The following is a 49,000-nucleotide window of genomic DNA, read 5'->3' as shown; positions in this document are numbered from 1 at the left end:
CTCCTCGCGCTCACTGGTCTCTCCTCTCTGCGGCGGCCAGCCGCCGGCGTACACCTCTGTGAACCTCGTCGTGAGTGCTGGCCGGCAGCTGCAGTCGGGGTAGAGCGGTCAGGGCCAGGTCGAGCAGGGCCGCCGCGACGGCGGCCAGCGCCGGGTCGGCCAGGCCGTGCCGGGCGGCGGCCGACCAGCGGTGCGCCACCGGCGTGGCGATCGAGTACGCCGTACGCACGGTGCGCGGGTCGCCGAACAGGGCGGTCAGCACCGCCAGCGGCAGCCGCCAGTCCCGATCGGGTTGCGCGTCCAGGTAGCGCAGCTCCAGGTAGCCGCGGGGCCGCACCGGCGGAAAGAGGGTGCTGACGTGGTAGTCGAGGTCATCGGTGGTGGGCGGCTGCGGCAGCGCGCCGTCGAGCCAGTCGGCGAAGTTCACGCCGGGTGGCGCGGCCCAGTCGGCGTCGTGCCGGCGCAGACAGAGCAGCGGCGCGGCCAGCACGTAGCTGGTCCAGGCGTCGATCGGATCAGCCCCGGCGCGGGCGGGCGACCAGACCGGGCGGGTTCGGGCCGGGTCGATGGCCAGCCAGGCGGCCATCCGGGCGGAGGCGAAACCGGTGCGCCGCCCCGCGTGTCGAGCGGCGGAGGCGAACGCCGCGAGCAGTGGGGGCCCGACCGCGTGGGCCGCAGCCCAACGGTCGGCGACCTGGTCCGGCTCGCCGGCGTCGAGGCAGATCTGCAGGCCGGCGGTGCTGTACATCATCGTGCGACCGGCCGGGCCACGGCGGTCGAAGGCCGCGCGCATCGCGCGGTAGCGGGGGGTTTCCACCACCGGGCGAGGCCGTCGGTGGGGGTCGATGCCGCTGCGGCCGAGGATCAGACCGGCGGTGGCCAGCAGGTCGGTGACCTGGGCGATGTCGGCCTCGATGGCGCGGATCAACGCGGCGACCGAGGGGCGGGGCGGGGTGGAGATCTCCAACTGGCCACCCGGCTCCAGGGTGACCATGCCGCCGTGTCGCAGCGGCTCGGCTGGGCTGGTGGCATCCAGCGTGGCGGGGCTGTGCCGCCCGAGCGCCGTCCGCAGCCGCGTCGCGTCGACGGGTCGGGCGGGATCGGCGGCGTCGTGCACGGTCCATTCCAGTTCGACGCCCGTGTGGGTGGGTGGGCCGGTCTTGAAGCAGATCCGGGCCAGGTGTCGGACTGCGGCTGCGGACTCGCGCAGGATGGCGCTGCGGTCCAGGTCGGGTGACGTCACCAAGGGTCGATCCCCCTCTCCGTGCGCCGGGTCCGGCGCACTGTGCCACCGTAAGCTCACCCACCGACACCGTCGGGGGGCGTGCACGGCGCCACCAACCTCTGTCTAACAGACGAATTTCCGATGCAGGGCGGAACCCGGAGCGCTCCGGCCGCCGACCGTTCAGCCGTCGGCGGGGTGGCCCGGTGGCGGCGGTGACGGCGGGGCCTTCGCCGGTGGGGACGGCTTGCCCTTCGCCGACTCGGAGGGCTTGATCTTCGCCGACTCGGAGGGCTTCGCCTCGGGCACCAGCCGCTGGCAGTACGCCTCGACCTCGGCGGGGCCGCCGGCGGCGGTCACCAGCCGTTGGAAGGCCGGCGTACGCAGTGCCTTCTCCCGCTGGTCGGGCTTCTTGGCCTGCCACGCGCGGCACAGTCCGTGCACCTGGTCGGCGGGGGCGGGAACGGCCGAGGGCGTGGCGGTGACGGGCGACGGCGCGCCTGGCGACGGTGCCCCGGGGACCACCGAGCGACCGGGCTCGGGCGAGCGGGGCACGCCCTGGTGCGCCGAGGGCGATGGGCGCGACGGGGCCGGCGCGACCGGGTCTGGCGCCCGGTCCCGGGTGACCGCGGCGAAGGCGGCCCCCGCGGTGGCGGTGGCGGCCACCGCGCCGATCCAGGCAACCGCGCCGGTGGTCACCCGACGACGGCGCCGCTGCGGCACGGCCGGCGCCGGGTTGGCCCGGACGGCCCGGAACGCGGCCAACGCGGCCTCCTCGCCGGCCAACTCGCCGGGACCGACGGGACCGGTCGCCGCGGCGAGCAACGCGGCCACCGGCTCGGCCGGGGGCACGTTCGGCGCGGCCAGGTACGCCTCGGGCGACGTCGCGTCCGCTGCCGGGGGCGTGGCGGAGCTGCCCTGAGCCGGCGTGGTGTCCATCCGGGCGCGGGCCGCGTCGAGCAGCCGCTCGGTGTCGGCGTGGTCGGCCCGCCGGAACGGGTTCATCGGGAGTCCCCTCACGTCAGCCGTCCGCCGCTTCGGCGTGCGGTGCTCGCAGGGCGGGGCCGCTCCCCGTACGCGGCGGCGGCACCCCCTCGAACCCGACTGGCGACCCAGTTGGACTCTGCCGCTCCAACAGGACCGCGAGCCGGCGTAGACCTCGGTGGGCGGCCGTCCGCACGGCGCCGGCCCGGCGGCCCAGCACCCGGCCTGCGGATCCCGCGTCCAGCCCGATCACGGCCCGCAGCAGGACCGCTTCGGCCTCCCGTGGCGGGAGGGTGGCGATCAGCGCGAGGGCGGTCTCGGTACCGATCGTCTCGCTGGCTCGCTCGGCGGTGTCCGCGTCGCTGGCCAGCTCGACGAGCGCCTGCACCGGAACCGGCAGCGAGGGGCGGCGGCGCATCCGGCGCAGGTGGTCCATCGCCCGGTTACGGGCGATGGTGACCGTCCAGGCCCGAAACTCACCCCCGGTGAAGCCGGGCAGGTCACGGGAGATCTGGAGCCAGGTCTCGGAGGCGACGTCCTCGGCGTCGGCCCCGACGAGGGCGGTCAGATAGCGCAGCAGCCCGGGCTGGAGGCTGCGGTAGAGGAAACGGAACGCCTCCTCGTCGCCGGCCTGCGCGGCGCTCACCACCTCCGACAGGTCGGCGGTCATCCGCGACCCACGCACGGCCCGGGACGTACCGGCCCGACCAACGGCGCTGGGGCACGAGTCGCCCGCCCGATCAGCACCCGCACCACACCGCCCTCCGCCGCTCTGATTGTCCCGCGACCACGATTGTCGGGGCGGCGTGTCCGGAGCCGACGCCAGGGTGGTCGATCGGCGCGCTGCCCACCGAGGTGGCCGGGAGGCCCGAGTCGGGCTAACGCTAAAAGGGGGCTCACGGCGCGACAAGTCGGCGTCGCGTCACGGAAGAGTGACAATTATCAACCCTGCGGGACGGCGCGTCGTCGTAACGGCCCGTGCGCGGGGGACGCCAACCGTGCCCCAGGGCGCTTTCTTGCCACCAGCGAGGACCTGGATGACGGAAATTGTCGCTTTTCGTGACACCGCAGATCCACAGCGTCACCGAGGTCGGTCGTCCATACAGGTCAGGCCGGATCAGCCGGTCCGACCCGCCCGTCCGGCGGCCCGGCCACGGCGCGCCGCCCCGCGCCACTCTAGGTACGGTAATGCGGTGTTGTCATCGGAGGTCGTGCTCAGCGGTCGTTACCGCTTGGACGAACGTGTCGCCACGGGCGGCATGGGCGACGTTTGGCGTGCCTCCGACCTGATCCTCGGCCGGCAGGTCGCGGTCAAGGTCCTGCTGCCGGCGCTGGTGTCCGATCCCGACTTCATCGCGCGGTTCCGCGCCGAGGCTCGGATCATGGCGGCGCTGCGGCACCCCGGCATCGTGCAGGTCTTCGACTGCGGCGAGGACGAGCTCCCCGACGGCGGCCGGGCGGACTACCTCGTGATGGAGTTCGTCGCCGGTGAGCCGTTGTCCAAGCGGATCGAAGCGGCCGGGCGGCTCGACGTGGCCGAGACGATGTCGATCGTGGCCCAGGCGGCCGCGGCGCTCAACGCGGCGCATCGCGGCGGCATCGTGCACCGCGACGTCAAACCCAGCAACCTGCTGGTGCAGGAGGACGGCACTGTCGTCCTGGTGGACTTCGGCGTGGCCCGCTCCACCGACATCACCAGCATCACCAGCACCAACGCGGTTCCGGGCACGGCCCTCTACATGGCTCCCGAGCAGGCCGCCGGCCGGCCGGTCAGCGGCGCCACCGACATCTACGCCCTGGGCGCGGTCACCTACTGCTGCCTCACCGGCAGTCCTCCGTTCACGGGCGACAATCCGCTCCAGGTCGCCGTCCGGCACCTGGACGACGAGCCGCCGGAGCTGCCGCACGACATTCCGGAGGCGGTCCGCGCCCTGGTGTCGCGGGCCCTGGCCAAGGATCCGCTGGAGCGGTTCACCAGCGGAGCGGCGATGGCCGAGGCCGCTCGGACAGCGGTCACCGGCGGCGAGCCGCCGACGGCGATGGCGACGCCTGTCGCGCTGCGCGACGCCGGGCCGGGCACCCGCACGGACGTGCCGGCCGGCGCGGCGGTGGCGGACAGGTCACGGGCCGCGCGGCGGCGAGGCCCGCTGGTCGGCGCGGCCGCGGCCGTGCTGGTCGCGCTGGTCGGGCTCGGCGCGGCGCTGGCCGCGCAGCGCAACGCCGGCGACGAACCGGCGGTCCATCTGCCGAGCACCTCGCCGAGTGTGGCGCCGAGCGGTCCCGTCGACCTGCCCGCGGCGAACGAGCAGATCACCAGCGTCGACCCGGGCCGGCCCGACCGACCGCGCGTCCCCACCAACTCCCCGTCGGCCTCGGTCTCCGCGACGCCGAGCGTGCAGCCGAGCGAGACCGTCACCTCGCCGACGCCGACGGCGCCCGTCACCACGGGGGCGCCGACCGGTGCGCCGACGGCCAGTGCGACGCCTAGTGATCCTGCGCCGCCGTCCGACCCGCCCACCACCACGGGCGCCCCGATCGAGCCGGAGGTGCCGGCCGGCGGCTGAGCCGCCCGCTGTCGCCGACCCCGGCAACCCCAACGGCACCGATATCCCCAAAACGGACTTACGGCGCCGAAGGCGCCTCTAGGCTCTCAGCAGGCTATTTACACCATCTGCTGCGGGAGCCTGGGTGAGCGCTGAAAAGCTGGTCGTGATCGGTCAGGGGTACGTCGGACTGCCGCTGGCCATGCGGGCCGTCGAGGCCGGGCTGGACGTGGTCGGTCTCGACGTGGACGCCGACCGGGTGAAGCGTCTCGCCTCCGGCGAGTCGTTCGTCGAGGACATCCCGGCCGACCGGCTGGGCCGGGCGTTGGGCAGCGGCCGCTACCACCCCAGCACGGAGTACACCGACGCCGACGGGTTCGACATCTGCGTCATCACGGTGCCGACCCCGCTGCGCGACGGGACCCCGGACCTGAGCTTCGTCGAGCAGGCCGGCATCGGTATCGGCCGGTACGTACGCCCGGGCTGCACGGTGATCCTGGAGTCGACCACGTATCCGGGCACCACCGAGGAGCTGCTGCGCCCGCTGTTGGAGTCGGCCAGCGGGCTGACCAGCCCCGGCGACTTCCACCTCGGCTACAGCCCCGAGCGGATCGACCCGGGCAACCGGACCTGGCGACTGGAGAACACGCCGAAGGTGGTCTCCGGTGTGGACCCGGCGTCGCTGGCCCGGGTGGACGAGTTCTACAAGCGCCTCGTGGAACGCACCGTACCTGTGGACTCCACCCGCGTCGCCGAGCTGACCAAGCTGATCGAGAACACCTTCCGCCAGGTCAACATCGCCTTGATCAACGAGCTGACCATGCTCTCGCACCACCTCGACATCGACGTCTGGCAGGCGATCGACGCCGCCTCGACCAAACCGTTCGGCTTTCTGCCGTTCCAGCCCGGCCCCGGCGTCGGCGGGCACTGCCTGCCGATCGACCCGTGCTACCTGTCCTGGCAGGTCAAGCGCCGTCTCGGCCGGCAGTTCCGGTTCATCGAGCTGGCCAACGACGTCAACCACGAGATGCCCGAACACGTCGCGCAGCGGATCATGGGTGGACTGAACCGGGACGGCCGGGCCGTCAGCGGCGCTCGACTGCTGCTGCTCGGTCTGGCGTACAAGAAGAACACCGGCGACATGCGCGACTCTCCCGCCGTCGACGTGGCGCGCCGGCTGCAGGCCCTCGGCGCCGAGGTGCACGCCGTCGAGCCGTACGCGGAGGCGCACCAGATCCCCGCCGGGGTCACCGTGGTCGGGCTCACCGAGCGGGAGGTGCGCGCGGCCGACGCGGTGGTGGTGGTCACCGACCACGACACGTTCGACTACGACCTGGTGGTCAAGCACGCCCGCTACGTCTTCGACACCCGCAACCGGTGCGTCGGCCCGATGGTCGAGCGCCTGTAGACCCGGCACCGCTGGCCGGCCCCGCCGCCGGGGATGACGGCGGGGCCGGCCGGCGGATGTCCGTCCGACCACCGGAGTCGGACCCCGTGGTGCGGCGAACGCGACCGGGTCACTGGTCGGCGAGCGCCTCGACGACCGGGCGGGACAGCGCCCGGCGGGCGGGCAGCACCGAGCCGAGCAGGGCGGCCAGCACCGCGACGCCGAGGATCAGCCCGAGCTGGCCGAGCGGCAGCACCACGTGGAAGTCGCCGCCGAGACGGTCCAGCAGGGCCATCGTGGACGCGCTGACTCCGGTGCCGAGCCCGATGCCGAGCACCGCGCCGACCAGCGCCATCAGCACCGCCTCGACGGCGAGCACCGCACGCATCCGCCCTCGGGTGAGCCCGACCGCCCGCAGCACGGCGTTCTCCCTGGTCCGTTCGACCACCGACAGGCTCAGGGTGTTCGCCACACCGACCAGGGCGATGACGACGGCCAGGCCGAGGAGCGCGGTGACGAGGGCGAGCAGCATGTCCACCGTGCCGGTGAGCATCTTCTTGTACGCGCCCTGATCCATGAGATTGACCGTCGGGTAACTGCCCAGCACGGCGACGATCGCGTCGCGGGCCCGTTCGGGGCTCACCCCGGCGGCCGGGTCGATCTCGGCGAGGTAGCCCCGTTGGGCGGGGAAGAGCGCGGCGAAGTCCTGGTCGGACAGGTCGATGACGTGACCTGCGGGCACCTCGCCGCCGGGGGTGTCGTCGGTGACCACGGCGGCCACCCGGAACGACATGCCCCCGACGGTCACCGGTGAGCCGACCTGCCAGCCGCGTGCCCGTGCCAACTCGCGGTGCACCAGCACCTGCCCCGGCCCGACCCGTCCGGCGTCACCGGCCAGCACCCGGCTCAGCGTCCGGCCGACAAGCGCCGGGTGGGCCGCACGGATCTCGACGTCGTCGACGACAGTGCTGCGCTGCTCGTGCACCACACCCAACTCGGGGCGGGAGGCGAGCTCACCTGCGAGCGTGGCCGGCAGGTCCTGACCGATTCCGCTGACCACGAAGTCGGTGCCGATCTGGGCGTCCACGCTGCGTTCGATGCCGTCCTTGGTGCTCCGCGCGCCGACCACGAACGCCGAGACCAGTCCGATCCCGATCACCAACGCGGTGGCGGTCGCGGCGACCCGCCGCGGATTGCGCACCGTGTTGGCGACCGCCAGCTCACCGGTGGCGCCGAGCACACGTCGTACCGGCCAGCCGAACAGCCGGGCCAGCGCCGGGACGAGCACCGGCCCGAACAGCACGATCCCGAAGAAGGTGAGCACCCCGCCGAGCGCCACCAGCAGTAGCTGACCGGCGCTGGCCGCGCCGGCGAGCGCGGCGACACCGACGGCGAGCACCACCGCGCCGACGCTCAGTCGAACCCGGCCAGCACCCCGGCCGGGCTGCACCGCGGCGTCGGTGAGCGCGGCCACCGGGGCGATCCGTGTCCCTCGCCAGGCCGGCAGCAGGGCGGCGCAGACGGTGAGCCCGGTGCCCAGCAGCAGTCCGGTCAGCACTGTCGAACCGGTCACGGTCAGGCCACCGGTGACCGGCGCGTCCAGTTGGGCGAGCAGCAGCCGCAACCCGCCGGCGAGGGCCACCCCGAGCAGCACCCCGAGGGCGGAGGCGACCAGCCCCAGCACGCCCGACTCCAGCAGGGTGGACCGGAAGACCTGTCCCCGGGTGGCGCCGATCAGACGCAGCAACGCGGTCCGTCGGGTGCGCTGCGCCAGCACGATCGCGAAGGTGTTGGCGATCACGAAGCCGGCCACCACGATCGCGACGCCCACGAAGATCAACAACAGCATGCGGAACTGGTCCACGTTGCGGACCGCGTCCTCCACGGCCTCGTCGAGGATCTGCTGACGACTCTTCACTGTGGCGTCGGCGCCGGCCACGGCGCGTAGCTTCTCGGTCAGCTCCGTGACATCGACGCCCGGTCGGGCCGCCACCATGACGCGGCCGTAGCCCCGCTCGCCGGTGAGGGCGAGGGCGTCCGGCCCGACCAGGCCGACGAACGGACCGCCGACGTCGCGGGAGGTGCCGGCCACATCGACGGTGCCGACCAGGGTGTACGGGCGGGCCGCCCCGCCGGTGGCGCCGATCCGGACCTCCGCGCCGAGCCGAAAGCCCTGCTCAGCCACCGTCGGCGCGTCGAGCACCACCTCCCCGGCCCGGTCGGGCAACCGGCCGGCCACCACGTCGTACGAGCGCAGCGCGTCCTCGGTGGGGATGGCGACGAGCATGGTGAAGCCCAGCACCGGCCGACCGTCCGCGCCGACGATCCCGGCGGTGTTGGTCAACTCACCGGCTGCGGCGGCCACCCCGTCGACCGCCCGCACCCGGTCGACCAGGGCCGGGGGCAACACCTCGCGGCCGGCCGAGTAGACACCCAGGTCGGTGTGGCGGTCGAAGGTGCCGGCCCGCTCGTACGCCCCGGTCCGCATCCCGTCCACGAAGATCATGGTGCCGGCGACGAACGCGACGCCGAGCACGACGGCGAGCGCCGAGAGCAACATGCGCAGCGCCTCGGCACGCAACGAGCGCAGGGTCAGGCGGATCATGCGGAGCTCCCGGTGCAGGCGGCGGATCGGACCCCTCCGACGCTATGGCCGGCACCGGTCCGTCGATCTCCACCTGCGCGCTCGACCTGCCTGCGACCCGGGTCGCGCTCCGCCCGCCGAGGGCTACGACCCAGGTCGTACGCGGTGTCATCCGCCGGGCGTGACCAGCCCGCTCTCGTACGCCAGGACCACCGCCTGGACCCGGTCGCGCAGCTGCAGCTTCGCCAGGATCCGCCCGACGTGGGTCTTCACCGTCGCCTCGGCCACGTGCACCCGGGCGGCGATCTCCGCGTTGGACAGCCCCTGGGCGACCAGCAGCAGCACCTCCCGTTCCCGTTCGGTGAGGTGCGCGAGCCGAGGGTCGGCGCTCGGGGCGGCGCCGAGCTGCCCGGCGAACCGGTCCAGCAGGCGCCGGGTGATCGACGGGGCCACCACCGAGTCGCCCTGGGCGACCACCCGGATCGCGGCCAGCAGCTCCTCCGGCGGGACGTTCTTGAGCAGGAATCCACTGGCCCCGGCCTGCAGGGCCGCGAACGCGTCCGCCTCGGTGTCGAAGGTGGTCAGCACCAGCACGCGGGGTCCACCCGGGGGCCGATCGGCGCAGAGCCGCCGGGTCGCCTCCACCCCGTCCATGGTGGGCATCCGAATGTCCATCACGACCACGTCGGCCTCGGTGCGGGCGAGCACCCGCAGGGCGTCCGCGCCGTCGATCGCCTCCCCGACGACCTCCAGGTCGGGCTGGGAGTCCAGCACCATCCGGAACCCGGCGCGGACCAGCGCCTGGTCGTCCACGATCACTACCCGGACCGTCATGCCGCGATCACCTCCGTTGCCGGCTCTGAAGGTAGCGGCAGCCGGACCTCGACCTGCCACCCCCCGGTCAGCCGAGGGCCGGCGGTGAGGCTGCCGTCGTACACCGTCACCCGCTCCCGCATGCCGAGCAGGCCGTGACCGCCGGACGGCGCCGGGCTGACCAGCGGGCGGCCGCGACCGTCGTCGACCACCCGGACCACGACGGCCTCGGCGGTGTACGACAGGACGACCTCGACACCCGCGCCGACGCCAGCGTGCTTGAGCGCGTTGGTCAGCGCCTCCTGCACGACCCGGTAGACGGTCAGCTCCAGGCCCGGCGGCAGGGCCGGTGGCGCACCGGTGACGGTGCTGCGGATGTGCAGTCCGGCGTCGTCGAACCGGGCCAGCAGGTCCGGCAACTCGGCCAGGGCGAGGCGCCGGTGCTCGGGGTCGGCCGCCACCGCCAGCCCGTCGGACCCGTCCGGGCCGGCCGGGCCGGCGTCGCGGAGGACGCCGACCAACCGGCGCATCTCTTCCAGCGCCTGCCGGCCGGTGTCCGCGACCACCTTCACGGCGGTACGCGCCTGGGCCGGGTCGCGGTCGAGCATGAACCGTGCGCCGTCCGCCTGGACGATCATCACGGCCATGCTGTGAGCCACCACGTCGTGCAGCTCACGAGCGATCCGGGTGCGTTCCTCGGCGACCGCCGCCCGGGACTCGGCCTCCCGCTCGCGTTCCAGGGTCGTGGCCCGTTCCTCCAGGCTGAGCACGTAGAGCCGGCGGGTCCGCACGTTCAGCGCGACCAGCCACACCGCGCCGGTGACCAGCGCATACCACAGCGCGGTCGCCCACCAGTGGACGACGTGGGGGGTCTGCGCGGCGGCCAGCAGCACGCCGACGGCAGCCACCGCGCCGGCCAGCACGCCGTCGCGGAGCCGTTCGCCGTACTTCACGACGCTGTAGAGGGCGATGAGGACGGCGACGTCGTAGACGACCGGGCCCCACTCGGCGATCACCTGGATCAGGGCGAGCGCCGCGACCACCACCGTCACCGCGCTCGGGTGGGTGCGGCGGAACAGCAGCGCCACCGCCATTCCCACACCGACCAGGGTGGCCGCCCAGCCGCCGGGTTGGTTCACCGCCGCGGTCAGGCTGACCAGCGCCACCAGGGCGGACACGGCGGCGTCGAAGGCGACGCCGCGCAACGGCCGACCGAACATCGTGCGTCTCACGGTCACCCAGCGTACGTGGCAGGCGGGCGGGCGACTGTCGTGTGACCGGTCAGGGTGGGGTGAGTTCGCGCAGCCGGGCGATCTCGATGGCCTGCTCGGTCGCGAGGGAGGTGGCGAGCTCGTTGAGGGTCAGGTCGAGGCCGACCGAGAGCAGGTCGGTCGCCATGGTCACCGCGCCCTGGTGGTGCTCGCTCATCATGCGCACGAAGAGCCTGTCGAACTCCGCGCCCCGGGCGTCGGTCAGCTGGCGCATCGCCTCGGGCGACTGCATGCCGCGCATGCCGCTGTGGTCGTGCCCGGGCGCCGACGTCGGCAGACCGCGGGCGCGGAGCCAGGTGCGCAGGACGGCGATCTCCGGGCCCTGCCCGGCCCTGATCCGGTCGGCGTAGGCCCGGATACGGGGATCGGACGCCCGCTCGTCGGCCAGCGCGGTCATCTCCAGCGCCTGCTCGTGGTGCGGGATCATCATCTGGACGTAGACGGTGTCCAGGGCGTTGAAGCGGGGCGGGCTGTCGTCGCGGACCTCGTGGGCGGGTCGGGTGACCGCTGCCTCCCCCGGACGGCCGGGGACGATCAGAGGCGGAGGCTCGGGGCCGGTCGGGGTGGGCGACGGGCTGGCCGACGGCGGGCTGGGCGAGGTCGTCGCGGCAGCCGGCCGGGGCGAGTCGCCGGTGGCACGGACGGCCACCACCACGAACACCATAAGGACGGCCGTCGCTATGACGACGGTCAGCAACCGGCCACGTCGGACAGTCATGCCGCTCCCCCTCACGCCGAGGTCGCAGCGATCTTATCGATTGATGAGTCCACTTAGATGTGACCCGGGTCACATCGATGATCTCCGACGGTCGGTAAGGTACCGAACATCGCCATCCCCCTTTCGAAGGGCGTCGCCGATGATCAAACTCATCACCCCCCGGCTCCGACAGGTCCGGATCGTCAGCCTGGCCGCCGCAGGTCTCCTGCTGACCAGCGTCGCCGTCGCGACGCCGAGCAACGCCCAGGAGGCGGCGCCACCGGCGGCGGCTCCGGCCAGCACGATTCCGGGCGTCGACGAGATCCGCAGCAGCCCCAACCTGCGCCAGATCGCCAACGTGCCCAAGCAGGCGCCGTTCGACACCACCGCGGCGCTCAACAGCGACATGGCGTTCCAGGGCAAGTACGCCTTCGCCGGCAACTACAACGGGTTCGTCATCTACGACATCTCCCGCCCCAGCGCACCGAAGATCACCTCGCAGGTCAACTGCCCGGGATCCCAGAACGACATCTCGGTCTACGACAACCTGCTCTTCGTGTCCACCGACTCCTCGCGCAGCGACGACTCGTGCGCGAGCGTCGCGCAGCCCGCCTCCGTGAAGGAGTCGTGGGAGGGCATGAAGATCTTCGACATCAGCGACAAGGCCAACCCGCGGTACATCAAGTCCGTGGAGACCGCCTGTGGGTCGCACACCCACACGCTGGTGCCGGGCAAGGACCGCAAGAACGTCTACCTGTACGTCTCGTCGTACAGCCCCCGGGCCGAATTCCCGGACTGCCAGCCGCCGCACGACTCCATCTCCATCGTCAAGGTGCCGGTGAAGAAGCCCACCCAGTCGGCGGTCATCTCGACGCCGAACCTCTTCCCGGACGGCGGCTTCCCGGGCAGCGAGACCGGCTCGGCGACCGCCGGTTGCCACGACATCACCGCGTACCCGTCGAAGGACCTGGCCGCCGGCGCCTGCATGGGTGACGGCATCCTGCTCGACATCAAGAACCGGGAGGCGCCCCGGGTCATCACCCAGGTCCGGGACACCGTCAACTTCGCGTTCTGGCACTCGGCCACCTTCAACAACGCCGGCACCAAGGTCGTCTTCACCGACGAGCTGGGCGGCGGCGGGGCGGCCACCTGCAACGAGACCGTCGGACCCAACCGGGGCGCGGACGCCATCTACGACATCGCCGGCCGCGGGAACTCCCGCACCCTGGCCTTCCGCAGCTACTACAAGATCCCCCGTAGCAACGCGGACACCGAGAACTGCGTGGCGCACAACGGCTCGCTGATCCCGGTGCTCGGGCGCGACATCATGGTGCAGGCGTGGTATCAGGGCGGCATCTCCGTCTGGGACTTCACCGACTCGCGCAACCCCAAGGAGATCGCGTACTGGGAGCGGGGCCCGCTCTCCGCGACCGAGGCCGTGACCGGCGGCTCCTGGTCGTCGTACTACTACAACGGCCACATCTACTCCAACGACATCCAGAAGGGCCTGGACGTCCTGGAGCTGAACGACTGGCGGACCTGGACGGCCAACCTGACCCGGTTCCGTGAGCTGAACGTGCAGACCCAGCCCGGCTACCTGAGCTGGTAGAACCGACGCGCCATCCGGGCCCGGCCCCTCGTCGAGGGGTCGGGCCCGACCGCGTCAGCCGCCGCTCGGCCGCACACCCGCGGTGGGGCCCGTCACCTGGGCGGGGGTTGCGGGCCGGCTGGTCGGAGGCTGTGCCAACGTGGGCAGATGTGAAGACCGCAGCCCCGACCGAGCCCACCGTGCGCTGGCGCCCGCACCCGCTCGACCTGGTGGCTGTCGTCCTGGCCGTGGTCGGGGCCGCGTGCGCGCTGAGCGGGCTGCTGCCCCGCGCGGAGACCACCGCGACCCTGCACCGGATCCTGCCGCTGCTGCTGTTCCTCGGCACCGTGATCGTGCTCGCCGAGCTGACCGCCGTCGCCGGCGTCTTCGACGTGCTGGCCAGCCGGCTGGCCATCGCCGCCCGGGGCAGGTGGGCGGCCCTGTTCCTGCTCTGCGGCGGCCTGGCCACGGTGACCACCCTGGTGCTCAACCTCGACACCACCGCCGTGCTGCTCACCCCGGTGCTGCTCGCGCTGGCCCGCAACCTGCGCGTCCCCGCCGCCCCGCTCGCGGTCACCACCGTCTGGTTGGCGAACACCGCCAGCCTGCTGCTGCCGGTGTCGAACCTGACCAACCTGCTGGCCGCCGACCGGGTCGGACTGACACCACTGGCGTACGCCGAGCGGATGGCGCTGCCGCAGCTCGCCGCGGCGACGGTCACCATGGCGCTGCTCTGGTTCGGGTGGTGGCGGCGCGAGCGGCCGGCCGGAGGACGGTTCGTTCCGCCGTCCCGGCACGTGCCGGCCGATCCGGTGCTGCACCGCATCGCGCTCGCCGGCTGCCTGCTCTTCGTCGCCGGCATCCTCGCCGGGGTGGAGATCGAGTTCGCCTCCACGGTCGCGCTCGCGCTGGTGCTTGTCGGCTTCGTGGTCCGGTCCCCCGCCACGCTGCGCCCGGGGCTGGTGCCGGTACGGCTGCTGTTCTTCGTCACCGGCCTGTTCCTGGTGGTGCAGACCCTCGGCCGACACGGGCTGGACGACCTGGTGGGCAGCCTGCTCGGCGCCGACGGCGGGGCGCTGGGCGCGCTGCGCGCGGGTAGCACCGGCGCGCTGCTGTCCAACGCGGTGAACAACCTCCCCGCCTACCTGGCCGGCGAGTCGGTGTTGCCGCCCGGCGACCACACCCGCCTGCTGGCCCTGCTGATCGGCACCAATGTCGGCCCACTGGCCGCGCCCTGGGCGTCACTGGCCACCCTGCTGTGGTTCGAGCGGTGCCGGGCGGCCGGGGTGAGCGTGCCGGTGACCCGGTTCGTGCTGACCAGCACCGTGCTTACGGTCACCGGCACGCTCGCCGCGGTCGGCGCGCTGCTGCTGGTGAGCTGACCGGGACAGCTCCGGGCCGCCGAACCCGCCCGCCCTGGCGACGGCCCCGGGCAGACTCCTGACCTGCCGAGATGTGATATACCAGAAATCGTCCTTTGTCGATAAAGGCGAGCTGGTTTCGGATTCGTCCCCTTTCCTCCGACAGGTGGGATGTCACTGTCGATCCTGGCTGGTTTACGACATGGAGTGACGTTTCGGCCTTTCCCGGCATCTAAAGTGCCAGATGACCGTTTATACTGGTCAAACACCCGAACGAGTAGGGAGAACCGATGACATCGACCCGCGAGCCGGCCACAGCCCGGACTGCCGCTGCGGACTACCGGCCGCCGACCATCCAGCGCCTGGGCACCCTCGCCGAACTGACGAAGGGCGGCACCGTAGGTCCAGACGATGGCCTGGGTGGCGGCGGCGACGGTTCGCTCTGATTCGTCGCCGCCCGACATCGTGGGAGGACCGCCGATGCTCACGGTCCGCCGGGCAGAGCGTCGGTTCGGGCGTCGGGTGATCTTCTCCGACCTGGACCTCGACGTTCCGGTCGGTGCCCGCGTGTTCCTGGGCGGCAGCAACGGGTCCGGTAAGACCACGCTGCTGCGGTGCCTGTCCGGCACGCTGACCCTCAGCGCCGGACAGGCCACCGTCGGCGGCCACCCGGTCGGCTCACTGCCCGCCCGGCGCCTGACCGGCGTCTGCCTCGCCCCGGAGCAGGGCCTGTACGAGAAACTGTCGGCGCGGGAGAACGTGGCCCTCGTCGCCCGACTTCGGCTGCCACGGCGAGCCGTCCGCCCGGCCGTCGCCCGGGTCGAAGCCGAACTGGACCTGACCGGCTACGCCACCGTCCCCGTGGAACGATGCTCGGCGGGAATGCGGGCCCGGGTCAGCATCGCGCGGGCGCTCGTCGCCGAACCTGCACTGCTGCTGCTCGACGAGCCCGGCCGATCCCTCGACGACAGGTCCCGGCTGCTGCTGTGGCAGGCACTCGATCGGCGACCCGGACTGACCTGCGTGATCGCGTCGCACCTCGCCGACGACCGCGGCCGGTGCCAGTCCGCGCTGACCCTCGCGGCCCCGCGATGACTCAGGCCGTGACGCCGACCACGACCACCGTCCGGCCGGTCGGTCGCCGGGCCGCCAGCGCCAGTTCATTGGGGATGATCCTCGCGCTGGTCCGCCGCGATCTCGGGGATCCACGGCAGTTCCGACTGCCGCTGCTCCTGGATCTCGCCTTCGGGGTGGTGAACCTGGTCGTCTTCCTGTTCATCTCCCGGGCGCTCACCCCGTCCTCCGGCACCGACCTCGCGCACTCGCCGAGCTACTTCGACTTCGTGGCGGTCGGCATCACCTTCCTGCTCATCCTGCAGGCCGCCACCACGCAACTGACCGGCCGGGTGATCCGGGAACAGCGCAGCGGGACGCTGGAGTTGCTGGCCGCCCAACCCGTGCCGGTCACCGCCCTGACCATCGGAACCGCCGGCTACCCGTTCCTGTTCGCCCTACTGCGCTCCTGCGTCTACCTGACGATCCTCGGCACCGCGCTCGGCCTGCGCACCGAGCGGGCCGACTGGTGGGGGGTCGCGGTGATGCTGACCGCCGGCACCGCTTCCCTGATGGGCATCGGCATCGCGCTCGCGGCGTTCACCGTCGCTGTCGGGCACGGCGACGCCGCCGCCCGGCTCTTCGTCGTCGGGCTCACCTTCGTGTCCGGCACGTACTTTCCGGTCTCCGGACTCCCCGGCCCACTGCCGGAGCTGACCGCGGTGCTGCCCAGCCGGATCGCCCTGGACGGCCTGCGTGCCGCGCTGGCCGGCGGCGAGTGGGCCTCGTCGGCCGGCATGCTGCTCGGCGTCACCGCGCTACTGCTGCCGGTGTCGAGCTGGGCCTTCGCGCGGGCGCTGCGGGTCGCCGCCGGCCGCGGCACCCTGAAACGCGATTGAGGTACGACATGCTCCGTCCGACACCGTTCGACCTCGCCACCGGCACGCTGCTCGGTGTGGCTCCGCCGCCGCCGCGTCGGCCCGTGCCGTCCGGCGTACCGGACCCGCTGGGCGCGCTCGACGCCGCCGTACTGGCCGGTCTGTCCCGGCCCCCGTGCGTGGTCAGCTTCTCGGGCGGTTTGGATTCGTCGCTGATTCTGGCGGTGGCCGTCCGGGCGGCCCGCCGGGAAGGGCTGCCGGATCCGGTCCCGGTCACCTGGCGGTTCACCGGTGCTCCCCGGGCCGACGAGTCGGACTGGCAGGAACGGGTGATCGGGGCGCTGGGGATCGGCCGATCGTGGGAGATCCTGCGGGCCGACGACGACCTGGACCTGGTCGGGCCGGTGGCCCGCCGACTGCTGCACCGCCACGGGGTGGTCCATCCGGTCAACCTGCACCTGCACCTGCCCATCGCCGAGCTGGCCGCCGGCGGGTCACTGCTCACCGGCGCCGGCGGCGACCAGATCCTGGCCGGGTGGCGTCGCCCGCCGCCGGCCTCGCTGCGCGAGCGACTGTGGAGGCTGCGGCACGCCGCACGTACCCGGCAAGGGCCCGCGGCGATGTTTCCCTGGCTGCGCCCCCCGGTGGCCCGGGAGGCGCACCGTTCGCTCCGCGCAGAGCAACGGGTGGAGCCGCGCGAGCTGCGGCACCGGGTTGCCTGGCACACCCGGCGTCGTGACCTACGGATGACCTGCTCGGCGCTGACCACGCTGGCCGCCGAGCATCAGGCCACCGCGATTCAGCCGCTGCTCGACGAGGGATTCCTGGCCGCGCTGACGCTGCTGGCCGGCGACCGCCGGAACGTCGGCCGGGACCGGCTGCTCGCGGAGATCGTCCGGGGTGCCCTCCCGGCCGAGGTCACCGCGCCACGCCGAAAGGCCCGCTTTCTCGAGGTGTTCTTCCGGGCACCGACCCTGGAGTTCGTCCGCTCGTGGGACGGCTCCGGCGCCGACGCGCAGCTGGTGGACCCCGACGGTCTGCGTCGGCTCTGGTCCCACTGGCCGATCCCCGGCGGCACCGCGAGCCTGGTCCAACAGCTCTGGCTGGCCGCCAACCCGGCCGGGCCGACCGGCGCCGCCGACCGGCCGGAGCGTTCCGAGATCGACGTGGAGGTCAAGTCGTGACACAGCATGAGGTCGTGCACCGGGTCGACCCGGCCCGGGTGGCCTGGCGGGTGGCCGGCGACGAGGTGGTCGTCCTGGACACCGCCAACTCGGTGTACTTCGGGCTGGACGCGGCGGGCGCGCTGCTCTGGCAACGACTGGTGGCCGGCGCCACCAGCGCCGAGTTGGTCAGCGCACTGGAGGAGACCGCCCCGGTGGACCGGGAACGGGCCCGCGCCGACGTGGCGGCTTTTCTGGAGGACCTACGCGGGCACGGGCTGCTGCTTCAGCGGCCCTGACCGGAGCCCGCGGCGCGGGTGGCGGCGATGGTGTCCGCCAACACTCGGTGGGTGTCGTCGAGCGCTGCCCAGTCACGCGGTCGGGTCAGCTCCCACGCCGGCAGGGCGGCGATCGACAGCAGCGCCGCCGGGTCGGAGCGCAACTGACCGAAGGACCGTTGCCCGGCGAGCCGGGCCAGCAGGGTGGTCCCGGGCAGTCGGGTCAGGCTGACGGCGTCACCCCAGCGCAGGAAGAGCCAGCCGCCCAGTGGGACGCGGGCCTGGATCGGGGGCAGCCCGACGCGCAGCCGGTCGCCGGCCCGGACCGGCCAGGTGGGCAGCGCCGCGCCCGGCACGGGTTGCCGTAGGTCGACGCACCGGGGTCCGGCGAACGCTTCGGCGCCGTCGACGACCAGGATGTCGTCGGTCAGGATCGGCACGCCCCGGGCGGCCAGGGCGGCGAGCAGGCTGCTCTTGCCCGCGGTACGCGGGCCAAGTAGCGCCCAGGCCCGACCGGCGAGCATGAACGCCCCGCTGTGGAACGTCTCCCGGCCGGCCCACCGGTTGACTGTCGTCGCCACCGGGGCGAGGTACGGGTGGGCCAGCACATCCGGGGTGAGCGCGGGGCCGTAGATGGTGGCGGTGCCGGCCAGCCGGTCGAGGGCGAGGGTCCGCCCGTCGGCGAGGACCCGGGTGCCCCGTCGGTTGTCGAGCGGCACCGGTGGCGGTGGCGGCGCGTCGAGTTGGCGGACCCGCACGGTGGGCCACCCGAGCGCGGCGCCCTCGGCCGGCAGCAGTTCGGACACCTTGTCCAGGCCGTGCACCCGCAGGCCGTAGACGCCTCGTCCAGGTGTCGACACGATCTCCCCGCTCATCGTCTGCTCAACGATCATGGTCGGCGACGCGGTGCGGGTGGCGCTCGTGGTGACGCGCCACCCGCACCCTCATCTGGCGAACGTCAGCGCAGCGTGCCGCTGATGACGCTCAACTTCTTGGAATCGGCCAGGCGTCGAGCGTCGAGCGCCTTCTGCCGGGCAGCTGCCTTGCTGCCCTTCGGGGCCGTGGCGGTCTTCTTCGCGGACGGCATCGCGGAGCCACCGAGCGCGTCGACGTCGTACCCGATCCAGAAGGAACCGGGCGTGTCCACGGCGAACGTCAGCGCGATGTGCACCGAGCTGCCGGGGGCCAGCCCGCCCAGGTCGAGCGGGATGGTCAGGGTGGTGGCCAGCCCGCCGCCGGGTGGGCTGGTCGCCGGAAGGTCCATCGCCAGGTTCCGCACCAGCAGCGTCCGGCCGTCGCTGACCGTGATCGAGCTGGTCGGTGTGGCCGGGTTGATCAGCCGCATGTTCGAGTGCACCGCCGGCGACGAGCCGCCGGGCAGTGGTGCCCCGTTGACCTGGCTCAGGGTGGTGATCCGGATCCGCGCCTGGGTGATCGGCGCACCGGATCGGTTGACGATGGTCCGCCGGATGACCATGCTGTTCGGGGTACGGACGCGGTTCGGCGCGGCCGACTGGGCCACGTTCGGGTCGAGCAACGTGGACTGCATGGCGCTGTTCTGCTGGTAGGTGCCGAGGCTGTTCTGCGGCGACGGCGTGCCCAGGGCCGACGGCACCCCGTTGATCGGCCCCTGCACTGTCGCCACCAGCCGGAAGTCCGTGGCGTTGTCCGACGTGTCCTGCGGCTGGCCGCCCACCTTGAGCCGGTTCCAGGCGAAGTGCACGAACGGTGGGCTGCCGAAGGCCGGCAGCGGGGTGCCCTCGGAGAAGCCGGGAGTGGACCCGGCGGAGTCGACGACCGTGTGGGCGGTGTCCGGGGCGACCAGTCGCAGGCCGCCCTGGCCCAGGCTGGGCACGACGTGGTCGGGCTCGATGTTGGTGAGTGAGTAGTCGGTCGCCGCCACCAGGAATCCTCGGCGCGGCGGCAGCGGACGCTCGGTACCGGGGATGAGCAGGGAGAGCCCGCCGGGCGCCTCGATGCGGAACCCGGCGATGGGCAGGTTCAGTTCGGTGGTGTTCACCAGCGAGACGTACTGGTCGGTGAGGCCGGAGATGCCGGACTGGGCGAACTGCTCGATCAGCAGTTGCCCCGGCGCGGCGGAGACCTCGACGGTGACGGTGTTCGACACGGCCTCGGCACTCGGGTTGCTGCCGTCGTACTGGACGCGGAACCGGTTGAGCCCGAAGGCGGGCATCTGCAGGTCGAACGACGCGGCGTTGAGCACCACCGGGAAGCTGCCCAGGGGTGTCTCCACACCGTTGGGCAGTTCGTCGATGAGCGAGACGGATCCTTCGGCGACACCCGGGCCGACGGCCACCTCGAAGTGCACGGCGGTGCCGAAGGTGACGGCGTTCGTGGACGCGGTGAGCGTGACCACACTGGCCGGCTGGATGACGAGTCGGATCCCCTTGGTGGTGGTGAAGCCGTTCGCGTCGGTCACCCGGATGGTGCCCAGGTACGCGCCGGCGACTGTGGGCCGACCGGAGATCAGACCGGTGCTGGGCGCGAGACTCAGGCCGGGGGGCAGCACCCCGCCGGCGAGGGACCAGACGAACGGCGCGGTGCCGCCGATGACGGTGAGCTGTTCGGCGTACGCGCCGCCGACCTCACCCAGTGGTGGCGGCGGGAAACTCAGCACGGGTGCCAGGTTGACGGTCAGCACGATCAGCCGGGTGCCGGACCGGTTGGCCGTGTCGACCACCCGGATGACCACCGGGTAGACGCCCGCCGTGGTGGGCACACCGGAGATGCCGTTGGACGTCGGGTTCAGGATCAGCCCCGGCGGCAGCGTCCCGGACGCCACCGACCAGATGAAGGGCGGCACGCCGTGGGTGACGTTGAGCTGCGCGTTGTAGGCGATGCCGACGGTGGCGGAGGTCGGCGCGTCGAACAGCAGTGTCGGGGAGACGTTCGCGGTGACCTCTTGCGACTGCGCCGACTCCGGGCCGGTGCCCTCGTCGGTGCGGGCGGCCACCGTGAAGCGGTAGGTGACCGTCGGGGTCAGCCCGGTGACGGTCTGCGTGTTGGCCGGGCCGAAGGTCTGGCTGGCCTGGCGTACTCCGGCGACGTACGGGGTGACCTCGTAGCCGATGATCGGTGACCCGCCGTCCGGGCCGGGCGTCCAGCTCAGCACTGCCGAGGCGGTGTCGGCGGTGACCGCGACGATGGTCGGCGCTCCCGGCAGCGCCATGATCTTGGCACCCGCGGAGGGCTTGCTGGCCGGGCCGGTGCCCCCCGCGTTCTTCGCGGCGACGGTGAAGGTGTAGGTGCCCTTGGCGGTCAGACCCTCGATCTTCTGGGTGGTCTTCGACTCGTCGAAGGTGATCGTCTTCGCCTTCTTGCCGTTGCGGTAGGCGGTGACCACGTAGCCGGTGAGGGCGGTGCCGCGGTCATCCGGCGCCTTCCACTTCACCGTCGCCGTCCCCGCACGCCAGGACGCCTTGGGCTTGGCCGGAGCGGCCGGTGGCTGCGCCGGAGCGGCCGCCTCGGCGATCCGTTCCATTGTGACGGCCGGCGCTGTCACGGGCGCGAACGCGGGTGTGGGGGTGCGACTCGGGGCGCGGGCCGAGGCCGCCGTGGGAGCGACGAGCAGGCTGACGAACAGCGCCAGGATTGCGGCGCAGGCCGTGACGGCCCGTGGACGGGCACGGAGCACTGGGGACATGGATGTTTCTCCCTCTCCCGGGGATGAGGGCCACCGCGGACGGGGAGAAGGAGACAGGCGACCGACTGATCGAGCGTGGCGGCCACGCGCCTGCTACCCCCCGGCCGCAGGGCGACTGGCGGAAATCGGACCGTCACGCACGGAACGCCGTTCACGTATTGAGTGACGGATCTCTATCCACTCCTACCAGTTTTCCCAGCTCAGGGGATATCCAGGTGCGGAAAGTGTCCTGCCCTGGGCAGGGCCTGTCCGGATCCCGACTGCCGTCGCGTCCTTCGGGCGGCGGCCGTCAGCGGCGGGCCGGGCGCGGCCCGACCAGTCGGCGGACCACCGGTGCGGCGTTCCACTTGGCCGCGCCGACCAGGTCCCGGGCATGCTCCAGGACCGTGTAGTCGGGTCGGGTCAGGCCGTCGGCGATGGCCCGGTCCAGGTCGTTGCCGCAGCGGCTCAGTACGGTGTCGAAGTCCCGACGGACCGGCTCCTGCAGGTCGTAGCCGAACGAGCGGTGCAGCCGGGCGAAGAGCGGCTTGTACAGTCGGACCCGCTCGTGCAACCCCGACGAGTACGACATCGGGTTCTTCGGACGGCGGAGAACGTAGTCGGGCAGCACGTCGGCGAACGCCCGCCGGACGATCCACTTCTCCTGCCCGTCACGCAGCTTCAGATCAACCGGCAGCCGCATCGCCAGCTCCACCACGCTGAGGTCGAGGAACGGCACCCGGGCCTCCACGCCGTGTGCCATGGCGGCCCGGTCGACCCGCTGCAACTCGGTGCGGCACAGGTTGCGGATCCGGTGCAGGAACAGTCGGCGGGCCGCCGCCGGTCCGACCTGGTGGTACATCGGGTACCCGCCGAACAACTCGTCGGAGCCGTCACCTGTCAGCACCACCTTGATGCCCAGGTCGCGCAGCCGGCGGAAGATCGGCACCGAGACGACCGCGTTGATGATGTCGCCGTACTCGGTCAGCTCGGAGATCCGGATGGCCTCACGGACGTCGGCGAGCCGGATGTCGCGCGGACGCAGTTCGACCACCACGTGCGGCACGTCGAGGTCGGCGGCGAGCCGCCGGGCGTACGCCACGTCGGGGCTGTCGGCCACGCCGACCGTCACCGCGACGCAGTCGGGGTGGATGTCGCGCACCTGGCGCAGGGTCAGCGAGCTGTCCAGACCGCCGGAGAGCACCACCCCGACGGTCAGGTCGGTCTCCACCCGCATCCGAATCGCGTCGCTGAGCGCGGCGCGGACCAGCAGCGCGGCCTCGTCGGGGTCCTCGAGGACCGGCAGACCGTCGCCGATGGTGAGCAGGTCGACGTACGGGCTCAGTCGCACCTGCCCGTCCGCCTCCGCCCAGCCGTGGTGCCCGGGAGGCACCTCGGCGATCGGGGCGCCGTGCCCGACGAGCGCCTTGACCTCGGAGGCGAGATGGAGGCAGCCGGGCCGACGGGACCAGTACAGCGGCTTGACGCCGAGCGGGTCCCGGGCCAGGTACGCCCGACCGGTGGCCCGTTCGACGGCCGCGAAGGCGTACTCACCGCGCAGCCGGGTCACCGCCGCCTCGCCCCACTGCTGGAACGCGGCGAGCAGCACCTCGGTGTCGCCTTCGGTGCGGAAGTCCTGCCCCAGGCGGGTCAGCTGCGCCCGCAACTCCCGGTAGTTGAAGATCTCGCCGTTGAAGCAGAGCAGCCAACGCTCGTCGGTCGACGTCCACGGCTGCACCGCCCGGTCCCGGTCCACGACCCGCAGCCGGCGGGTGCCGGCGAGCAGCCCGCTCTCGGACCGGGTCTCGGTGACCTCACCGCGTGGGGCCAGGGCGGCGAGCATCCGCCGGAAGGTCGCCGGGTCGGCCTCGGGTCCGATGCTCAACGCGATGCCGCACACCGGCTCAGACCCCCATCTCGGCCTCGTACGCCCGGCGTAGCCGACGCCGGGCGGTGGGCGCGACACACAGGTGCCAGGCCTGACCCTCGTCGATCACGTTCAGCTCGCCGGCCTCCTGCCGGCTCAGCAGCAGCTCCGCCAGGGCGTCCCGCGCACCGAAACGCTCGAACCAGGCCAGCTCGACGTCGACCGAGTAGCCGAGGCAGTGCCCACTGGGCAGCATCGCCGCGTAGCCCAGGCGGCGCAGCCGGTACTGGTGCTCGGCGCTGCGGACCAGGCTGGTCACCCACAGCGGCGGGGTGGCCGGCGGCGCGATGGCGGTGAACTCCCGTCCGATGTCGTTGAGCAGCGCCACCACCTCGCGCCGGGCGCGGCGGAACAGCAGCCCCGCGGTGTGCGGGGTGGCGTCGGGTCGTAGTCGGCGACGCAGCCCGCGCGCGGCCCGGCCCAGTATGGTGGCGGGCTGCTCCTGGTAGCGGAAGCGCAGCAGGTCGCGGCGGCGCAGCCACTCCAGGTCGACCAGTTCGGCGCTGCCGTTGACCTGGTCGTCGGTGACGAAGGTCGGCGCGTCCTGCCACCACAGCACGTCGATGCGGGACAGCAGGTAGATCCGGACCAGTGCGCCGAGGTCAGCCGCCGAGGTGCGGTCGTTCGGCTGGTAGCGGGCCATCTCCAGGAGCAGCGTCTCGCGCGCGCCGATCAGCCCCTGCGGGGTGGCGTCGAGGACCGCGGCGAGCGCCGGCTCCCGCAACCGCGCGTCGACGAGCACCTGCCGGGCCCGGGTGCTCGCCGCGTCGGCCAGGGCGCCGACCTCGACCAGCAGTTCGGCGACGGCGGCCCGGTACGCGGCCAGGTCGGGCGCGGGGGCGGGAAGGCGGCGGGGGGTCGCGCCGGAGGGTCGGCGGCGGGCCGGAGCGGTGGGCGACGGAGGCGAACCGGGCTGCTGTCCCGGGCTACGGCTGGGCACTCGCATGACGGGTCCCTTTCTCCGGTCACGGCACTGGGTGGTTCGCCCTGAAACACACCGTAATCATCGTGACCGGAACGGACCGAACATTCCTCCTATTTCCCCCCTAACGGAGCGTGGACGTCGCACCCTCCGCCGCCCGCACGCGCCGACGGGCCGAGCCCAGCCCGGCCCACGGACGGGCCGCCGAGCGCCGGCCGCGACCGTCAGTCGCCGCCCGTCGACGCCAGGGCCTGCACCTCGGCGTACGACAGCAGCCCCGCCGGTGCGGTGGGCCCGCCGAGGCGGACGGCATCGACGGCGGCGAGCGCGGCGCCCAGCGCGGCCCGGAACAGCAGCGAGCCGGTGCTGACCCGGGCCACCCCGGCGGCGCCCAACTCGGCAAGCCCTGGGCCGCCCGGTTGGTACAGCGCGTTCACCGGAGCGTCGATCCGCTCGGTGAGGACGCGCAGGGTGGCGAGGTCGACAGTCCCGGGCACGAAGATCCCGTCGGCACCGGCCGCGCAGTAGGCACGCGCGCGAGCGAGGGTCTGCGGCAGTGGGTCGTCCACCCCGAACCACCAGGTGTCGGTGCGGGCGTTGACGAACAGCTCCGGCACCGCCGCCTTCACCGCCGTGACCTTGGCAGCGGTGATCTCGATGTCGGCGAGGGACCCGTCGGCGCGCCCGTCCTCCAGGTTGATCCCGACCACGCCCAGCCCGGCCAACTCCGCCACGTACTCGGCGACCTCCGCCGGCTCGTCGCTGAACCCGGCCTCCACGTCCACGCTGAGCAGCACCGGCAACCGAACCAGCCGGCGGGCCAGGTCGAGGGTCTCCCCCGCGGTGGCCGCCGCGCCGTCGGGAAGGCCGGTGGTCGCGGCGACACCGAGACTTGTGGTGCCGATGGCCGGATGGCCACGTGCGGCGAGCGCCGCCGCCGAGGCATGGTCCCACGCGTTGGGCAGCAGCAGCGGGCGGCCGGCGCGGTGCAGGGCGTGGAACGCGGCACGACTGTCGATCATCGGACGCTCACCTCCAGAGTTGTCGGCACCCGCAGCGTCGGGTGCGGCTCGTGGCGCACCGGGCTCGGGCCACGCCGGCAGCGTTCCCGCAGCACGTCGAGCACCCCGGTGGCCAGCGCCAGGGCGTGCCGGTCGCCGGGGCAACCCCGCTCCCCCGTCCCGAAGGTCACCATCCCGACGCCGGGTCGACCGGGCCGGAACGTCGCGGGCTCGCTGAACGCCTGCGCGTCACGGTTGGCCGCGTCGAAGCGCAGCAGGACGGGGCTGCCCGCCGGCAGATCACGGCCGCCCAGCCGTACCCCGTCGACGGTGACCCGTCGGGTGGCCCGGACCGGCGGGTCGAGGCGCAGCACCTCGGCCAGCAGGTCGGCGGTCCCCGCCGTGGTCAACGCGCGCGCGGTGGCCGGGGACAGCAGGTGATGGGCGGCGGCACCGACCAGACCGGCGGTCGCGTCGCACGCCTGGACCAGCAGACCGATCAGGTTCGCGCGTACCACCGGCGGCCCCTGCGGCGCGAGCGCCAGCAGCGCCGCCACCGCCCGGTCGGCGCGCGAGGTCACCGCCGGATCCACCCCCGGGTGGTACGCCGCCGCGACGACCGCGACCGCCGTTCCGGCGGCTACCGGATCAGCGAAGCCGAGTCGATCGGCCAACACCCGCAGCGGCACCGGCCGGGCCAGTTCCCGCATCACGTCGATGCGGTCGCCGGAGCGGTCGAGCACGGCCCCGGTCAGCCGTGCCGCATCGTGGCGCAGGTCGTCCGGGTGCAGCGGGGCCAGTGCCGCCACCACGACCGCCCGACGGTCGGCGTGCCGTCGTGGTGGACTGAACCGGCTGACGTTGGCGCGCAGCCAGGCGAGGGTGCCGGGCAGACCGGGATCGACGGCCGGCACCTGGAACGCCGGTTCGGTCAGCGCCGCGCGCACGTCGGCGTGCCGGGTCACCCACCAAACCCGTTCCGATTCGAACGAGGGCGGCCCACACGCCGGTGTACCCGGTGCGGGCGCAATGACGGGCCAGTTGTCAGTCACCGCCCGACCGTAGGGCGCTTACCGTTCGGCCCGCACCGAACGATCCGCTGCGGTTACCTGCGGGTCGCCGGCTAGGCGCGGCCGCACGTGGGCGGCGGGGTTACCGGCGGGTCGAGGGTGTGTTCGGGGATGGCCAGGGCTTTGGCCAGGCCAGGGCGGCCGGTGGGAGTGAGACGGACGGCGCGGCCAGGGCGCTGGCTGATCCAGCCCAGCTCGGTGAAGCGGCGGCAGAGCGCCGCGCCGAGCGCTCCGGCCAGGTGCGGACGGCGTTCGGTCCAGTCCAGGCAGTCGCGGATCACCGGGCGGCGGGCGGCACGCAGCACGTCCACGGGTAAGCCCAACCCGGCCACCCAGGCCCACCCGTCGGGCGTCAGCGCCAACCCGCTGGACCGGTCGAGCCGGCGCTCGGCCAGCAGCGCGTCGTACATCAGCACGCCCAGCCGCCCGGCCAGGTGGTCGTAGCAGGTCCGGGCGTACGCCAGGGAGGCGTTGGCGGTCGCCGCGCGCAGCGACCCGGGCGGGGTGGGCGCGGCCGGGGCGTGCCCGGCCAGGTCCTCGATCAGCTGGGCCACCGCCGGCCCGGCCAGCCGCAGGTAGCGGTGCCGGCCCTGCCGCTGCTCGACGAGCAGCCCACCGCGGACGAGTCGGGTGAGGTGGTCGCTGGCCGTCGACGGGGCGACCCCGGCGCGTCGGGCCAGCTCACCGGCGGTCCACGCCCGCCCGTCGAGCAGCGCCAGGCACATTCCGGCGCGGGTGCCGTCGGCCAGCAGGGCCGCCAGCTCGGCCATCCCCCGACCGTCGGCGCTTGCGATCATCGCCTCATCATGCCCGGCGATGGCGGCGCATCCGCGGTGCGGGTGCCTGGCTCGACGGTGTCGGTCTGCGCGATTGCGTGGGCGTACAGCCCTGCCTGACAGGCGTCGGTGAGGTGCTTGCCTACCGCCCCTACTCTGAAGGAGCCGCGGCGCCACTTCGGCAAGTCGGGGCCTTAGCGCCTGCACCCCGGGCGGATAGAAGTAACCGGATGATCTGGACGAAGTTCAGAAGCGACCGCACCCCTCGCCGACTCCGCGCCGTTTCCGAGCTGCGGTTTCCCGCCAGCGGGCGTCAGCAGCTACGAAACCGGCATCCCCATCTCGGCGACGACGACATCCTTCTCGTCGAGACCGCGGCGCGGCAGTGGTTCCGGATCATCGCCCGTCAGCCCGGCGCGAAGCTGTCGATGCCGTCGGTGGTCGTGGACGACCTGTGGCAGGAACTGACCCTGCATGAGCGGGACTACGCCACCTTCTGCGACGCCGCGTTCGGGCGCCCTCCGCACCACCAACCAAGGTCCGCGCCAGGCGGCGACCCGGCCGACGACAATCAACGCCCCCTGCTGCTCACCACGCTGAGCTACGGCCGCCGGGACGAGGGGTGCGGCCCGAACGGCCTTCCACTGTTGTTCCGAGTGGATCAAGAGCTACAGATCCAGGATGGCAACCGCTACCTCGCCGACTGCGGGGGCCGTGGCGAGTGCTTCCCGGTTTCCGGCCGGGTCTGCCTGCAACACCTCGCCGGGCCGGGCAAGCGACCCAAACCACCAGGCATTCGCGGCGACCTGCCCTTCCTCGACGGACGCCACGGCTACGCCGGCGGTGCGGGCGGCAGTGGTGGTGGCGGCGAGCTCAGCGGCGACGGCGGAGGCGGCGACGGCGGTGGAGGCGGCAACTGAGGCTCCGGACGACGCGTGACGGCCTCAGCCGCGCCCGGCCAGCGGGGTCAGCGACCGGTCCGTGCCGTCGTAACTTCGCGCGGCGTCGAAGTCACCCGTCGGGCGCTGCCCACCGGCGACGGCACGAGCCAGCCGCAGGTCCGCGTTGCGGAACCGCAGGGCCAGACTCAGGTGCGGCACCCACGCGTCGGGCGCATGCCACGGGCGGTGTCCGTCGGCCTCGGCGAGAACGTCCCAGACGGCGGCGTGCAGCGCGGTCAGCGCCGGAGTGGGTCGAACCAGCCAGACCAGCGGGGCGCTGCCGTCGAGGACGACGACCCGGTCGAGCGTGACCGGCACCGGCAGCGCGGCGTCGAACAACGCGACAAGTCGGTGCTCGACCCCCGGCGGGAACTCGTCGACGGCGGCGAGGGTGAGGTGCGGCCTGTTGGTCGGGTGGACGTTGCGGGCCAGGCTGGGCAACCCGGCGGCGGCCAGCCGCCCCCAGACCGCCCGGACCGCGACCTCCAGGCCGGACGAGCAGACCAGCTCCACAGTACGCACGCGTCCACGCTAGCCGGACCGACGGTCAGAGCCAGCCGTTGTCCCGGGCGGTGCGGACCGCCTCGGCCCGATCGGCGGCGCCGAGCTTCTGCACGGCGGCGGAAAGATGGTTGCGCACGGTGCCGGTGGACAGGTGCACCCGGCGGGCGATCACCGCGACCGGGGCACCGACCTCGGCCAGCCGTAGCGTCTCCAGTTCCCGAGGGGTCAACGGGCACGGGGGCAGGGTCAACGCGTCGGCGGCCAGCGACGGGTCGACGTAGCGACCCCCGGCGTGCACCCGGCGGATCACGTCGGCGAGCGCCGCACCCGGCGAGCCCTTGGGCAGGAACCCTCGGGCGCCGGCGGTCAGCGCCTGGCGCAGGTGCCCGGGGCGGCCGTGCCCGGTCAGCACCACCACCGCGCAGTCGGGTCGGACCCGGGTCAGCTCGGCGGCCACCGCGATGCCGTCCAGGCCGGGCATCTCCAGGTCCACCACCGCCACGTCCGGGCGGTGCGCCAGCGCCGCACTGACGGCTGCTCTCCCGTCGGCGGCGTGTGCCACCACCTCGATGTCCGGTTCGAGGCTGAGCAGGGCGGCGACCGCGACCCGGATCAGGTCCTCGTCGTCGGCGAGCAGGACGCGGATCACCATGACGCCGGCACGGTGGCTTCGAGGGTGAAGATCGCGTCCTCCCGGCGTACCCGCAACTCGCCCCCGGCAGCGGCGAGCCGGTCGGCCAGCCCACGCAGGCCGTGGCTGTGCGCGTCCGGGCCACTGTCGTCGGCGCCGTCGTTGGCCACCGTCATCCTGGCCACGTCATCCTCCCGATCGATGCGGATCCGACACCAGTCGGCCCGGCTGTGCCGCAGCACGTTGGTGCTCGCCTCGCGCAGCACTGCCGCCAGCTCGATGGCGGCGGGCTGCGGCAGGTCCGCCGGCAGTGGCAGAACCGTGCACCGCACCCCGCAGGAGCGCAGCACCCCCACCACCGCGGTGAGTTGTTCGTCGAGGTCGACGGCCCGATAGCCGTGCACGGTCTCCCGTACCTCGCTCAGCGCGGAGGCGGCCAACCGTTGCACCTCGGCGGCTTCCCGCCCGGCCCGTTCCGGATCGACAGGGGCGAGCCGGGCGGCGAGTTCGGCCTTCAACGCGATCACCGTGAGGTGGTGCCCCAGTACGTCGTGCACGTCGCGGGCGAAGCGCAGCCGCTCCTCGGCGGCGGCCAACCGGGCCTGGGCGGCCTGACCCTGGCGGGCCTCCACGAGCAGGTCCCAGAACCAGACCTGGAACCCGTTCACGGCGGCGACGCCCACGCCGATCCCACCGGTCACGGCGAGGTGGCGCGGAACGGAGCCGCCGGTCCACCAGGCCACCGCCACCGACACCGCCAGGACGCCGACCGCGACCGCCAGCGCGGCCCGCCACCGCACCAGCAGCGGTGTCATGCCGATCAGCGCCGCGCCGAGCCAGGCCCACGTCGGCCACCTGCCGGCCGCCACCGGACCCACCAGAGGAACGGTAAGCGCCGCCACCGCGACCAGGCTCAGCTCGGCCCGACGCCGCCAGCGCCTGTCGAGCCACGGCGTCACGGCCGCGTACAGGACGACGGTCTGGGCGATCACGAAGGCGAGGATGCCGACCGCGCCGAGCGTCACCCGGCTCGGGTCGGGCTCGCGGGTGAGGCCGACCGCCGGTAGCAGGACGCTCGCCCAGACGCCGGTGGCCAGCGACACCAGCGTCGCGGCCCGGGCGCGGCGCAGCCGGCGGTCCGCCCGGGGAGTCACCACCTCGCTCGCCACGCACCGATCCTAGGGCCGTGCCCGGCACGGTCCACCCCTGCGAACCGTCACGGTCCGACCGTGCGGTCCGCACGGTTTTCCCGTGACGAACGGGTCTGCCGGGCACACCGGGGGCACCGGCAGGGTCGGAGGCATGGAAAACACCCAGATGTACGCGGACAGCCTCACCGCCGTACCGTCGCCCGCCCCCCTGCCCACCGACGAGCCGACCCCCTCGGCCCCGACACCGACCACGGCGGCACCGACCGTCGCGGCACCGGCCAGCAGCAGACGGCGGCTGCTGTGGCATCTGGGCGAGATGGCAGTGGCGATGGTCGCCGGGATGCTGCTGCTCGGGCCGTTGTGGGAGCTGGCCGGCACCGCTCTGGGCGTCGGCGACGCGCTGGCCCGGCCGGAGGTCGCCGCACTGGTGATGGCCACGAACATGACCGTCGGGATGACGGTGTGGATGCGCTACCGGGCGCACCGCTGGCACGCGGTCGGCGAGATGGCCGCCGCGATGTACGTCCCGTTCCTGCTGCTGTTCGTGCCGTTCCGGGCCGGCCTGATCGACGCCGACGCGCTGCTGCTCGGCGGGCACCTGCTGATGGTTCCCGCGATGGTGCTGGTGGCGGTTCGGCACCGACACGAGGCGCCGGCGCCGGTACGCCGACACCGGGTCGTGGTGGCGCTCGCCCACCGCTGGCCGGCCGGGTTGGCGCTGCTGCTGACCGTGGACATGTGGGTCGACCCGAGCGTGCTCAGCCCCTGGACGATGCTGGTGCTGCCCGGCGGCTACCTGGTGATCGGCATGGCCCGCCGCACGCTGGGCGGGCGGGGCGTGCTCGCCACCCAGGTCGCCGGTCTGGCCGTCTGGGTCGCCCTGACGCTTGTCGCGGTGCTGGCCGGCGGGCGGACCGCCGCCTGGCTGGTGGCGTTCGGGTGGTTGGCGCACGCCGGGTGGGACCTGGCGCACCACGACGGCCGGGTGGTGCCGCGCACCTACGTCGAGTTCTGCGTGGTGCTCGACGTGGCCCTCGCTGCGGTGATGGTGCTGGCCATCCTGACCGCCGACGCCTGACCAAGGCCGCCACCGAGAGGGTGGAACAGACGCCGCACAGGCTCGGGGACGGCTCTTGTGGCGGTCGCCGCAACGGCCCCGACGGCGTGATGAAAGGCTTGGCACATGAGTTCCGCACCTGCACAGCACGACGCACCGACTGACGCCGTCCCCGACAGCACCGACGAGGTGAGCGCCTTCACCGAGCTCGGGCTGCGCGCCGAGCTGCTGGGCGCGCTCGCCGCCCTCGGGTACGAGGAGCCGACCCCCATCCAGCGGGAGGCTATCCCACCACTCCTGGAGGGCCGGGACCTGCTGGGTCAGGCGGCCACCGGCACCGGCAAGACGGCCGCGTTCGCGCTGCCGCTGCTGAACCTCATGGGGGCACACCGCCAGGGCGGCGACCCGGTGGCGCTGGTGCTGGTGCCGACCCGGGAGCTTGCGGTGCAGGTCTCCGAGGCGTTCCACCGCTACGGCAAGGACCTGGGCGCACGGGTGCTGCCGATCTACGGTGGGCAGCCGATCGGGCGGCAGCTGCGGGCACTGGACAGCGGTGTCGACGTGGTGGTGGCCACCCCGGGGCGGGCCCTCGATCACATCGCCCGGGGCACCCTGCGCCTCGGTGGGTTGGCGACGGTGGTGCTCGACGAGGCCGACGAGATGCTCGACATGGGCTTCGCCGAGGACATCGAGGCGATCCTGGAGCACGCTCCGACGCAGCGTCAGACGGTGCTCTTCTCGGCCACCATGCCGTCGCGCATCGACGGGATGGCCCGCCAGCACCTGCGGGAGCCGGTTCGGATCGAGATCGGCCGCGAGCAGACGGTCGCGGGTGAGGCGCCCCGGGTGCGGCAGAGCGCGTACATCGTGACCCGGGCACACAAGCCGGCCGCGCTGGGTCGGGTGTTGGACGTGGAGTCCCCGACCGCGGCGATCGTGTTCTGCCGCAGCCGGGAAGAGGTCGACCGGTTGACCGAGACGATGAACGGTCGGGGCTACCGCTCCGAGGCGCTGCACGGTGGCATGAGCCAGGAGCAACGCGACCGGGTCATGGGCCGGCTGCGGGCGGGCACCGCCGACCTGCTGGTGGCCACCGACGTGGCGGCCCGCGGGCTGGACGTCGAGCAGCTGACCCACGTCGTCAACTACGACGTGCCGTCCGCCCCGGAGTCGTACGTGCACCGGATCGGTCGGGTGGGTCGGGCTGGCCGCGAGGGCGTGGCGATCACCCTCGCCGAGCCGCGTGAGCACCGGATGCTCAAGACCATCGAGCGGGTGACCGGTCAGCGGATCACCATCGACAAGATCCCCACCGTGGCCGACATGCGCACCCGGCGGCTGGAGCTGACCCAGGCGGCCCTGCGCGAGAGCCTGCTGGAGGACGACCTCGACCCGTTCCGGGTGATCGTGGAGACGCTGACCGACGAGTTCGACCTGATGGAGGTCGCGCTCGCCGCCGTGAAGCTGGCCCACGAGGTGACGTCGCCGGGCTCCGACGACGAGGAGGAGATCCCGCAGGTTCCGGTCCGCGGGCCGCGCGAGGGTCGGCCGGAGGCCGGTGGCCGGGGCGGCGACCGGCGGGGTGGAGGCCGGCCACGCTCCGGCGGTGGCAACACCGTCCAGGTCTTCGTCGGCCTGGGCCGACGCGCCGGCGTGCGCCCGCAGGATCTGGTCGGCGCGATCACCGGTGAGACGGGCATCCGCGGCCGGGACATCGGCTCCATCGAGATCGCGGACCGGTTCTCGCTGGTGGAGGTGCCCCAGGGGGTGGCCGACGAGGTGATCTCCGGGTTGCGCCAGAGCACGATCAAGGGCCGCAAGGCCACCGTGCGCCGCGACCGCGGGGGCGACGAGCGCTGAGCGCGACGCCGGCGACCGCCGGCCCGAGCACGACGCCGGCGACCGCCGGAGTACGACGGTCGCCGGCGTCAACCCTCAGAAGGAGTACGGGCCGAATCGGCCCCATGCCACCACGGCGGCGAGCACGAGCAGCACCGCACAGGTGATGACGCCCTGGATCTCGGTGCGACGCCCCTCGGCCGTGTCCTGCTTCCTCATGTCGCGCAGGTGCACCAGGATGCCGCCGACCATGACGACGACGAGCCCGAGTGCGGCGAGCGGGGTGAGCACTGTGGCGATGTCGGTGAGTGGGGGCAGCACCAGCCCGAGGGCGGCCAGCAGCTCGACGGCACCGAGTGCCTTGACCTGGGTCGGCGGGACGGGGTCCACCCACCGCATCATCTCGCGCAGCTTGTCCTTGGGCTGGGTCAGCTTGGCGAAGCCGGCGCCGGCGAAGACGACGGCGAGCAGGATCTGGATGATCCAGAGCACCAGGTTCACGGGGGTTCCTCCGGGGGACGCCTCGCGGCGAAGAGGTAGTTGAGGATTCAAGCGCGACAGTAGACCCCTCCCCACGTACACGGGGACCCCCGCCGTCGGAAAGACGGCGGGGGTCCCCGTGGTCGGAGCGTCAGACCGCGAAGAGCGCCGGACCGTCAAGCGTCTTCACGTCGGCCGGGCGCAGCGCCAGGGCCAGCACGTCGGCCACGTCGGCCAGGGTGTGCACGGTCAGCGCCTCGCGCACCTCGGTCGGCAGGTCGTCCAGGTCGGGCTCGTTGCGCGCCGGGATGATCACCTCGGTGAGGCCGGCTCGGTGCGCGGCGAGCAGCTTCTGCTTCACCCCACCGATCGGCAGCACCCGACCGGAGAGCGTCACCTCACCGGTCATCCCGAACTCGGGACGGACCGGGCGACCGGTGACCAGCGACGCCAGGGCCGTGACCATGGTGATGCCGGCGCTCGGGCCGTCCTTGGGCACCGCGCCCGCCGGGAAGTGGACGTGGATCCGGCGTCCCGCGAGAGCGTTCGGGTCGATGCCGAACCGCCGCCCGTTGGAGCGCAGGTAGGAGAGCGCGATCTGCGCCGACTCCTTCATCACGTCACCGAGCTGGCCGGTCAGGGTCAGCCCCGGCTCACCCTCCATACTGGTCGCCTCGATGAAGAGCACGTCCCCGCCGGCGCCCGTGACGGCCAGACCGGTGGCCACGCCGGGCACGGCGGTGCGCTCGGCCGACTCCGGGGTGAACTTCGGCCGACCCAGGTAGCCGGCGAGGTTGTCGGTGCCGACGCGTACCGGCGTCGGGTCCGTCGCCAGTGTCACCGCCACCTTGCGCAGGATCTTGGCCAGGGCACGCTCGAGCTGCCGGACGCCGGCCTCCCGGGTGTACTCCCCCGCGATCAGTGCGAGAGCCTCGTCGGCGACGCCGACCTCGTCGACGGTCAACCCGGCCCGCTCCCGCTGCCGGGGCAGCAGGTGGTCGCGGGCGATGGCGACCTTCTCGTCCTCGGTGTACCCGTCCAGGGTGACCAGTTCCATCCGGTCCAGCAGGGGGCCGGGGATGGACTCCACCACGTTGGCGGTGGCCAGGAAGAGCACGTCGGACAGGTCGAGGTCGACCTCCAGGTAGTGGTCCCTGAAGGTGTGGTTCTGGGCCGGGTCGAGCACCTCCAGCAGGGCGGCGGCCGGGTCACCGGCGTAGCCGGCGGCCAGCTTGTCCACCTCGTCGAGGAGCACGACCGGGTTCATCGAGCCGGCCTCGCGCAGCGCGCGGACGATCCGACCGGGCAGCGCCCCCACGTAGGTGCGCCGGTGCCCGCGGATCTCCGCCTCGTCGCGGACGCCGCCGAGCGAGACCCGGACGAAGTTACGCCCGAGCGCTCGCGCCACGGACTCGCCGAGGCTGGTCTTGCCCACCCCGGGAGGACCGGCGAGGGCGAGCACCGCGCCGGAGCCGCGACCGCCGACCACACCGAGGTTGCGCTCGGCACGGCGGTTGCGCACCGCCAGGTACTCCAGGATGCGGTCCTTCACGTCGGCCAGGCCGGCGTGGTCGGCGTCGAGCACGGCCCGGGCCGCGGCCAGGTCGGTGTTGTCCTCGGTACGCGTGCCCCACGGCATCTCGAGCACGGTGTCCAGCCAGGTACGGATCCAGCCCGCCTCCGGGGAGGCGTCACTGGCCCGCTCCAGCTTGCCGACCTCGCGCATGGCCGCCTCGCGTACCTTCTCCGGCAGCTCGGCGGACTCGACGCGGGACCGGTAGTCGGCGGAGCCGTCCGGCTCGTCCTCGCCCAGCTCCTTGCGGATGGCGGCCAGCTGCTGACGCAGCAGGAACTCGCGCTGGGACTTCTCCAGCCCCTCGCGGACGTCACTGTTGATCTGCTCGGTGACCTCCTGCTCGGCCAGGTAGTCCTTCACCCAGCCGACCAGCAGCTCCAGCCGGGCGGTGACGTCCGGCGCGGCGAGCAGTTCGGTCTTCTGCTCCAGCGTCAGCCAGGGCGCGTAACCGGCCGAGTCGGCCAGCTCGGAGAGGTCGGTCATCCGCTCCACCGCGTCGATGACCTGCCAGGCGCCCCGCTGTTGGAGCACGGAGGTCACCAGGGCGCGGTACTCGCGGGCTAGTTCGCGGGCCCGACCGGCGTAGGCGGGTTCGTCGAGTTCGGTCGCCTCGACCCAGAGGGCTGCGCCGGGGCCGGGTACGCCGGAACCGATGCGGGCCCGGGACAGACCACGGATGACGGCGGCGGGCTCACCCTCGGGCAGCCGGCCGACCTTCTCGATGGTGGCGACCACACCGACCGGTCCGTACTCGCCGTCGATGCGCGGCACGGCCAGCAGCTTGCGGTCGCCGGTCGCCCGCGCCGCGTCGATCGCGGCCTGGGTGGTGGGGTCGAGGGTCACCGGGATGACCATGCCGGGCAGCAGAACGGCGTCGGTCAGGGGAAGTACCGGAAGAGTTGCCATCGAACACCTCGCGTTGAGTTGAGCGTGTCTCACTCAAGTAACAAAGCGTTCCCCTTGTTCCGGTGTGTGACCTAGACCACTGGGCTGGTGCCGTAGAGGCGGGGATCACCCGGCGGCAGCACCGGCTCCGGGGCGTTCGCCCGCGGGCGAGCCGCCGGCAGCAGCACCTCCAGCGCCACCCCACGGGGCCGCAGCCGGTGCGCCCGCAGCGCTCCCCCGTCCGCCGCGACGAGCTGCCGCACGATCCACAGGCCCAGGCCGGACATCCCGACGGCCGGCGCCGGACGCCGCAGCGCGACAAGCAACGCATCGTCGACCCGACCCTCGTCGGTGACCAGGACGCTCACGCAGGGGCCACGCAGGGTGGCGTAGAGCCCGACCTGCCCGTCCGGTGGCCCGTGCCGCAACGCGTTCTCCACCAGGTTGACAAGCACCTGTCGCGTTCGTCCGGGCGGCACCGGACAGGAGGCCGCCGGCCGGGTGGCCCGTGCCCGTCGACGGCCGACCGGCACCAACGCGGCGGCCTCCCGCAGGATGCCCGCCAGCGCCACGGCCGGCTCCGGCCGCGGGGTCAGCGTCAGCGCGCCCGTGCCGGCGGTCGCGTCGCGCAGCAGGCTCTGCAGGTGGTCGGCCTGGTCGCGGGCCAGCTCACTGATCGCCCGCCGGTCGTCACTGGTCAGCTCGCGACGCTCGTCTGCCAGCGCGCGGGTCAGCGAGGTCAGGGTGCTGATCGGCGTCCGGAACTCGTGGCACAACACCCGCAGCAGCAACTCCGAATCGGCCTCGGTTGGGCGCCGCTCGCCGGGTGTCGGCTCACGGTGGCGCAACCCTCTCAGCAGGTCCCGCAAACCGTGCCGCGCACGCATCCACCCGACTCCTCTCGTTCGGTGCGAACCCGCATGATCGGTACCCGCTGGGGAACGGCCCAGACATGCCGGGAGCCTCCACCTTGCGACTCGTCGTCGTGGACGATCACCCCCTTTTCGTCCGCGGCCTGGAGTTGCTGCTCCCGATCACCACCAACGGCCGCGCCGAGGTGGTCGCCTCGACCGGCGACGCCGCCGCAGCCGCGGCGCTGGTCAGCAACTGCCGCCCCGACCTGGCCCTGGTCGACCTGCACATGCCGCCGCCCGGCGGCATCCGGGCGGTGGCCGCGATCCGGCGGACCACACCACGGGTACGGGTGGTCGCGATGTCCGGTTTGGCCGACCCCGCGTCGGCGGTGGAGGCGCTGCGGGCCGGCGCCGAGGGATTCCTGCCCAAGACCAGCGAACCGGAGGAGCTGCTGCCCCCGCTGCTGGCCGTCCTCGACGGCTGGGCGGTGCTGCCGGCCGAACTGCTGCGCGCCATGCTGCGGCCCACGCGCTCCGCGCCCGTCGACCTGGACGGCGAGGAACGGCGGCTGCTGCGGGCGATCGCCGCCGGCCGTGGCACCGTCGACATCGCCGAAGAACTGCACGTCTCCGAACGAACGGTGAAACGCATGACCGCCGCGTTGCTGCGCAAGTTGCGGGTCTCGAACCGGGCCGAGGCGGCCGCCGTCGCCGGTCACAGCGGCATCCTCGGGGAATGAGGGCCTCGCCATCGGCCCGATTCACGGTTTTGCTAGGTAACGGAATCGCGACGCGCCGAATGAATGGAAGGCATATTGTTGCGGATTACCGGGGTGATAGGTCAGACTTTGGACACATCCCGCCGCACACAGGGAGTAATCGGCAATGGCGAGAAAAGTAATCACGGTCCTGACCGACGACCTCGACGGTGGGAAGGCCGACCGGACGGTCGAGTTCAGTCTCGACGGCGTGGCCTACACGATCGATGTCTCCGACGAGAATGCTGGCGTCCTGCGCAAGACGCTCGATCCGTACATCAATGCCGGTCGGCGGATCGGGCGCGGCCCGGTAGAGAGCGCCCGTTCGGTCCGGCGGCCGGGGCGACCCGCCGGCGCGGGAATGGATCGGGAGCAAAACCGGGCCATCCGGGAATGGGCCGTCAAGAACGGCTACAAGATTTCCGAGCGAGGCCGGATCCCGGTTGAGGTCGTCGAGGCGTACAAGAGCCGCTGACGCGACTCGACGACGGGGCCCCGCCGGAAACGGCGGGGCCCCGTCATTTGTCCGGACACCCGAAACGAGCGACGGCCGGCCACCCCGGGTTGTCGCCCCGGGTGGCCGGCCGCCGTTGGTACGTCAGGGTCAGTTGACGTCGATGCGCACCGAGTCGAAGGCGGGGGTCTGGTTGGCCCGCTCCATCATCGGCAGGCGGTGCGAGCCGTCACCGGCCCAGACGGAGCACTGGGCGGTACCCGACTCCGGCAGGCCCGGAATCTGGATCGTCACCTCGTCGGGCTGGGCGCCACCGCGGCCGTCCTCGGTCGCGACGAAGAACGCGGGCACCTCCTGCGGCTCCGGCGGAGCGGTCAGGCTGTCCAGCATCCGGCAGGCGGTGTGGAAGTGACCACGGACCAGACCCTGGTCGTTGAGCAGCGAGCTCTCCACGTAGTAGCCACCCTGACCGGCGGCCAGGAAGCGGTCGCGGACCAGGTTGCGGGTGCTGACCCGCAGGGTGAAGGGCTGGTTCTGGCCGACCTGGTCGGGGAACTGGGTGATCAGCAGCGACGGGTTGTTGGCCGCGGCGCCGACCTCACCGAACTCGGTGCTCACGCAGCGGTCGCCCTTCTGGAAGCCGTCGTGCGGCTGGAGCCGGCTCTCGTCGCAGTCGTTGGCGAGCACGCCGAGCCCGGCGCCGGGCTCGGCGCCACCACCGTTGTTCCCACCACCGTTGTTGCCGCCACCGGGCGTCGTGGTGGGCGTGCTGCCGCCACCGCTGTTGCCGGTGGGCTGCACCTGGCACTCGGCGAGCTGCGCGAGGCCCTGCGGCCGGGGTCCGGCCCGGTCGATGGCGGTCGTGATCCGGTCCAGCACGGCGCGCCGCTTGCCGGCCAACGGCTGCAGGATCGCGTTACGGATGAACGCCTCACCCTTGTTGCCCTCGGCGGCCAGTCGGCGGTCCGCCTCGGCGATCTGGGTCTGCAACTGGGCGAGGTTGCGGTCCACCTCGGCCCGCGCCCGGCCCGGAACCTGCGGCAGTTTGGCCGCCACATCCGGACAGGCGATTGCCGTGCCGGTGCCCACCGTGCCGTCCTTGCCGTCCTCGCACTCGGGCACCGACTGCTGTCCGTCACCCCAGTGATTACGCACCCACCGACCGTTCTGCCACGTTCTGCTGGTCGAGCCGCCGCCAGTCGGCGCGGTAGCGCCCGGGCTCGGCTCCACGCACTGCCCGGCAGCCGGACGTGGCTTATTTGTCCGCCGGTCCTGGGCCGACGAAATCTGAGTCACGGCGACAACTCCGCCGAAGACCGCGAGCGTGCCGACAACTGCCAGCAGACGCTTGCTCCGCGTGTTGCCGGAAGGCCGGCGCGCCCGAGTGGACCTGCGCATCGAATTGCTCTCCTTCTCGATCCGGTAGTGGATTTCTGCCCTCGGCGGACCGACGGATGTGAGTTGGCACGCCGCGGCGGGGTGACCCACCGTGACCTACCCGGTAATGCGTCGATGGCCGACGATGCCCTTTCCGCACCGTCTCCCGCGCCCGTGGACGCGGATGGGGAGATCCTGTTCATTCGCGCAGGAGTACGGGGCGGCGGCCGGGAAGGTTCAACAGACGCACAGGAAATTGCCGCGACTCGACACGGTGCCGGTGCGGAGCGGGAATCAGCAGGTGAAACGGGCGCCGGTCAGTCGGCGCAGAGGTGGTCGAAGGCGAACCCGCCGACCAGTTCGTGGCGGCGCTGGCTCAGCGCGGCGATCTGCGCGGTCCACTCGCCCCGCGGCAGCAGGTCCGCGTCCGCGTTCTCCCGCAGCCGCTCCCCCACGGCGACGGCGGCGAGATCCTCGGCCAGCCGGGCCGCGTCGATACCGCAGGAGAAACGGTGCTCGGTCACCGAGACCCGCTCGACGAGGCACGCGTCGGGGCGTACCTGCACCCAACTCCACCCCTGCGCCGGCCCGTCCACCCAGCGGACGTGCAGCCCTCGCACGATCGGGTCGGCCACCTGCCCGGCCACGTACGCCTCGACCGCCGCCGCGCGGGTCAGCGCGCCGAGGTCGTTGACCGGGCCGGTACGCCCGTCCGGCAGCCGGCCCAGGATGTCCCGGAACCCCACCGGCGCCGGTTCGGTCCCGGCGGCGGTGGGTCCGGCGCCGCCCGCGGCGTAGGCGCGCGCGTCGATCACGTACTCGACCAGGCGGCGGCCGTGGTCGGCGGCCCGCAACGTCGGCGAACCGATCCGCAGCACGGGCAGGCCGGCGGCCGCGCTCACCGCGTCCTTGAGTCGCTCCACGCGTTGTTCGGTCGAGCCGGCGGACGGCACCGCGCCGATCTCCACCGCGACGATCGGGCGGCCGGTGTCGGCGGCGTAGACCACGAAGTCGAAGCTGGCGCGACTCGCCGAGGTCCACTGGCTGCCGGTGACACCGGGTGGGCGGCCCTGGACCAGATCGCTGAGCCGGCGTGCCGACAGGACGCGGTGGCCGGCTCGGCTGGGCAACGCGTCGCGCCCCGCCTCGGCGGGCATCGTCCGCAGCCAACCGCGGTCGTCGCTCCCGATGCTCGTCATCTGCCTGATCCATCCGCCGGTCGGTCGAGCCGGGCCGAGTCTAGGTGGTCGATCATGGGCCACCGACTTCCAGTGTGACCGGGATCACACTAGCGCCGACGTTCCAGGGATGGCCGCCGGGTGTATCCAGCGACCGCCGGTACCCGACCGGTCCGGAGGTGACCATGTCGCGACAGCAGTTCGGCTTCCTCGCCGGGTTTCTCGCCGTGGCGGTCTGGGCGCTCGCCGGTGTCGGCGTGGCCGCCCTCGCCGTGCTCGCCGGCCTGCTCGGCTGGCTGGTCGTCCGGGTGCTCGACGGCGACCTCGCGCTGACCGGTCTCGGCGACCGCCGCGCCGACGCTCGGCGACGCCGATGACCACCCGCCCGTCCACGGGGACGAACCCCAGCACCGGACTGACCACCGGGACCACCGCTTCGGAGCGCCGCCCGGGCGACGCGGCGGACGTCGCGCGGATCGCGGTGCAGGCGGCCAGCCTCGTACCGGGCGTGTCCGTCGTGCGCCCGGCGGCGGTCCGCCTGGACGACCGGTCCGTCGGACTCGACCTGCACCTCATCACCTGGTACGGCCACAGCGTGCCGACGATCGCCGAGACGGTTCGGGCGGTGGTCGCCGACCGGGTGGCCGCCCAGACCGGGCTCAGCGTGGCGCTGGTGACCGTCACCGTGGACGACCTGCTCGTTCCCGGCGTCGACGGGCCCGGAGCCGACACCACCGCACCGGAGGACGGCTGAGATGCGCACCGCCAACCGGGTCGCCTCGTTGCTGCTGGCCACCGCCCTGCTCATCGGCGGCACGGCGGTGGCCGTCCAGGCGTTGCTGCTCACCCTGCGCCGCCCGACGCCGCTCGACACCACCGGCTGGTTCGACGCGCTGAGCGGCGCCCGGTGGCGCGACCCCACGGTCCGGGCCGTGGCCGGCGGGGCGCTGCTGCTGGGCCTGGCCGGCCTCGTCGCCCAACTGCGCCGGTGGACACCGATCCGCCTGCGCACCGACGAACGCGACGGCTGGTATCTGCACCGGCGCTGTGTGGAGCGGCGGCTCGCTGACGCCGCCAGCGCGGTACCGGGCGTCCGCCGCGCCCGGGTCCGGGTCCGACGCCGCGGCGGCCAGTGGCGTCCCCGGGTCCGCGCGACAGGCGACCCGGCGGCCCGGGCGGAGATCGAGTTCGCCGTGCACCAGGAGTTGCACCGGCTCACCGCGCCCCGCCCCGCCCGGATCGACGTCCGGCTGCTGCCTCGGCGACGGCCGGCGTGACCAACGCCGGGCACCGACTGCTGTGGACCATCATCGCGCTGCTGCTGGTGGCGGGCGGCGCGACGGCGCTGGCGGCCAACCTCGGCACGCTGCCCGGCGTCGATCCGGCGACGGTGCTGCTCAGCGCCGAACTGGTCGACCGGTGGCGGCTGGCCGCGCCGTGGAGCACCCTGGCCGCGACCGTCGCCGGGGCGCTGCTCGCGCTGGCCGGACAGCGCCTGCTGGCCCGGGAGTTGCGGGGCCCGGGCGGCACGCTGCGCGGCACTCTGAGCCACCCCGGACGTCGGCCGGGCCGGACCCGGCTGGCCGCCGACGTACTCACCGACGCGCTGGTACGCGACCTGACCGGCAACCCCGGGGTACGCCGAGCCCGGGTGGTGCTCACCGGCGCGCCACCGCACCCCGACGTGTGGATCCGGGTGGACCTCACCGCCGACGCGCCGACCGCCGGCGTACGGGAGCACGTTCGCGCCGCGGTCCGTCGATTCGCGGCGACGACCGGCTGCCAGCCCGCGCACCTCGACGTGACGGCCCGTATCGAGCCCGCCCACCCCTGAAGCCGGCGCGGGTCGGCGGTGGGCGGCCAGGGTGCTGGCGCCGATGGAGACCGCCGGGGTCAGCGCCACCACGGCGAGGATCAGCTTCAGCCCGGCGAAGGCCAGCAGCAACGTCGCCACGCGCCGGCCACCCGAGCGGTGAACCGGTCGTCGTGGGCTGCGGACCGGGTGGTGGGTCCGCCGCACATCGGCGCCGGGTGATCCGGCAGGATCGACGGTGACCGGACACATCACCCAACACGGCAGGAGATCCCCGCATGAACCAGGCAGCAGGCGCCCAATCGGGTAAGCCCGAGGTTGGTCCGATCGAGGGTGCACCGCCGGCCGACCTCGTTATCGAGGACATCACCGTGGGCGACGGCCCGCAGGCCGAGCCGGGCCAGTTGGTCAGCGTGCACTACGTCGGCGTGTCGTACTCCACCGGCGGCGAGTTCGACTCGTCCTGGAACCGGGGCCAGGCGTTCGAGTTTCCGCTCGGCGGCGGTCAGGTCATCGCCGGCTGGGACCAGGGCGTAGCCGGCATGCGGGTCGGCGGTCGCCGCCGCCTGATCATCCCGCCGCACCTGGGGTACGGCGACCGGGGCGCCGGAGGCGTCATCAAGCCGGGCGAGACGCTGGTCTTCGTCGTCGACCTGCTCGGCGTGAACTGACCGATCGTCGGGGTCGCCGGCCCACGCCGGCGGCCCCGCGCCGACCCCCGGTGCCCACCTCGTGGGCCGGGGGTCAGGCGGCCAGTTGCAGGTCGGTGGTCGCGACCACCGGGCGACGCGCGGCCTCGATCGCCGCGGCCGGCTCCAGAATCGCCATCACGCGGTGCAGCCCGCTGACGCGCAGCACCCGCGCCACCACCGGGCTCGGGTCGACCAGGACCAACTCGCCACCACAGGCCCGCACGCGCAGATGCGCGGCGAGCAGCGTGCGAACGCCAGCGGCGGAGAGCAGCCGCAGCCCGGACAACTCCAGGTGAACCACCCGGCGGGCCGGCGCGGACCACAGCGCGGACCGGAACGCGGCCACCGTGGCGATGTCGATCTCGCCGGCCACCCGCATGAGGACCACCTGGTCACCCACGCTGACCTGCACGTCGAGCCGGTCGCTGTGCTCTTCCATGTCCAGAAATCTAGCCCCCACCACCGACACTTTCGCCCCTCCACGGAGTGATTCCGGGTACGCCCAGGGGCATACCCCGAGGTACCCCACCTCCCTCTCGGGGTGGAGTCCCGGGGTCCGGGCGGCACGCCGAGCGGGCGCGGAACGCGGAGTCGGCCGACAACCGGGTGGAGGATAGGCCGATGCTGATCCCCCGGCCCCGGCCGCCCCGGCTGATCCGTCCCGTCCGCGAGCCGGCGACCACGCCTCCGGCGCTGGCCGGGGCGTGGGCCCCCACCGACCGCCGGCTCGACCACGCCGAGGTGCTCCCCCTCCCCGTCGGCGCCGTCGGTCCCGAGGACGTGCTGGTCGACGGTGCCGGGCGGGTGATCAGTGGCGACGAGGACGGTCGGCTCTGGTGGTGGCCGGTCGACGCGCTTGCCGGCAGCCGACCCCAACTGCTGGCCGAGACCGGGGGCCGTCCGCTCGGCATCGAGCTGGACCCGACCGGCGAGGCCCTGGTGGTCTGCGACGCGTACCGCGGGTTGCTGCGGGTCACGCCGGACGGCGCGGTACGCGAACTGACCGGAACGGGACCCTCGGTGTATCTGGCCAACAACGCGACCGTGGGCCGGGACGGCACCATCTACTTCACCGACAGCTCGGACCGGTTTCCGGTCTCACACTGGAAACGGGACCTGCTGGAGCACCGCCCCAACGGTCGGGTGTTGGCCCACCATCCGGGCAGCGGCCGCACCGAGGTGGTGACCGAGGGGCTGTACTTCCCCAACGGGATCGCGCTGACCCCGGACGAGTCGGCGCTGATGCTCGTGGAGACCAGCACCCACCGCCTGCTACGCGTCGAGCTGAACGGCGGTGTGCGGGTCCTCGCCGACCTGCCCGCGTACCCGGACAATCTCGCCTCGGTGGGTGACGGGACGTACTGGATCGCGCTGCCCAGCCCACGGGTGCCGATCGCCGAGCGGCTGCTGCCCCATCCGCGGCTACGCCAGATCGCCGCCCTGCTGCCCGACGCGATGCAGCCGCAGCCTCGCCGCTACGGGCTTGTCGCGCTCGTCGACGGCACGGGCGCGGTCCGCCGGACACTGCACGGTCCGAACGGCCACTACTCGATGATCACGGGGGTACGCCAGCACGGCGACCAGCTCTGGCTGGGCAGCCTGACCGGCTCCGGGGTGGCCCGCGTACCCCTGGGGTGATGGCCGTGGCCACGGGCGGCGACGGGGCCGGTCCGCCGTCGTGGCGGGCCGGCCCCGTCGTGCCGCAGGCGGTGTCTCAGCGGCCGCTGACCGAGGGTGCCGGTGCGGGTGATCCGCCGGCCACCGCGCCCGGATGCGCCGGGGCGACAGGTGCGGGCTTGAGCCCCGGCGGCACCGGCAGGGCACTGCCCCGGGCGAACTCGTCCCAGCTCACGTTCCAGGCGGTCCAGCCGTTGCCCGGCTGCAACTCCACCTCGGTGCCCTTGACGGTGACCAGGTCACCGACCTGCGTCACCCCCATCAACCAGTCGGCCGCCGTGGCGGAGACGTTCGCGCAACCGTGCGAGACGTTGGCGTTGCCCTGGTCCCCCTCCGACCAGGGGGCGGAGTGGATGAACTCGCCGCCCCAGGTGTAGCGCTGGGCGTCGTCGACGTCGACCACGTAGCCGCCGTCCGGCTCACCCCGGGTGTCGAAGGTGACCCGCTCGTGCTTCTCCATGATCACCATTTTGCCGCTGGAACTCGGCGTGCTCGGCTTACCCAGGCTGACCGGGATCCGGCGGACCTGTTTGCCGTCGCGCAGCACGGTCATCTGCTTGGTGGCGTTGTCGATCTCCAGCGAGACCTGTCGTCCGATCGTGGAGGTCGCGGTCCGCTCGGCGTCGCCGACCCGGTCCTTTCCGATCGGCAGACCCTCCAGACCGGCCCGGACGCTGATGGTGGTGCCCGGCTTCCAGAAATCGGGTGCGCGGTAATAGACCTGACTGCCGTCATCGAGCCACGACCAGGTGCCCGGCTGCGGCGGATTGGTCTTTACGAACAACCGCCGCTGGACATCCGCTCTGGCCTCTTTCGGAATGCCCGGGTCGAACGCCACCGTTACCGGCATCGCCGTGCCGTACGTCCGTTTGCCGACGAAATAGAGGGTGCTGGTGATCTGTGGTTTTGTCGATTTTGCCATCGTCGTGAACGTGGTGGTGCGGGTGGTGGTGACGCCGGAGTCACCGGTCGCGGTCACCTCGGCGGTGTAGGTCCGTCGTGGTTGCAGCGGAGCGCTCGGCACCCAGCCGGAGCCGTCCTCGCGCGGCTCGGCGCCGACCTGCTTGCCCTTGTCGTCGGTGAGGCGTACGCCGGTGACCCGCCCGCCCTTGACCACGGTGCCCACCTCGGCGCTGACCGGGACGTCCCGGGCCTTGTCCCCCGGCGTCACGGCGAGTTCCGGCGCGGCGGCGTGCTTCTTCGCCGAGCCGGTCGCCGAATCCCGGTCGGCGGTGCACGCACCCAGGGCGAGCGGTGCGGCTGCGATGGTTACCGCCAACAGCGTCAATCGCCGCCTAGACGTCATGTTTCTGTCCCCCCGTTTTCGACTTCCCTCCGCCACATTCTGACCTGCTCGACAGGAGTATCCGCGGTATTCAGAAATAATCGTCGGCGCATTTACCGGCGCATTTTCCGACAATGTTCCAGTTGGCAGAACAGGGGCTCAACCGACCCATGTCGTGCCCTCTGCTCCGCTTGAGCGGCCCGACGTCGACTGTCCGAATGACGGCGAGTGGATCATGCGCCGGGGTCGGGCGGACGAGGCCGGGGCGGGCGGATCGCGCCCGGTGCGGTGGGGGCGGGAAGTAGAAGGTCACGCCGGGTGGCGCACCTCGTGGGCGGACTTTTGTCAGCTGGAGCGAAACTTCTGCCGAACGCGACGAAGCTTTGCCTTCGTCCTGAGGCACGGGTAAGGTCACGATCTAGATAGAGGGTTGCCCATTCGTCGATCAACTTGCCGCCACCTCTGCCGGGTCGCCGCGTTCCGCTCCCGATGGGTCCGGGCCGCACCCGCGCGTCGTCCATCACCGTCCAGCCGGAGCCCGCCTCCGGCCAGTTCGGCGCGCCCGGCAGACGGCAGTCAGGTCGACCGCCGCCGACGGCGTACCAGCCGTCAGGAAGGGACCACCACCATGGATCAACAACTCAACCGACCGGGGCCGACACCGGCATCCGAGCCGGTCAGCCGGCGTGGAGTGCTTCGCGCCGCGACCGTCTCCGCTGCCGCTGTCGGCGCCGCCGGTCTGCTCGCCGGTCCGGCCTCCGCCGCTCCCGCCGCGTCCGGCCAGCAGGCCCAGGGCCGCCGTCGGGTGCCGGTGGACCGGATCAGCATTCAGCTCTACACGCTGCGCGACCAGCTCGCCGCCGACCTGCCCGGCAGCCTGGACGCGCTGCGCCGGATCGGTTACCGGCGAGTGGAGCACGCCGGTTTCGTCGGACGCACCGCCGCACAGTTCCGGGCCGCGCTCGACGAGGCGGGGCTGCGTTCCACCTCCGGGCACGTCGGCATCCCACAGCCGTTCGACGCCGCCACCTGGGAGCAGGCCCTCGCCGACGCCAACGTGGTGGGCTGCAAGAAGATCGTCCACCCCTACTTCGGTCGGGACGCGAGCGGTCAGCCGATCCGGGACGCCGCCGTCTACCGGGCCCTGGCCCGGGACCTGAACCGCGCCGGTCGGCTCGCCGAGCGCGCGGGGCTCGACTTCGGCTACCACAACCACCAGCTCGAGTTCGTGCCGCTGACCGGCGGCTCGACCGGGTTCGACATCCTCACCTCGCAGACCGACCCCCGGCTGGTCCACTTCGAGCTCGACCTCTACTGGACCTGGCGCGGCGCCCACGACCCGGTCGACGTGTTCCGGGCCAACCGCGGTCGGATCCGCCAGGTGCACGTCAAGGACCTCGACGTCGAGGGTGGCTTCGCCGACCTCGGCGACGGCGTCATCGACTTCGGCCGCATCTTCGCCCACGAGCGGGAGGCCGGCATCGAGGAGTACATCGTGGAGCGTGACGACGCGGGCACCGCGCCGCGCTCCCCCGCCGACGCCCTGGACACCGCTCGCGTCGGCTTCGACTATCTCGCTTCACTTCGGTACTGAAACCACCCCGGGGGACACACTTGATGAACAGGACCGCATTCGCGTCCGCCCTGTTGCTGGTAACGGCCGGCCTGGTCGTACCACCGTCGGCAGCGGCCGCAGCGCCGGCCCCGCCGCCGGACACCAGCTTCCAGAAAGTGACACTCAACGACTTCCCGGGCGAGCCGATGAGCCTCGCCGTCCTGCCCGACCTGCGGGTGCTGCACACCTCCCGCACCGGTGAGGTCCGCATCCACGACCCGCGCACCGGGCTGAACACCCTCGCCGCCGACATCCCGGTGTACGAGCACGACGAGGAGGGTTTGCAGGGGGTCGCCATCGACCCGAACTTCGCCCAGAACAAGTGGGTCTACCTCTACTACTCGCCGCCGATGAACACGCCCGTGGACGACCCGGCGACCCCGGGCGTCAACGAGGGGGACGCGCCGGAGACCGGCACCGAGGCGGACTGGCAGCCGTTCAAGGGCGCGCTGCGGCTGTCCCGGTTCAAGCTGGACGGGACGAAGCTCAACCTCGCCAGCGAGCAGCAGATCATCGACGTGCCGACCGACCGGGGCATCTGCTGCCACGTCGGCGGCCAGATCGACTTTGACAGCAAGGGCAACCTGTACCTCTCGACAGGTGACGACACCAACCCCTTCGCCTCCGACGGCTACATCCCGATCGACGAGCGGGCCGACCGCAACCCGGCCTTCGACGCCCAGCGCACCGCGGCCAACACCAACGACCTGCGCGGCAAGCTGCTGCGCATCAAGGTGAAGAACGGTGGCGGCTACACGGTGCCGGCCGGCAACCTGTTCAAGGCCGGCACGGCGCAGACCCGCCCGGAGATCTACGCGATGGGGCTGCGCAACGCGTTCCGGTTCGCCGTCGACAGGCGTACCGACAACGTGTACGTGGGCGACTACTCCCCGGACGCCTCCAACCCGAACCCCGAGCGCGGGCCGGCCGGGCACGGCCGGTGGATGCTCGTCGACAAGCCGGCGAACTACGGCTGGCCGTACTGCGTGACGCCGACGATCGCCTACCGCGACTACGACTTCGCCACCGGTGAGTCCGGCGCAAAGTTCAACTGCAAGCGCCCGGTCAACGA

Annotated in this window: 46 protein-coding genes (1 of these 46 cut by a window edge); 22 read left to right on the top strand and 24 right to left on the bottom strand. The window is 72.8% G+C overall.

Going from position 1 to position 49,000, the window contains the following annotated elements:
• Positions 1-10 precede the first annotated feature (10 nt).
• The 3 genes from egtA to ACLQ3B_RS27435 form a co-directional block, all read right to left on the bottom strand.
• Complete coding sequence (egtA, locus tag ACLQ3B_RS27445; RefSeq protein ID WP_425783587.1) at positions 11-1,246, bottom strand: ergothioneine biosynthesis glutamate--cysteine ligase EgtA; 1,236 nt, start codon at positions 1,244-1,246, stop codon at positions 11-13.
• 159 nt (positions 1,247-1,405) lie between these two features.
• Positions 1,406-2,227 (bottom strand): hypothetical protein, encoded by an 822-nt coding sequence (locus ACLQ3B_RS27440; protein ID WP_425783586.1) that lies wholly within the window; start codon positions 2,225-2,227, stop codon positions 1,406-1,408.
• 16 nt (positions 2,228-2,243) lie between these two features.
• The gene (locus tag ACLQ3B_RS27435; protein ID WP_425783585.1) at positions 2,244-2,876 is read right to left on the bottom strand and encodes an RNA polymerase sigma factor; all 633 of its coding nucleotides are present in this window, start codon (positions 2,874-2,876) and stop codon (positions 2,244-2,246) included.
• 523 nt (positions 2,877-3,399) lie between these two features.
• Between ACLQ3B_RS27435 and ACLQ3B_RS27430 the strand changes: the two genes are divergently transcribed.
• Positions 3,400-4,770, top strand: a complete 1,371-nt coding sequence (locus ACLQ3B_RS27430; protein ID WP_425783584.1) for a protein kinase domain-containing protein — start codon at positions 3,400-3,402, stop codon at positions 4,768-4,770.
• 124 nt (positions 4,771-4,894) lie between these two features.
• Positions 4,895-6,157, top strand: a complete 1,263-nt coding sequence (locus ACLQ3B_RS27425; protein ID WP_425783583.1) for a nucleotide sugar dehydrogenase — start codon at positions 4,895-4,897, stop codon at positions 6,155-6,157.
• Positions 6,158-6,266: 109 nt separating this feature from the next.
• Here ACLQ3B_RS27425 and ACLQ3B_RS27420 read toward each other — a convergent pair whose 3' ends face one another.
• The 4 genes from ACLQ3B_RS27420 to ACLQ3B_RS27405 form a co-directional block, all read right to left on the bottom strand.
• Positions 6,267-8,741 carry an ABC transporter permease gene (locus tag ACLQ3B_RS27420; protein WP_425783582.1) on the bottom strand — a complete coding sequence of 825 codons (2,475 nt, stop codon included), beginning with the start codon at positions 8,739-8,741 and terminating at the stop codon, positions 6,267-6,269.
• Between the two features lie 147 nt (positions 8,742-8,888).
• Complete coding sequence (locus ACLQ3B_RS27415) at positions 8,889-9,554, bottom strand: response regulator (protein ID WP_425783581.1); 666 nt, start codon at positions 9,552-9,554, stop codon at positions 8,889-8,891.
• The gene (locus ACLQ3B_RS27410; RefSeq protein ID WP_425783580.1) at positions 9,551-10,771 is read right to left on the bottom strand and encodes a sensor histidine kinase; all 1,221 of its coding nucleotides are present in this window, start codon (positions 10,769-10,771) and stop codon (positions 9,551-9,553) included. The genes ACLQ3B_RS27415 and ACLQ3B_RS27410 overlap by 4 nt, the downstream gene beginning before the upstream one ends.
• Before the next feature lie 43 nt (positions 10,772-10,814).
• Positions 10,815-11,522 (bottom strand): DUF305 domain-containing protein, encoded by a 708-nt coding sequence (locus ACLQ3B_RS27405; RefSeq protein WP_425783579.1) that lies wholly within the window; start codon positions 11,520-11,522, stop codon positions 10,815-10,817.
• 139 nt (positions 11,523-11,661) lie between these two features.
• On the opposite strand from ACLQ3B_RS27405, the gene ACLQ3B_RS27400 reads away from it, so the two are divergent.
• From ACLQ3B_RS27400 to ACLQ3B_RS27370, 7 genes are all read left to right on the top strand, one after another.
• Positions 11,662-13,110, top strand: a complete 1,449-nt coding sequence (locus ACLQ3B_RS27400) for an LVIVD repeat-containing protein (protein WP_425783578.1) — start codon at positions 11,662-11,664, stop codon at positions 13,108-13,110.
• 149 nt (positions 13,111-13,259) lie between these two features.
• Positions 13,260-14,471, top strand: coding sequence for an SLC13 family permease (locus ACLQ3B_RS27395; RefSeq protein ID WP_425783577.1), 1,212 nt, complete (start codon positions 13,260-13,262; stop codon positions 14,469-14,471).
• A gap of 269 nt (positions 14,472-14,740) precedes the next feature.
• A complete protein-coding gene (locus ACLQ3B_RS27390) occupies positions 14,741-14,896 on the top strand; it encodes a lasso RiPP family leader peptide-containing protein (RefSeq protein WP_425783576.1) in 156 nt (51 codons plus the stop codon).
• Positions 14,897-14,930: 34 nt separating this feature from the next.
• Entirely contained in the window at positions 14,931-15,545 is a 615-nt protein-coding gene (locus tag ACLQ3B_RS27385; RefSeq protein ID WP_425783575.1) for an ABC transporter ATP-binding protein, read from the top strand.
• An 8-nt stretch (positions 15,546-15,553) separates the two neighbouring features.
• The gene (locus tag ACLQ3B_RS27380) at positions 15,554-16,402 is read left to right on the top strand and encodes an ABC transporter permease (protein WP_425783574.1); all 849 of its coding nucleotides are present in this window, start codon (positions 15,554-15,556) and stop codon (positions 16,400-16,402) included.
• 8 nt (positions 16,403-16,410) lie between these two features.
• Positions 16,411-17,565, top strand: a complete 1,155-nt coding sequence (locus tag ACLQ3B_RS27375) for an asparagine synthase-related protein (RefSeq protein ID WP_425783573.1) — start codon at positions 16,411-16,413, stop codon at positions 17,563-17,565.
• Complete coding sequence (locus ACLQ3B_RS27370) at positions 17,562-17,843, top strand: PqqD family protein (protein WP_425783572.1); 282 nt, start codon at positions 17,562-17,564, stop codon at positions 17,841-17,843. Before ACLQ3B_RS27375 ends, ACLQ3B_RS27370 begins: the two co-directional genes overlap by 4 nt.
• Here ACLQ3B_RS27370 and ACLQ3B_RS27365 read toward each other — a convergent pair.
• The 7 genes from ACLQ3B_RS27365 to ACLQ3B_RS27335 all read right to left on the bottom strand — a co-directional run bounded on the left by ACLQ3B_RS27365 (position 17,831) and on the right by ACLQ3B_RS27335 (position 27,182).
• Positions 17,831-18,697, bottom strand: coding sequence for a hypothetical protein (locus tag ACLQ3B_RS27365; protein WP_425783571.1), 867 nt, complete (start codon positions 18,695-18,697; stop codon positions 17,831-17,833). The two genes, ACLQ3B_RS27370 and ACLQ3B_RS27365, sit on opposite strands and share 13 nt — an antisense overlap.
• An 83-nt stretch (positions 18,698-18,780) precedes the next feature.
• Positions 18,781-21,486, bottom strand: coding sequence for a fibronectin type III domain-containing protein (locus ACLQ3B_RS27360; protein ID WP_425783570.1), 2,706 nt, complete (start codon positions 21,484-21,486; stop codon positions 18,781-18,783).
• A 289-nt stretch (positions 21,487-21,775) separates the two neighbouring features.
• Positions 21,776-23,365, bottom strand: coding sequence for an asparagine synthetase B family protein (locus ACLQ3B_RS27355; RefSeq protein ID WP_425783569.1), 1,590 nt, complete (start codon positions 23,363-23,365; stop codon positions 21,776-21,778).
• 4 nt (positions 23,366-23,369) lie between these two features.
• A complete protein-coding gene (locus tag ACLQ3B_RS27350; protein ID WP_425783568.1) occupies positions 23,370-24,338 on the bottom strand; it encodes a DUF5715 family protein in 969 nt (322 codons plus the stop codon).
• A 200-nt stretch (positions 24,339-24,538) separates the two neighbouring features.
• Positions 24,539-25,336, bottom strand: coding sequence for an isocitrate lyase/PEP mutase family protein (locus ACLQ3B_RS27345; protein ID WP_425783567.1), 798 nt, complete (start codon positions 25,334-25,336; stop codon positions 24,539-24,541).
• Entirely contained in the window at positions 25,333-26,280 is a 948-nt protein-coding gene (locus ACLQ3B_RS27340; protein ID WP_425783566.1) for a cytochrome P450, read from the bottom strand. Before ACLQ3B_RS27340 ends, ACLQ3B_RS27345 begins: the two co-directional genes overlap by 4 nt.
• A gap of 158 nt (positions 26,281-26,438) precedes the next feature.
• On the bottom strand, positions 26,439-27,182 hold the full coding sequence (locus ACLQ3B_RS27335; RefSeq protein WP_425783565.1) for an ArsR/SmtB family transcription factor: 744 nt from the start codon (positions 27,180-27,182) through the stop codon (positions 26,439-26,441).
• Positions 27,183-27,391: 209 nt separating this feature from the next.
• On the opposite strand from ACLQ3B_RS27335, the gene ACLQ3B_RS27330 reads away from it, so the two are divergent.
• Positions 27,392-28,081, top strand: coding sequence for a hypothetical protein (locus ACLQ3B_RS27330; RefSeq protein ID WP_425783564.1), 690 nt, complete (start codon positions 27,392-27,394; stop codon positions 28,079-28,081).
• Between the two features lie 24 nt (positions 28,082-28,105).
• On the opposite strand, the gene ACLQ3B_RS27325 is transcribed toward ACLQ3B_RS27330, so the two are convergent.
• The 3 genes from ACLQ3B_RS27325 to ACLQ3B_RS27315 are packed head-to-tail and all read right to left on the bottom strand — an operon-like array spanning position 28,106 to position 30,406.
• The gene (locus ACLQ3B_RS27325; protein WP_425783563.1) at positions 28,106-28,624 is read right to left on the bottom strand and encodes a 2'-5' RNA ligase family protein; all 519 of its coding nucleotides are present in this window, start codon (positions 28,622-28,624) and stop codon (positions 28,106-28,108) included.
• A gap of 25 nt (positions 28,625-28,649) precedes the next feature.
• Positions 28,650-29,255: a response regulator transcription factor gene (locus ACLQ3B_RS27320; protein ID WP_425783775.1), complete on the bottom strand. Its 606-nt coding sequence runs from the start codon at positions 29,253-29,255 to the stop codon at positions 28,650-28,652.
• Positions 29,252-30,406 (bottom strand): sensor histidine kinase, encoded by a 1,155-nt coding sequence (locus tag ACLQ3B_RS27315; RefSeq protein ID WP_425783562.1) that lies wholly within the window; start codon positions 30,404-30,406, stop codon positions 29,252-29,254. Before ACLQ3B_RS27315 ends, ACLQ3B_RS27320 begins: the two co-directional genes overlap by 4 nt.
• A 133-nt stretch (positions 30,407-30,539) precedes the next feature.
• On the opposite strand from ACLQ3B_RS27315, the gene ACLQ3B_RS27310 reads away from it, so the two are divergent.
• Complete coding sequence (locus tag ACLQ3B_RS27310) at positions 30,540-31,466, top strand: hypothetical protein (RefSeq protein ID WP_425783561.1); 927 nt, start codon at positions 30,540-30,542, stop codon at positions 31,464-31,466.
• A 105-nt stretch (positions 31,467-31,571) separates the two neighbouring features.
• Positions 31,572-33,305: a DEAD/DEAH box helicase gene (locus ACLQ3B_RS27305; protein ID WP_425783560.1), complete on the top strand. Its 1,734-nt coding sequence runs from the start codon at positions 31,572-31,574 to the stop codon at positions 33,303-33,305.
• Between the two features lie 75 nt (positions 33,306-33,380).
• Here the strand turns inward: ACLQ3B_RS27305 and ACLQ3B_RS27300 are convergent, their stop codons facing one another.
• The 3 genes from ACLQ3B_RS27300 to ACLQ3B_RS27290 all read right to left on the bottom strand — a co-directional run bounded on the left by ACLQ3B_RS27300 (position 33,381) and on the right by ACLQ3B_RS27290 (position 37,112).
• On the bottom strand, positions 33,381-33,785 hold the full coding sequence (locus ACLQ3B_RS27300; RefSeq protein WP_425783559.1) for a DoxX family protein: 405 nt from the start codon (positions 33,783-33,785) through the stop codon (positions 33,381-33,383).
• Between the two features lie 130 nt (positions 33,786-33,915).
• On the bottom strand, positions 33,916-36,246 hold the full coding sequence (lon, locus tag ACLQ3B_RS27295; protein ID WP_357765455.1) for an endopeptidase La: 2,331 nt from the start codon (positions 36,244-36,246) through the stop codon (positions 33,916-33,918).
• Between the two features lie 71 nt (positions 36,247-36,317).
• The gene (locus tag ACLQ3B_RS27290; RefSeq protein WP_425783558.1) at positions 36,318-37,112 is read right to left on the bottom strand and encodes a sensor histidine kinase; all 795 of its coding nucleotides are present in this window, start codon (positions 37,110-37,112) and stop codon (positions 36,318-36,320) included.
• 98 nt (positions 37,113-37,210) lie between these two features.
• On the opposite strand from ACLQ3B_RS27290, the gene ACLQ3B_RS27285 reads away from it, so the two are divergent.
• Positions 37,211-37,819 (top strand): response regulator, encoded by a 609-nt coding sequence (locus ACLQ3B_RS27285; RefSeq protein ID WP_425783557.1) that lies wholly within the window; start codon positions 37,211-37,213, stop codon positions 37,817-37,819.
• A 145-nt stretch (positions 37,820-37,964) separates the two neighbouring features.
• Positions 37,965-38,312 (top strand): histone-like nucleoid-structuring protein Lsr2, encoded by a 348-nt coding sequence (locus ACLQ3B_RS27280; protein ID WP_357188650.1) that lies wholly within the window; start codon positions 37,965-37,967, stop codon positions 38,310-38,312.
• 129 nt (positions 38,313-38,441) lie between these two features.
• On the opposite strand, the gene ACLQ3B_RS27275 is transcribed toward ACLQ3B_RS27280, so the two are convergent.
• Together ACLQ3B_RS27275 and ACLQ3B_RS27270 are read right to left on the bottom strand one after the other, a co-directional pair.
• Positions 38,442-39,689 carry a hypothetical protein gene (locus tag ACLQ3B_RS27275; RefSeq protein WP_425783556.1) on the bottom strand — a complete coding sequence of 416 codons (1,248 nt, stop codon included), beginning with the start codon at positions 39,687-39,689 and terminating at the stop codon, positions 38,442-38,444.
• A 296-nt stretch (positions 39,690-39,985) separates the two neighbouring features.
• Positions 39,986-40,867: a hypothetical protein gene (locus ACLQ3B_RS27270; protein ID WP_425783555.1), complete on the bottom strand. Its 882-nt coding sequence runs from the start codon at positions 40,865-40,867 to the stop codon at positions 39,986-39,988.
• Between the two features lie 164 nt (positions 40,868-41,031).
• Here ACLQ3B_RS27270 and ACLQ3B_RS27265 point away from each other — a divergent pair, with 164 nt between their 5' ends.
• The 5 genes from ACLQ3B_RS27265 (at position 41,032) to ACLQ3B_RS27245 (ending at position 43,330) form a co-directional block, all read left to right on the top strand.
• Positions 41,032-41,223 (top strand): hypothetical protein, encoded by a 192-nt coding sequence (locus ACLQ3B_RS27265; RefSeq protein ID WP_167493000.1) that lies wholly within the window; start codon positions 41,032-41,034, stop codon positions 41,221-41,223.
• Positions 41,220-41,600 carry an Asp23/Gls24 family envelope stress response protein gene (locus ACLQ3B_RS27260; protein ID WP_425783554.1) on the top strand — a complete coding sequence of 127 codons (381 nt, stop codon included), beginning with the start codon at positions 41,220-41,222 and terminating at the stop codon, positions 41,598-41,600. The genes ACLQ3B_RS27265 and ACLQ3B_RS27260 overlap by 4 nt, the downstream gene beginning before the upstream one ends.
• 1 nt (position 41,601) lies before the next feature.
• Complete coding sequence (locus ACLQ3B_RS27255) at positions 41,602-42,123, top strand: DUF6286 domain-containing protein (protein WP_425783553.1); 522 nt, start codon at positions 41,602-41,604, stop codon at positions 42,121-42,123.
• Positions 42,120-42,680: a hypothetical protein gene (locus ACLQ3B_RS27250; RefSeq protein ID WP_425783552.1), complete on the top strand. Its 561-nt coding sequence runs from the start codon at positions 42,120-42,122 to the stop codon at positions 42,678-42,680. The genes ACLQ3B_RS27255 and ACLQ3B_RS27250 overlap by 4 nt, the downstream gene beginning before the upstream one ends.
• 257 nt (positions 42,681-42,937) lie before the next feature.
• Positions 42,938-43,330 carry an FKBP-type peptidyl-prolyl cis-trans isomerase gene (locus ACLQ3B_RS27245; RefSeq protein WP_327036117.1) on the top strand — a complete coding sequence of 131 codons (393 nt, stop codon included), beginning with the start codon at positions 42,938-42,940 and terminating at the stop codon, positions 43,328-43,330.
• A 73-nt stretch (positions 43,331-43,403) separates the two neighbouring features.
• On the opposite strand, the gene ACLQ3B_RS27240 is transcribed toward ACLQ3B_RS27245, so the two are convergent.
• Entirely contained in the window at positions 43,404-43,790 is a 387-nt protein-coding gene (locus ACLQ3B_RS27240) for an STAS domain-containing protein (protein ID WP_425783551.1), read from the bottom strand.
• A 182-nt stretch (positions 43,791-43,972) separates the two neighbouring features.
• Between ACLQ3B_RS27240 and ACLQ3B_RS27235 the strand changes: the two genes are divergently transcribed.
• The gene (locus tag ACLQ3B_RS27235; RefSeq protein WP_425783550.1) at positions 43,973-44,989 is read left to right on the top strand and encodes an SMP-30/gluconolactonase/LRE family protein; all 1,017 of its coding nucleotides are present in this window, start codon (positions 43,973-43,975) and stop codon (positions 44,987-44,989) included.
• Positions 44,990-45,065: 76 nt separating this feature from the next.
• Here ACLQ3B_RS27235 and ACLQ3B_RS27230 read toward each other — a convergent pair whose 3' ends face one another.
• Positions 45,066-46,334, bottom strand: a complete 1,269-nt coding sequence (locus ACLQ3B_RS27230; RefSeq protein ID WP_425783549.1) for an Ig-like domain-containing protein — start codon at positions 46,332-46,334, stop codon at positions 45,066-45,068.
• Positions 46,335-46,941: 607 nt separating this feature from the next.
• On the opposite strand from ACLQ3B_RS27230, the gene ACLQ3B_RS27225 reads away from it, so the two are divergent.
• A complete protein-coding gene (locus tag ACLQ3B_RS27225; protein ID WP_425783548.1) occupies positions 46,942-47,907 on the top strand; it encodes a sugar phosphate isomerase/epimerase family protein in 966 nt (321 codons plus the stop codon).
• Between the two features lie 23 nt (positions 47,908-47,930).
• On the top strand, positions 47,931-49,000 hold the 5' portion of the coding sequence (locus tag ACLQ3B_RS27220; RefSeq protein WP_425783547.1) for a PQQ-dependent sugar dehydrogenase. 1,018 nt of this gene lie beyond the right edge of the window; only the first 1,070 of its 2,088 coding nucleotides appear in the window; its start codon is at positions 47,931-47,933; its stop codon lies beyond the right edge, outside the window.

The sequence above is a fragment of the Micromonospora sp. DT53 genome (assembly GCF_049841535.1).
Lineage (GTDB): Bacteria > Actinomycetota > Actinomycetes > Mycobacteriales > Micromonosporaceae > Micromonospora.
This window is presented reverse-complemented; position numbering and strand designations above follow the sequence as displayed.

Bases quoted from the DNA above. Each gene is read 5' to 3' on its own strand.
- ACLQ3B_RS27440 (WP_425783586.1), bottom strand. From the start codon at position 2,227: ATGAACCCGTTCCGGCGGGCCGACCACGCCGACACCGAGCGGCTGCTC.
- ACLQ3B_RS27435 (WP_425783585.1), bottom strand. From the start codon at position 2,876: ATGACCGCCGACCTGTCGGAGGTGGTGAGCGCCGCGCAGGCCGGCGAC.
- ACLQ3B_RS27420 (WP_425783582.1), bottom strand. From the start codon at position 8,741: ATGATCCGCCTGACCCTGCGCTCGTTGCGTGCCGAGGCGCTGCGCATG.
- ACLQ3B_RS27415 (WP_425783581.1), bottom strand. From the start codon at position 9,554: ATGACGGTCCGGGTAGTGATCGTGGACGACCAGGCGCTGGTCCGCGCC.
- ACLQ3B_RS27405 (WP_425783579.1), bottom strand. From the start codon at position 11,522: ATGACTGTCCGACGTGGCCGGTTGCTGACCGTCGTCATAGCGACGGCC.
- ACLQ3B_RS27400 (WP_425783578.1), top strand. From the start codon at position 11,662: ATGATCAAACTCATCACCCCCCGGCTCCGACAGGTCCGGATCGTCAGC.
- ACLQ3B_RS27390 (WP_425783576.1), top strand. From the start codon at position 14,741: ATGACATCGACCCGCGAGCCGGCCACAGCCCGGACTGCCGCTGCGGAC.
- ACLQ3B_RS27385 (WP_425783575.1), top strand. From the start codon at position 14,931: ATGCTCACGGTCCGCCGGGCAGAGCGTCGGTTCGGGCGTCGGGTGATC.
- ACLQ3B_RS27375 (WP_425783573.1), top strand. From the start codon at position 16,411: ATGCTCCGTCCGACACCGTTCGACCTCGCCACCGGCACGCTGCTCGGT.
- ACLQ3B_RS27365 (WP_425783571.1), bottom strand. From the start codon at position 18,697: ATGAGCGGGGAGATCGTGTCGACACCTGGACGAGGCGTCTACGGCCTG.
- ACLQ3B_RS27360 (WP_425783570.1), bottom strand. From the start codon at position 21,486: ATGTCCCCAGTGCTCCGTGCCCGTCCACGGGCCGTCACGGCCTGCGCC.
- ACLQ3B_RS27350 (WP_425783568.1), bottom strand. From the start codon at position 24,338: ATGCGAGTGCCCAGCCGTAGCCCGGGACAGCAGCCCGGTTCGCCTCCG.
- ACLQ3B_RS27345 (WP_425783567.1), bottom strand. From the start codon at position 25,336: ATGATCGACAGTCGTGCCGCGTTCCACGCCCTGCACCGCGCCGGCCGC.
- ACLQ3B_RS27335 (WP_425783565.1), bottom strand. From the start codon at position 27,182: ATGATCGCAAGCGCCGACGGTCGGGGGATGGCCGAGCTGGCGGCCCTG.
- ACLQ3B_RS27330 (WP_425783564.1), top strand. From the start codon at position 27,392: ATGATCTGGACGAAGTTCAGAAGCGACCGCACCCCTCGCCGACTCCGC.
- ACLQ3B_RS27310 (WP_425783561.1), top strand. From the start codon at position 30,540: ATGGAAAACACCCAGATGTACGCGGACAGCCTCACCGCCGTACCGTCG.
- ACLQ3B_RS27305 (WP_425783560.1), top strand. From the start codon at position 31,572: ATGAGTTCCGCACCTGCACAGCACGACGCACCGACTGACGCCGTCCCC.
- lon (WP_357765455.1), bottom strand. From the start codon at position 36,246: ATGGCAACTCTTCCGGTACTTCCCCTGACCGACGCCGTTCTGCTGCCC.
- ACLQ3B_RS27290 (WP_425783558.1), bottom strand. From the start codon at position 37,112: ATGCGTGCGCGGCACGGTTTGCGGGACCTGCTGAGAGGGTTGCGCCAC.
- ACLQ3B_RS27280 (WP_357188650.1), top strand. From the start codon at position 37,965: ATGGCGAGAAAAGTAATCACGGTCCTGACCGACGACCTCGACGGTGGG.
- ACLQ3B_RS27275 (WP_425783556.1), bottom strand. From the start codon at position 39,689: ATGCGCAGGTCCACTCGGGCGCGCCGGCCTTCCGGCAACACGCGGAGC.
- ACLQ3B_RS27270 (WP_425783555.1), bottom strand. From the start codon at position 40,867: ATGACGAGCATCGGGAGCGACGACCGCGGTTGGCTGCGGACGATGCCC.
- ACLQ3B_RS27265 (WP_167493000.1), top strand. From the start codon at position 41,032: ATGTCGCGACAGCAGTTCGGCTTCCTCGCCGGGTTTCTCGCCGTGGCG.
- ACLQ3B_RS27260 (WP_425783554.1), top strand. From the start codon at position 41,220: ATGACCACCCGCCCGTCCACGGGGACGAACCCCAGCACCGGACTGACC.
- ACLQ3B_RS27255 (WP_425783553.1), top strand. From the start codon at position 41,602: ATGCGCACCGCCAACCGGGTCGCCTCGTTGCTGCTGGCCACCGCCCTG.
- ACLQ3B_RS27245 (WP_327036117.1), top strand. From the start codon at position 42,938: ATGAACCAGGCAGCAGGCGCCCAATCGGGTAAGCCCGAGGTTGGTCCG.
- ACLQ3B_RS27240 (WP_425783551.1), bottom strand. From the start codon at position 43,790: ATGGAAGAGCACAGCGACCGGCTCGACGTGCAGGTCAGCGTGGGTGAC.
- ACLQ3B_RS27235 (WP_425783550.1), top strand. From the start codon at position 43,973: ATGCTGATCCCCCGGCCCCGGCCGCCCCGGCTGATCCGTCCCGTCCGC.
- ACLQ3B_RS27230 (WP_425783549.1), bottom strand. From the start codon at position 46,334: ATGACGTCTAGGCGGCGATTGACGCTGTTGGCGGTAACCATCGCAGCC.
- ACLQ3B_RS27225 (WP_425783548.1), top strand. From the start codon at position 46,942: ATGGATCAACAACTCAACCGACCGGGGCCGACACCGGCATCCGAGCCG.